At 40.4% G+C, this 40840-nt stretch carries 38 protein-coding genes, 3 tRNA genes, 1 other RNA gene and 1 pseudogene; 5 read left to right on the plus strand and 38 right to left on the minus strand.

What is annotated here, in order from left to right; translation table 11 throughout:
- The coding region (locus RWZ99_RS04410; RefSeq protein ID WP_314676685.1) for a Xaa-Pro peptidase family protein at positions 1-1079 on the plus strand (1079 nt) is incomplete at its 5' end.
- 102 nt (positions 1080-1181) lie between these two features.
- Here RWZ99_RS04410 and RWZ99_RS04415 read toward each other — a convergent pair.
- The 24 genes from RWZ99_RS04415 to argF form a co-directional block, all read right to left on the minus strand.
- Positions 1182-1547 carry a S1 RNA-binding domain-containing protein gene (locus RWZ99_RS04415; RefSeq protein WP_126429244.1) on the minus strand — a complete coding sequence of 122 codons (366 nt, stop codon included), beginning with the start codon at positions 1545-1547 and terminating at the stop codon, positions 1182-1184.
- Between the two features lies 1 nt (position 1548).
- Complete coding sequence (locus RWZ99_RS04420; protein WP_314676687.1) at positions 1549-2955, minus strand: Cof-type HAD-IIB family hydrolase; 1407 nt, start codon at positions 2953-2955, stop codon at positions 1549-1551.
- 154 nt (positions 2956-3109) lie between these two features.
- A complete protein-coding gene (gene smpB, locus RWZ99_RS04425; protein ID WP_002950240.1) occupies positions 3110-3574 on the minus strand; it encodes an SsrA-binding protein SmpB in 465 nt (154 codons plus the stop codon).
- A gap of 21 nt (positions 3575-3595) precedes the next feature.
- Positions 3596-6049, minus strand: a complete 2454-nt coding sequence (rnr, locus tag RWZ99_RS04430) for a ribonuclease R (RefSeq protein ID WP_314676691.1) — start codon at positions 6047-6049, stop codon at positions 3596-3598.
- Positions 6050-6107: 58 nt separating this feature from the next.
- Complete coding sequence (gene secG, locus RWZ99_RS04435) at positions 6108-6344, minus strand: preprotein translocase subunit SecG (RefSeq protein ID WP_002886135.1); 237 nt, start codon at positions 6342-6344, stop codon at positions 6108-6110.
- Between the two features lie 45 nt (positions 6345-6389).
- A complete protein-coding gene (gene rpmG, locus RWZ99_RS04440) occupies positions 6390-6536 on the minus strand; it encodes a 50S ribosomal protein L33 (RefSeq protein ID WP_314676694.1) in 147 nt (48 codons plus the stop codon).
- A 246-nt stretch (positions 6537-6782) separates the two neighbouring features.
- On the minus strand, positions 6783-7376 hold the full coding sequence (gene coaE, locus RWZ99_RS04445) for a dephospho-CoA kinase (RefSeq protein ID WP_314676696.1): 594 nt from the start codon (positions 7374-7376) through the stop codon (positions 6783-6785).
- Entirely contained in the window at positions 7373-8194 is an 822-nt protein-coding gene (mutM, locus tag RWZ99_RS04450) for a DNA-formamidopyrimidine glycosylase (RefSeq protein WP_314676697.1), read from the minus strand. The genes coaE and mutM overlap by 4 nt, the downstream gene beginning before the upstream one ends.
- A gap of 47 nt (positions 8195-8241) precedes the next feature.
- Positions 8242-9141, minus strand: a complete 900-nt coding sequence (era, locus tag RWZ99_RS04455) for a GTPase Era (RefSeq protein ID WP_314676698.1) — start codon at positions 9139-9141, stop codon at positions 8242-8244.
- An 18-nt stretch (positions 9142-9159) separates the two neighbouring features.
- Positions 9160-9564: a diacylglycerol kinase family protein gene (locus RWZ99_RS04460; protein ID WP_314676699.1), complete on the minus strand. Its 405-nt coding sequence runs from the start codon at positions 9562-9564 to the stop codon at positions 9160-9162.
- Positions 9545-10042, minus strand: coding sequence for an rRNA maturation RNase YbeY (gene ybeY, locus RWZ99_RS04465; RefSeq protein WP_048787858.1), 498 nt, complete (start codon positions 10040-10042; stop codon positions 9545-9547). Before ybeY ends, RWZ99_RS04460 begins: the two co-directional genes overlap by 20 nt.
- A 219-nt stretch (positions 10043-10261) precedes the next feature.
- Positions 10262-11101: a BglG family transcription antiterminator LicT gene (licT, locus tag RWZ99_RS04470; RefSeq protein WP_314676729.1), complete on the minus strand. Its 840-nt coding sequence runs from the start codon at positions 11099-11101 to the stop codon at positions 10262-10264.
- Positions 11102-11202: 101 nt separating this feature from the next.
- Positions 11203-11799 carry a recombination mediator RecR gene (gene recR / locus RWZ99_RS04475; protein ID WP_002889030.1) on the minus strand — a complete coding sequence of 199 codons (597 nt, stop codon included), beginning with the start codon at positions 11797-11799 and terminating at the stop codon, positions 11203-11205.
- Between the two features lie 109 nt (positions 11800-11908).
- Positions 11909-14023: a penicillin-binding protein PBP2B gene (gene pbp2b, locus RWZ99_RS04480; protein WP_314676701.1), complete on the minus strand. Its 2115-nt coding sequence runs from the start codon at positions 14021-14023 to the stop codon at positions 11909-11911.
- Positions 14024-14145: 122 nt separating this feature from the next.
- Positions 14146-14982 (minus strand): NAD(P)H-hydrate dehydratase, encoded by an 837-nt coding sequence (locus tag RWZ99_RS04485; RefSeq protein ID WP_314676702.1) that lies wholly within the window; start codon positions 14980-14982, stop codon positions 14146-14148.
- A 3-nt stretch (positions 14983-14985) separates the two neighbouring features.
- Complete coding sequence (locus tag RWZ99_RS04490) at positions 14986-15840, minus strand: bifunctional methylenetetrahydrofolate dehydrogenase/methenyltetrahydrofolate cyclohydrolase (RefSeq protein ID WP_314676703.1); 855 nt, start codon at positions 15838-15840, stop codon at positions 14986-14988.
- 146 nt (positions 15841-15986) lie between these two features.
- The gene (locus RWZ99_RS04495; protein WP_314676704.1) at positions 15987-16763 is read right to left on the minus strand and encodes an alpha/beta hydrolase; all 777 of its coding nucleotides are present in this window, start codon (positions 16761-16763) and stop codon (positions 15987-15989) included.
- A 142-nt stretch (positions 16764-16905) separates the two neighbouring features.
- Positions 16906-17046, minus strand: coding sequence for a FeoB-associated Cys-rich membrane protein (locus tag RWZ99_RS04500; RefSeq protein WP_314676705.1), 141 nt, complete (start codon positions 17044-17046; stop codon positions 16906-16908).
- Between the two features lie 11 nt (positions 17047-17057).
- Positions 17058-19196, minus strand: a complete 2139-nt coding sequence (gene feoB / locus RWZ99_RS04505) for a ferrous iron transport protein B (RefSeq protein WP_314676707.1) — start codon at positions 19194-19196, stop codon at positions 17058-17060.
- Positions 19193-19669, minus strand: a complete 477-nt coding sequence (locus tag RWZ99_RS04510; protein ID WP_314676709.1) for a ferrous iron transport protein A — start codon at positions 19667-19669, stop codon at positions 19193-19195. The genes feoB and RWZ99_RS04510 overlap by 4 nt, the downstream gene beginning before the upstream one ends.
- Before the next feature lie 170 nt (positions 19670-19839).
- Positions 19840-20574 (minus strand): amino acid ABC transporter ATP-binding protein, encoded by a 735-nt coding sequence (locus tag RWZ99_RS04515; protein ID WP_314676710.1) that lies wholly within the window; start codon positions 20572-20574, stop codon positions 19840-19842.
- Entirely contained in the window at positions 20574-21254 is a 681-nt protein-coding gene (locus RWZ99_RS04520) for an amino acid ABC transporter permease (protein ID WP_314676712.1), read from the minus strand. Before RWZ99_RS04520 ends, RWZ99_RS04515 begins: the two co-directional genes overlap by 1 nt.
- Positions 21255-21521: 267 nt before the next feature.
- Positions 21522-21752 (minus strand): DUF1797 family protein, encoded by a 231-nt coding sequence (locus RWZ99_RS04525; protein ID WP_002885970.1) that lies wholly within the window; start codon positions 21750-21752, stop codon positions 21522-21524.
- A gap of 68 nt (positions 21753-21820) precedes the next feature.
- Positions 21821-22801, minus strand: coding sequence for an ornithine carbamoyltransferase (gene argF, locus RWZ99_RS04530; protein ID WP_314676713.1), 981 nt, complete (start codon positions 22799-22801; stop codon positions 21821-21823).
- 240 nt (positions 22802-23041) lie between these two features.
- On the opposite strand from argF, the gene RWZ99_RS04535 reads away from it, so the two are divergent.
- The 3 genes from RWZ99_RS04535 (at position 23042) to RWZ99_RS04545 (ending at position 26214) form a co-directional block, all read left to right on the plus strand.
- Positions 23042-25300, plus strand: a complete 2259-nt coding sequence (locus RWZ99_RS04535; protein ID WP_314676714.1) for an ATP-dependent Clp protease ATP-binding subunit — start codon at positions 23042-23044, stop codon at positions 25298-25300.
- Positions 25301-25443: 143 nt separating this feature from the next.
- Positions 25444-25902: an NUDIX hydrolase gene (locus RWZ99_RS04540; protein ID WP_314676715.1), complete on the plus strand. Its 459-nt coding sequence runs from the start codon at positions 25444-25446 to the stop codon at positions 25900-25902.
- Between the two features lie 9 nt (positions 25903-25911).
- Complete coding sequence (locus tag RWZ99_RS04545; protein ID WP_314676716.1) at positions 25912-26214, plus strand: DUF1827 family protein; 303 nt, start codon at positions 25912-25914, stop codon at positions 26212-26214.
- A 50-nt stretch (positions 26215-26264) separates the two neighbouring features.
- Here RWZ99_RS04545 and RWZ99_RS04550 read toward each other — a convergent pair whose 3' ends face one another.
- From RWZ99_RS04550 to parE, 14 genes and pseudogenes are all read right to left on the minus strand, one after another.
- Positions 26265-27227: a Gfo/Idh/MocA family oxidoreductase gene (locus RWZ99_RS04550; RefSeq protein WP_314676718.1), complete on the minus strand. Its 963-nt coding sequence runs from the start codon at positions 27225-27227 to the stop codon at positions 26265-26267.
- Between the two features lie 98 nt (positions 27228-27325).
- Positions 27326-28561: an aminoacyltransferase gene (locus RWZ99_RS04555; protein WP_314676720.1), complete on the minus strand. Its 1236-nt coding sequence runs from the start codon at positions 28559-28561 to the stop codon at positions 27326-27328.
- Positions 28539-29222: a VTT domain-containing protein gene (locus RWZ99_RS04560; protein WP_314676722.1), complete on the minus strand. Its 684-nt coding sequence runs from the start codon at positions 29220-29222 to the stop codon at positions 28539-28541. Before RWZ99_RS04560 ends, RWZ99_RS04555 begins: the two co-directional genes overlap by 23 nt.
- An 83-nt stretch (positions 29223-29305) precedes the next feature.
- Positions 29306-29926: a DUF3862 domain-containing protein gene (locus RWZ99_RS04565; RefSeq protein ID WP_314676723.1), complete on the minus strand. Its 621-nt coding sequence runs from the start codon at positions 29924-29926 to the stop codon at positions 29306-29308.
- Between the two features lie 43 nt (positions 29927-29969).
- Positions 29970-30319: a transfer-messenger RNA gene (ssrA, locus tag RWZ99_RS04570) on the minus strand.
- Between the two features lie 293 nt (positions 30320-30612).
- A tRNA-Arg gene (locus RWZ99_RS04575) sits at positions 30613-30684 on the minus strand.
- Between the two features lie 68 nt (positions 30685-30752).
- Entirely contained in the window at positions 30753-31955 is a 1203-nt protein-coding gene (gene rpsA / locus RWZ99_RS04580; RefSeq protein WP_201040891.1) for a 30S ribosomal protein S1, read from the minus strand.
- 120 nt (positions 31956-32075) lie between these two features.
- Positions 32076-32147 (minus strand) — tRNA-Gln (locus RWZ99_RS04585).
- A gap of 68 nt (positions 32148-32215) precedes the next feature.
- Positions 32216-32296, minus strand: a tRNA-Tyr gene (locus RWZ99_RS04590).
- Between the two features lie 60 nt (positions 32297-32356).
- A complete protein-coding gene (locus tag RWZ99_RS04595; RefSeq protein ID WP_002950172.1) occupies positions 32357-32587 on the minus strand; it encodes a DUF2969 domain-containing protein in 231 nt (76 codons plus the stop codon).
- Between the two features lie 118 nt (positions 32588-32705).
- Positions 32706-33737 (minus strand): annotated as a pseudogene (locus RWZ99_RS04600) (branched-chain amino acid aminotransferase); the annotation flags it as partial.
- A 154-nt stretch (positions 33738-33891) separates the two neighbouring features.
- The gene (gene parC / locus RWZ99_RS04605) at positions 33892-36348 is read right to left on the minus strand and encodes a DNA topoisomerase IV subunit A (protein WP_314676725.1); all 2457 of its coding nucleotides are present in this window, start codon (positions 36346-36348) and stop codon (positions 33892-33894) included.
- A 226-nt stretch (positions 36349-36574) separates the two neighbouring features.
- Entirely contained in the window at positions 36575-37393 is an 819-nt protein-coding gene (locus tag RWZ99_RS04610) for an aminoglycoside 6-adenylyltransferase (RefSeq protein ID WP_314676726.1), read from the minus strand.
- Positions 37394-37985: 592 nt separating this feature from the next.
- Positions 37986-39935 carry a DNA topoisomerase IV subunit B gene (gene parE / locus RWZ99_RS04615; RefSeq protein ID WP_314676727.1) on the minus strand — a complete coding sequence of 650 codons (1950 nt, stop codon included), beginning with the start codon at positions 39933-39935 and terminating at the stop codon, positions 37986-37988.
- A 137-nt stretch (positions 39936-40072) separates the two neighbouring features.
- Between parE and plsY the strand changes: the two genes are divergently transcribed.
- On the plus strand, positions 40073-40714 hold the full coding sequence (plsY, locus tag RWZ99_RS04620) for a glycerol-3-phosphate 1-O-acyltransferase PlsY (protein ID WP_314676728.1): 642 nt from the start codon (positions 40073-40075) through the stop codon (positions 40712-40714).
- Positions 40715-40840 lie beyond the last annotated feature (126 nt).

Genomic DNA, 40840 nt, shown 5'->3' on the forward strand with positions numbered 1-40840 from the left:
AACTTGATCGCATTCGTCATTTTTTGAATGAAAATAAAGCAGGGCTAGCTATTGTCTCAGATCCTGTGACTGTCAATTATCTTACTGGTTTTGATTGTGATCCACATGAACGCCAAATGTTCCTTTTCGTCTACGAAAATCGTGAGCCAGCCCTCTTTGTTCCAGCATTGGAGGTAGCACGTGCCTCTTCTGTTCTCGATTTTCCAGTCTTTGGTTATGTGGACTCTGAAAATCCATGGCAAAAAATCAAGTCTGGTCTAGCAAGTACTGACAGCCCTATTATTTATGCAGAGTTTGACAATCTTAATGTCACTAAGTTCCAAGGATTGCAAACAGTCTTTGAAGGTCGCTTCGAGAACCTGACACCATTCATCCAAAAAATGCGCGTTATCAAGTCAGCAGATGAAATTCAAAAAATGATTGTTGCTGGTGACTACGCTGATAAAGCTGTTAATATCGGTTTCGACAATATCTCTCTTGATGTGACTGAAACAGATATCATTGCTCAAATCGAATTTGGCATGAAGAAAATCGGTATCAATCAAATGTCCTTTGAAACTATGGTTCTCACAGGCAACAATGCAGCAAACCCACACGGTATTCCAGGAACTAACCGCATTGAAAATGATAGCCTGCTCCTCTTTGACTTAGGTGTTGTCAGTCAAGGTTATGTTTCAGATATGACACGTACTGTAGCTGTCGGTCAACCTGACCAATTCAAGAAAGATATCTATAATATCTGTTTGGAAGCTCAACTCACTGCCCTTGATTTTATCAAACCAGGTGTAACAGCTAGTGAAGTTGACGCTGCAGCTCGTAATGTTATTGAAAAGGCTGGTTACGGCGAATACTTCAACCACCGTTTGGGACATGGTCTTGGTATGGATGTCCATGAGTTTCCTTCAATCATGGAAGGAAATGACTTGGTTATCGAAGAAGGTATGTGCTTCTCTGTTGAACCAGGCATCTACATTCCTGAAAAAGTTGGTGTTCGTATCGAGGACTGTGGCTACGTTACTAAAGATGGCTTCGAAGTCTTTACACACACACCAAAAGAACTGCTCTATTTTGATGTTTAATTAATCCAGAATGGTCTTCAATTAAGTTGAGGACCATTTGGTTTGTACTCAAATTTAAAAGCCATTTAAAAAGCTGACTCGTGGTGAGTCAGCTTTTGCTATTTATCCTTCATGCTCTTGTCTAAGATAGTCAAGTCCTTCTTCAATCCATCCTGGCATTGCTTCTGCCAAAGGTTTAAAGCCATAGTTCAAACGACTATCTGAAAAACGATGGCGATGAGGGATTTTATTTTTTTCTTCCTCAAGGGTTCTCAAAGAAAGACTGGCCTTTTGTGTAAATTCATCAAAATCAACAACTTGAACTAAGACCTCCTGGTCTACCTTTAAGGTATTGTAGATGTTGTCGATATAACCTGTCTTAATCTCCGAGATGTGAATCAAGCCTGTGGTACCATTCTCCAATGAAACAAAGGCACCGTAAGGCTTGATGCCCGTGATAACCCCCCTAAGCTTGTCTCCAATTTTCATCTTAGTCTGCTACCTCAATCGTTTCAATAACAACTTCCTCAAGCGGCTTATCTTGCGGCCCAACTTCGACACTCGCAATCTCATCAAGCACCTTGTAAGAGGCTTCATCTACCAAGTGACCAAAAACGGTGTGACGACGATCTAGGTGAGGTGTACCACCATTTTCAGCATAAGCTTCTGCAATTGGTGCTGGCCAGCCACCACGTTCGAGTTCCTTTTTAGCATATGGAATCTCAGGGGTTTGAACGATGAAGAACTGGCTACCATTAGTATCTGGTCCAGCATTGGCCATTGAAAGCGCACCACGGAGGTTGTAGAGTTCTTCAGAAAACTCATCCTGGAAGCTACCACCGAAGCTTGATTCACCACCCATACCAGTACCAGTTGGGTCACCACCTTGAATCATAAAGTCCTTGATAATACGGTGGAAAATCACACCATCATAGTAACCACTTTTTGCCAAATTGACAAAGTTAGTGACAGTTAGTGGCGCATGGTCAGGGAAGAGTTTGATGACCAAATTACCATGATTTGTTTTAATCGTTGCGACTGGCCCTTCTACTGAATCCAAGTCAAGTTGTGGGAAATGAAGTTCTTTTTCTACCAATCCGAGTTCCTCCAAGGCATTAAAAATGCCATCTTCTTCTACTGTTCCTGTTACATAATCAGCTTTGGCTTTGAGTTCTGGTGTGGCATTGCCCATGGCAATCTTAAGACCAACATAGTCAAAGATTTCCATATCATTTGGTCCATCACCAAACATCATAGCATTGACTGGTTTAAGATTTTCATGGTCCAAGACATGACTGACACCTGAAGCCTTTGAGATATCATTTGCTACCACATCAGATGAGTGTTCGTGCCATGGCACCAAGCGAACCTGAGCTGCGAGTTCCTTCGGCAACTCAAGGTCACCATCATTTTCTGCGAAAGTCCACATGTGGTAGACATCATTAGATAAATGGAAATCTGGCTCAACGTCACAAATACCATAGATAGGCACCATAGCATTATCAATCAATTCTGAACGTTCTGAGACTACTGGCTTATCCTTACCAGCGAAGCCCCAAGCAATCCCGGTTTCTTTGCACCAAGCAACAAAAGCTTCAGTAACTTCACGAGCAAGAGGCTGATTATAAATTTCTTCCCCTTTTCGGTTAATGACATAAGTTCCATTGATTGTTACAAAATAATCAGGTTCTAGGTCAAGAATTTCCTCAACTACACCATAGTAGCCACGTCCTGTAGCAATACCTGTCAAGATTCCTTTTTCTTTAAGTCCTTTGAAAACAGCCTTAATAGACTCTGGAATATAACCTGTCTTTTTAACACGAAGGGTGTCATCAATATCAAAGAAAACAATCTTAGTCTTCTTGGCCTTGTATTTTGTTTTTGCATCTACTGGCATTGTAAATCTCCTTTACAGTATCAAAATCTAGCGCTAGGTACTATTCAAGAGGCAGCCCTAACAAAAGACCATGCGGTGTTTCCATTATATCATTTCTTAAAGCTAAAAAGCAAAAAAGCATCTAAGACCAGATCAGTCTTAGATGATAGGTGTTTTAACGGTTAACACTCTTGATAATACGTTTAATGTCACGCTCTTGTTCGCGACGTTTGATTGACTCACGTTTATCGTAATCGTGCTTCCCTTTGGCGATACCAAGTAGAACCTTGGCAAAACCATTTTTTAGGTAAACCTTAAGTGGGACTAAGGTCATTCCTGTTCCTTTAAGGTCATTTTGAAGCTTGGTGATTTGCTTTTTCTTAAGCAATAATTTCCGAGTACGTTCTGGATCTTGATTCCAGATGTTCCCTTGCTCAAAAGGAGCAATATGAACATTGATTAACCAAGCTTCACCATTTTTTATTTGGGCGTAGCCATCCTTTAGCTGGATGCGGGCCGCACGAACAGACTTGATTTCTGTCCCTGTCAGTACGATACCCGCTTCAATAGTATCTACTATACTATAGTCATGCCTCGCCTTTTTATTCTGAGCAACAACATTGCCTTCACCTTTTGGCATAGCAGTCCCTCCATTCTCATCCTATTTTCGTTTTTTAGCAACGTCCTTGTAGAAAGGTTTGTTCCCTTTTTTCTTACGACGGCCACTTTCACGTCCCTTATTATCATTATGAGGACGGTTTTGATTTTTACGCTTGTCTGGTTTCTTAGATGACTTACGCTTTTCATCATAAGAGCCTTTGTAACCACTATTATCCTGACGGTTACGCTTATCTCCACGTTTACCACGACCTTCGAAATTACCATTTTGACGATCACGGCGTGGTCCTCTGTTACGGAAGGACTTAGCCTTCTCTTCACGTTCCTGACGTGCCTTGTGATCTACTTTTTCAGTGATATCGTACTCACTTGGAAGGTATTGGAAATCAATGTCTCCAGTCTCCTTATCTGCACGAATTAACTTAACTCGAATAGGTTGGCCAACACGGAAAGTCTTACCAGATTTTTCACCCTGAAGGGTCATGGTGCGTTCATTGTAATTGTAAAATTCTGGAAGTGTTGTGATATGAACTAAACCTTCGATGGTGTTTGGTAATTCCACAAACATACCGAATTTAACCACACTTCCGACAATACCATCGAATTCTTGACCAACAAACTCTTCCATATATTCTGCTTTTTTCATGGCTTCAACGACACGTTCAGCATCAATAGCACGACGCTCAAGGCTTGAAGATGAAGTAGCTAACTCTGGAATAACCTCTTCAAAATGTTCACGTGTTTCTTGAGACATATTGTTAGTGTACTCACGAATCATTCTGTGAACCAAGAGGTCTGGGTAACGACGGATTGGACTGGTGAAGTGAGTATAATACTGAGCCGCAAGTCCATAGTGGCCATGATTATGTTCTGAATAACGGGCTTGTTGCATTGAACGAAGCAACATCATATTCATGACTTCTGCTCCAGGTTTGCCCTGAACTCGCGCCATGAAATCTTGCAAGTCTAGCTGATCCATCTTATTAGCTGTTCCTTTGATTTGAACACCAAAGATAGAGGCATAATCCATAAAGCGTTGCAATTTCTCCGCTTTAGGCTCTTCGTGAATACGGTAAATAAATGGTAATTTAGCCTTAGCGAAATGCTCTGCCACACATTCATTGGCAGCCAACATAAAGGACTCAATCATTCGCTCAGCCGTCCCACGTTCACGCACCACGATATCTACTGGCATCCCCTTATCATTAACCAAGATACGGGCTTCAGATGTATCAAAGTTAAGGGCACCACGACGTTCACGCATATCTTCTAAAATCTTATGAAGTTCTGCCATAGCTGACACAGAATCCATGATTGGCTTAAACTGTTCAATCTTTTCTGGATTTCCAGCCAACATTTCATTGACATCACTATAGGTCATACGGAAGGTTGTCTTAATTACAGATTGACAAATCTTATGATTGACCACCTTACCTTTTGGAGTAATCTCCATAATAGCTGATTGAGTCAAGCGATCGACATTGGGATTTAGTGAACAAATACCGTTTGAAAGACGCTCAGGCAACATTGGCACCACACGGTCTGTCACATAGACAGAAGTCCCACGCGCTACAGCCTCACGGTTGAGGGCAGAACCCTCTGTGACATAATAAGACACATCTGCAATGTGGACACCGAGCTCAAAGTTACCATTTGGCAAACGTTTAATATGAACCGCATCGTCCAAGTCCTTGGCATCAGCACCATCAATGGTAAAGGTCACCTCTTGACGAAGGTCAACACGACCAATTAGGTCTTCCTGACTAGGTGCATCTGGAACAGCTTCTGCTTCAGCCATAACATCTTCTGGAAACTCCGAAACAATATCCATTGATTCCAAAACTTCCAAGACATCAATACCGGCATCACCTTGATGACCAATAATATCACGTACATTTCCTACGAAATAATCATAATGACGGTTAGGGTATTTTTCAATATCAACCTTAATAATCTCAGTCCCATCAAGGGCAACTGGTTCTTTTTTGATATAGATTGGTTGCTGAATCTTTTGATTCTTAGACTTGATGTAACCAGCATAGGGTTCTTTCTCGTCATTAAGGATAAATTTTCCAACAACCGTTTTAAGAGAGCGTTCGACAATTTCAACAACTCTTGCTTCTGCTGCTGTCCCACGCAAACGATCTGCTGGCTTCTTAATGACTACGGCAACAGTATCACCATCAATGGCATGGCCAACATCATTACGACCGATAAACATGTCATCTTCACTGTCATCGACATGTAAGAAACCAAAACCATTCTTATTGGCACGAAAAACACCCTCTACAGTAACCTGGTTGGGATGCTCTTTCTTTGGTCGCAAGGATACAGAGCCGTCTCGATTAAAACGCAACTGCCTCTTACTTTCCATAGCTGATATGACTTTGATAAGCTGTGGGAACTTTTCACCCCCAGCATGATCAAGAGCTTGGGCAATATCATTAACACTGGATTTCCCATGCTCTTTCAAATAATTTATAATAGATTCTTTCATGATTTCCTTTACTTTTATTGACTATAACGCAAAAAATGAGCCAACCTCAGTCAGCTCATTATTTACTTGAGAGAATGGAAAGGACGATTGCATCTACAATCCATAGAAAAACCATGATTCCTGTAAAGCGTTGCATAAAAGCTTCAAAACCACGTGGTTTACTACGTTCAAATAGTGCTTCTGACCCACCACCATCAAAGACATTGCTACTTGGATTTTTTTGTGGCTGCATGAATACCGCAATCACAATAATAGCTGACATCACCAAGAGCAGCGTTAATAATAAGTCGTACATAGTTATTCCTCCGAAAAAGTCTTTTTTATTCTACCATAGAACCCCTTAAGATTCAACATGTAAGGTTACTTTTCTATCCTTGGGGCAGAATTTGGGAACCTGAATTCTCTCAGGATGATTCTGTTTATTTTTACTTGTGAGATAGTTGAGGCTCCCACATTCACTACACTTTAAATTGATTTTAACTCTCACCTATACTCTTGACTCCTAACGATTTTCTAAAGATGATTAAGGACCGGATTAAATTTCCAAAAATAGTTTTTACTTTCTTAAAAGATGTCCAGCAACAGTCTTGTTCTGTGATACCTGCTAACCCATCATAAGGAACTGGAACTAATTCAATATTTAAGAACCTTGAAATTCTCAAGATTGCTTCTTTTGGCACAAATAAGCCATCTTCTTTCTAAAATTCACTCCTCATTATATCACAATGGATTGCTATAGGGTGCTAGCTAAATCATTTATTGCTTCTTTTACTTTTTCCTTCAAGTCATCAAGACTACCGTTATTATCAATAACCAAAGTGGCATGAGGTTTTTTTTCGGCTAAAGGCATCTGGCTAGAAATACGTATGTTGGCTTCCTCAGCACTTAAATGATTCCTTTTCATCAAGCGCTGACGTTGCACTTGAGGTGACACCGCCACTAACCAAATCTGATCAAACCAATCCTGATAATCATTTTCAATAAGCAAAGGAATATCCATGAAAAAAATGTCTTCTTCCTTGCTCAAGCGGTCTCTCTGGGCAGCTAGTTCTTCTCGAATAATCCTTCCCTGAATCTCAGCAGATTGATTTCGTATCTCTTTACTTGAAAAAATCAGTTGCCCTAACTTGGGACGGTTCAATTCCCCATTAGGAAGAAGAATCCCATCTCCCAACCAATCAAGTAATGCTCGATACAAACGTCCCCCTTGAGCCTGCATGTCGTGAACAAGTTGATCAGCATCAATGACCTTATAACCTGCGTCTTTAATCATTTCAACTACGGTTGATTTTCCTGAAGCAATACCACCTGTTAAACCTATAATCATCGCTTTTGACAACGAGGACACAAATGTGTTCCTCTCCCTCCTAACTTGATTTTCTCAATTATACTTGCACAGCGTGGGCAAGGTTGACCTGTCTTTCCGTAAACCTGTAGATAGTTCTGCATCGTTCCGTCTTCACCAAGGGCATTACGGTAAGTCCTTATGGTGGAACCTCCCTTTTCAATCCCCAACTGTAAAATAGCAATCGTTTGATCGTGAACCCGTTTCATGGCTGCCTTGCTAAGTTCCCTCGCAGGAGTTTCAGGATGAACCTTGGCTGCCCAGAGCACCTCATCAACATAAATATTTCCTAGACCCGCCACTAATTTCTGCTCCAAGAGTAAGGACTTAATAGGTTTAGCAGAAATTCTCAAAGCCCTCTCAAAGGGAGCATATTTGAAAGTCTTTTTGGTAGGCTCAGGGCCAAGTTTTTTCCGTGTAAAATAGGTCTCTTCTTGTTTTCTATCCAATAAATCAAAAGTACCAAACTTGCGTACATCCTGATAAACCAGAGTTGATCCATCATCTAGCTTAAAGAAGAGGTGAAAATGTTTATTAGTAGGAAGGAAATCTGTAAACATGAGGTATTTCCCTTCCATGCGCAAGTGAGAAATCATAATCAACTGACCAAAATCAAAAATGAGATACTTTCCCCTACGTCGCATGGCCTGAATCGTCTGGCCAAGTAACTCATGCAAAAAGCTATCGTATGACGTCTTAATCATTTTCGGGACCTTAACTTCAAGTGACAAAATCGTCCGTCCCAGCAACAGTTTTTCTAAACCTCGTCTAACTGTTTCTACCTCAGGTAACTCAGGCATCTGCCCCTCCTTCTAGCAAGAAAGCCGAGCAGATGCCCAGCTTTTTCTTAGTATTCTTTTTCGTTATATCCAAAATCGGCCAAATCAAGTTTTTTATCTCGCCAATTTTTCTTAACCTTCACCCAAGTTTCAAGGAAGACCTTGTCCCCAAGCATGAGCTCAATATCCTTACGAGCAAGAGTACCGATTTTCTTGAGCATAGCACCTTTTTTACCGATGACAATACCTTTTTGGCTATCACGCTCAACCATGATGGTCGCACGAATGTGAACCTTATCAGTCTCTTCATCACGCTTCATAGAATCAATGACAACAGCAACTGAGTGCGGAATTTCTTCACGCGTCAACTGTAGGACTTTTTCACGAATCATCTCAGATACCAAGAAACGCTCTGGATGGTCTGTGATTTGATCCGATGGGAAATACTGGAAACCGTCCTCAAGATTATCACTCAAAACATCTACAAGGTGGGAAACGTTATTTCCTTGAAGGGCTGAGATTGGGATAATCTCCTTGAAATCCATTTGTTTACGGAAATCGTCAATTTGCTCAAGGAGCTGGTCTGGATGGACTTTATCAATCTTATTAACTACCAATATAACCGGAACCTTGGCTTGCTTAAGGCGTTCGATAATCATATCATCGCCCTTACCACGAGGCTCATCGGCTGGAACCATGAAGAGGACCGTATCTACTTCACGAAGGGTTGAATAAGCAGATTCCACCATGAAATCTCCCAGTGCTGTCTTGGGCTTATGAATTCCCGGGGTGTCGATAAAAACAATCTGTTCTTTATCTGTTGTGTAAATCCCCATAATCTTGTTACGGGTTGTTTGAGCCTTATCACTCATGATAGCAATTTTTTGCCCCATAACATGGTTCAAAAAAGTTGATTTTCCTACATTAGGGCGACCAAGAATGGCCACAAATCCTGATTTAAATGTCATATATCTTCCTTCTATTTTTTAGTTAAAAATCAAATTCCAAATTTTAGGGATGAAAACAATCATACCAGTAATGAGTGCGTAACAAGAGACAACTAACACTGCTCCTGCAGCCATATCCTTAGCATTTTTAGCTAGCATAGAAAAGTGATAATTACTAGCCAAATCAACAACATTTTCAATGGCAGAATTAACGATTTCTAGGGTAATTACTAGAAAAACTGCCTGCAGGAGAAAAAGCCATTCTATCGCAGACACACGAAAAACCAAGCCAGCCAATACCACTAAGATAGCTGATACCAAATGTTTGCGCATGTTGCGTTCTTCTTTAAAAGCCGTTATTATCCCTGTCAGAGCAAACTCAAAACTGGCCGTAAATTCTCTGTTTTTCCACTTTTTTTGTGGGTTATTGTCGCGTAAGTCCATAAGCAGTCAAAATTTCTTCCTGTAATCCAAACATTTCCGCTTCTTCTTCTGGGGTATAGTGATCATACCCGTTGATATGAAGAAATCCGTGAACAGCCAAAAAGCCCATCTCACGCTCGTAGCTATGTCCATATTCCTCAGCTTGTTCGCGAGCCTTATCAATAGAAATAAAGAGTTCGCCGATATAACTATCAAACTCCCCCATCATTTCAGCCAATTCAGGATTTTCAGCCAAATCTTCTTCATCAAAGGTAATATCTAACTCCGGCTTATACTCCAAACTAATAACATCGGTTGGACGATCCGTATCACGATACTCCAAATTCAATTCGTGACTACGTTCGTTAGTTACAAAAGTAACCGCCATTTCCTTGTCTTCCTTGCCAAGTTTTTGCGCTGCAAAATCAAGTAATTCCAAGGTTTGTTTTTTTATTTCTTCTGAGACTTGTCCAGTCTCATCAATCATTTCAACGTACATAGCATGCTTTTACGGAACAGTTGAGTCTATTTAAAAGACAGAGCTGTTCCCTTCCTTTCACTAACAAACTAGCTTTTTATTACGAATACTAAATTGCATTCAATACTTTCACCGAGTGATTTCAGTACAATATCAATCAATTCATTATATCACAAGGACACAGAAAAAGCAGACTTGAGCCTAATCGTCTGCTTTTTGTATAGTATCTATGGGAATCGCTTACTTATAGATATTATCTCTAAGGCGTTGAATATGAATGGTCAAATAGACCTGTTCGTCTAAACTAAGTTCAAAAGCATAACTTGACTTGACATAGGTGACGATCTTTTGGGTACAGATAAAAGATTTTGGGTAGTTAAGCTTGACTTGTTCATAGAGAAAAGCATCATTTTTACCACCACTAACCCCACTCACAATACGTTGCGCTAAGTACCGAAGATGAGTAATAAAACGGTTATAAGAAAAACTATCTTGCTCCAAGTCACAAGCAAAATGAAGACGGACAATCTCACAAATGCCAATCACAATTTGAGTCATCTGTCGGTCTTTTTCATGGAGACCCGCATCCTTTTGTGCATTGACAAAGTGCAAAGCGACAGAGGCTGCCTCATCATCTGCCAATTCAATTTCTAAATCATTGGCAATCAAACGAAGGGCTTGTTTCCCAATTTCATACTCCCGAGGGTAAAATTTTCGAACTTCCCAAGCCAAAGGGTTTTGCAGGGATATTCCTTCTCTACTGCGTTCAATAGCGTAATGAAGATGGTCTGCAAGAGCGATAAAAAAAGAGGGATCAAACTTGGTTTTCAGGACAGCTTCAGCAAAAGTGATGATATTCAAAGAGACCTGCATTTCACCATCAGGCAAATCTACATAAACACGAGTCCATTCGGTCACTGTCTCTGGATTTTCCAAGACAAAGGTCTTTTCAATTTTCTCTTTATCTACCGTCTCTCCGACCTTCTTTTGAAAACCTAGTCCCTTACCCATAACAATGTATTTCACGTCTTTATCCATGGCTTGGACAACATTGTTATTTAAAATTTTTTCAATTTGCATCATGATCCCTCATCATTTTAGCGTTTCCTTTATTTTACCAAATTTTTAATGAGAAACCTAATGACAATAAACAAAAAATGCTGGCTCTACCAACACTTTTTCTAGAGTTCTGTTCGATTTTCTATGGCCCTTAGCAAGGTTACTTCATCAGCGTACTCGATGTCAGAACCAACAGCAAGCCCACGCGCTAGGCGGGTCACCTTGATACCTGCAGGTTTGAGGACACGTGAAATATACATGGAGGTTGCCTCACCATCGGCTGTTGCATTAGTTGCGATAATGACCTCGTCAACCTCGCTATCCATAAGACGGGTAATCAAACTCTTTAAATTAATATCATCTGGTCCGACACCATTCATAGGGGAGATAAGCCCTTGAAGCACATGGTAGAGACCACGGTATTCCTGAATTTTTTCCATAGCAGAAACATCTTTGGAGTCCTCAACAACCAAAATCTTAGTACGGTCTCTAGTTTCATCCGTACAAATATTACATGGGTCATCATCAGTCAAGCGACCACAAACCGAACAATAGGTCAATTCACGTTTTGCTGCTAAGAGATTTTTTGCAAAATCATTGACATCTTCATCAGACATGCTAATGGTATAGAAAGCCAGACGTGTCGCCGTCTTAGCCCCAATTCCTGGAAGTTTTGAAAAACTATCAATCAGTTTAGCAATTGGAGTAGGATAAAGCATGAGGGCCTCCATTTCTTTTATATTTCTCAATTCATATCTTAAAGAACAAATACTCAAACACTATATCACAGAAAAATCTCTCATGCAAGGCACAAGAGATTTTATATTATTAGTGAGTATTTTGATAAAGTTCCATGATAGCTTTAACTGCATTTTGATGGGCCTTACTATTCGAGTCTAAAGCATGTGGATACATAATCCCAACCGCCAACTTAGTACCATCTTTGGCAGTCGCATAGGCAACAGCACTAAGGTTAACTGTCGTTACTGAATTTCCTGAACCATCTGTTGCATAAGTTTCGGCTGTCCCTGTTTTACCACTAATTGGAATAATAGAACTTGCCATGGCTTTACCAGTTGCAAGACTAGAACCTGAATTGACCACGTCATTAAATCCTTGTTGGATAATTCCTAATTGCTCAGAATCTAACGTTAAGTTGTTAAGGACACGTGTGTCTACAGTTGAAGATAGAGTTCCTAGACTACCATTTTCACCAGCATCATAGATGCCTCCGACGATGTGAGGTGCGACACGTTTTCCACCATTTGCGATTGAGGCAACATACTGAGCCAACTGAATAGTTGTATAAGAGTCATATTGTCCAAAGGCCTCTGTCAAGACATTAGCTACATTATAATTCTTGGAAATGTAACCTTCTGATTCTCCTGGTAAATCAAGTCCCGTAGACACCCCCATACCAAATTCAGCATAGGTATCACGAAGCGTCGTCATCGCCTTTTCCATATTGTCAGTCGACAAGGACATCCCTGGGACATACTGTTGCCCAAGAAGTTTAATAGCAATCTGAACCATATAGGTATTTGAGGAATATTCTAAGGCCTGAGTTGCGGTAATGGCACGACTACCTTGATTTGTAAACCAAGAGGTAATTGAGGGCGAACCAGCAATATTAATAGGTTGATCAGTCAATACCTGGTCACCATAGATAACACCTGAGCGCCAACCTGCGGTTAAAGTAGCTCCCTTAACTACAGATCCCGGAACGAAGACATCGGTGATTGTCCCTAAGGCATCAGCTTTAAAATCCTGTGCCCCTTGCTCGTGTTTTTGTCCTGCCATAGCAAGGACAGCACCAGTATCCGCATTCATAACCACTGCGTACATACCTTCAGAATAGGTCGCTTTATTCTCTGAAATCTCTGAAGAAAGTTGTTGGCTAAGGATATCTTCAACTCCCTTTTGGAAATCAAGGTCGATGGTCAACTGTAAGTTGTTACCCTTGCTACCTTTCTGAGTGATTTTATCACTAGCAACCTCCCCTTCCTTGTCCACAGTAATCTCACGAATAGTATGTTTTCCTTGGAGCTTCTCCTCGTACTCTTTTTCTAAATAAGAGGTACCTACACGGTCATTTAGGGCATATCCTTTTTTTAGATATTCCTTAGCATCCTCCTGAGGCAGTCCTGCTTCTGAACTTGAAACCCTACCGATAAGAGGAGACAAGGCCGAATCAACTGTATGACGTTCCCAATCCTTGGCAACTGTAATCCCGTTAAGTTCCTTCTGCTTGGCCGCTACAATCGCAATCTGATCAGGAGTCAAGTCCGCCGTCTTCAGTGTGACTGTTGAGAAATTAGAAACAGCATTCATCTGAGAATAGATGTAGACTATCTTTAGCTCGTCCTCAGAGTAATCAACAGCTTCATCAGGAACCGCGTCAACAGCATTATTGTAGATAGTAGCTTCTGCTAATTTATTACCAAATTTATCTGTTTTCTTGTCATTAGGCAAATCATTAACCACACGCTTATAGTTAGCAGAATCAGCTAAATAAAAGTCACGTTTCTGGCGATCTGTCACCTTAGTCTCTGTCAGTGTCACCATAGTTGCCAATCTTTCCGCAACATTCTTCATGGTATCTGATGACACTAGATTACTACGCGTAAAGGTGATAACGTCCTTGCTCTGGTTGGTAGTAAGAGCAACCCCCTTGGCATCAAAGATTTGCCCACGTTCACTCGCAATCCTAACCGTATACTTAGAGTTATCCTCTAATTTTTTAGTATAAAAAGATTTGTTATAAACCTGCATATAGGTCAAACGCGCAAAAAGTAACAAAAAAAGAAGAAAGACGACACCAAAAAGCAAGTAAACACGACGCGAGATGTTTACTGGTTTTCTAGGTTTATTCCCTCGTTTTTCTTTTCGCTCCTGACGCCGATTTTTCCATTTTTGACTATTTTTTTTCCAAAATGATGTCACTTTTTTTCCTCTATATTCTTATAAAAATTCTCTTATATTTTATCACAAATCATCTTCAGCAAACTTAAAAAAATGTCGAAATCTAAAAAAACTTGCCTCAATTTGAGACATGTTTTTCAGATTTATAATGACAATTTTTTCATCCAGCTAGGAATAGCTTTGCTGATGTGAGTCGGCAAAACCACATAAGCATTTTCAGCGAGTTTATCCGCAATAGCTGAGTGAAGCCAGGTCGCAATTATGACCGCCTTATAAGAGTCAGTTGAGGCAAATTGGGCGAGGAAACCAGTAACCATACCAGCCAAGGTATCTCCCATTCCTCCCGTCGCCTGGTAGGGCCCGCCGACCTCTAAATGGGCTACTTCTGATCCCTGATAAACGGCTGTCTTATGGCTCTTAGCAACTAGAATTGTCCCACTTTGGAACTCCTCTAAGGCTCTTTGAGTATTGGAAATCGACTGCTCTGAAATAGTTAAACCAGACAGTCTTTCCCATTCCTTTTGATGGGGAGTGAGTACAAGGTGACACTCTGGCAAGCTACTCTTATTTTTCTTTGCCAAAAGGTTAAGAGCAGAACCATCAACAACCAAGTTCTGGTTTGACCTAATATTTGCCAACACCAAATCCAAGGCCCGATTAGCCGTCTCCTCCTCACCTAGACCAGAGCCGATTAAAACAACATCTGCTGCTCTAAGATTATCAAGAAATCTTTCAGTCTCCCTTAGGTCAAAGGCCATAGCTTCAGGAAGGTGAGCATGAAGGGCTGTGATATTTTCACGATCTGTAGCAACTGTAACCAAGCCCGCACCACTATTGACACAAGCAATAGCAGCCATAATGATGGCACCACCATAAGGATAAAGTCCACCAACCAGAAGCACTCGACCATAAGAGCCCTTGTGAGACTCTCTTAATCGACTTGTTATCACTTGCCTAACTAAATCGTCATCAACTTTCATAAGCTATCCTTTCGCACTACGAAGAGCAGCTTGATAGGTCTGTTCCATCAGCATGGTAATAGTCATAGGACCTACACCACCTGGGACAGGCGTGATCATGCCAACCTTATCTTTCACTTGATCAAAATCAACGTCGCCACAGAGTTTACCTTCTTCGTCGCGGTTGATTCCCACATCAATGACAACCGCACCCTCTTTGACAAATTCTTCTGTTACAAATTTTGCACGGCCAATAGCCACAATCAAAACGTCGGCCTTGTTACAAACTTTAGCTAAATGTGGCGTACGTGAGTGGGTCAAAGTAACTGTGGCATTTTTCTCCAAAAGAAGCTGTGCCATTGGCTTACCTACAATATTACTGCGTCCAATGATAACTGCTGTCTTACCTTCCAATTCAACATTGTACTCACGAAGGATTTCCATAATTCCCGCAGGTGTACAAGGCACCATTTGAGGACGTCCATTCCAGAGGTTCCCAGTATTCATAGGATGGAAACCATCTACATCCTTTTTAGGATCGATAGCCAAAAGGATACGCATTTCATTAATATGATTTGGCAATGGCAATTGAACCAAAATCCCATGGAAAAGTGGATCCTGATTGTATTGCTCAATGACCTCAATCAACTCTTCCTCGCTGATACTCTCAGAAAGATTGACCGTTTTACTATGGAAGCCTGCTTTTTTAGCAGCACGTTCCTTATTACGCACATAAACTTGACTGGCAGGGTTGTCTCCAACCATGATCACCACTAGTCCTGGCACAATCCATTCCTTTTCTTTTAAACGTGCTACCTTTTCTTGCAATTGATCCTGCATTTTAACAGCTAGGGCCTTACCATCCATTATAATCGCCATGGGTGTTCTCCAATACATACTTTTTTTCAATTATACCATAGGGAGGCCTCTTTGTGACTTAATTTTCAAAATTTTCAAAAAGACATCCAAAATGAGACACAAAAAGCTGGGAATTTGTCACAACTTCGTCTAATTATGCTTTGTCATTAATCTATAAAACCATTTTGCTGACTCCAGCCCTCAATAACTCTTAAGGTCTTTTGTTGGAATTTACCACTTTCATACATGTGATCTGCACCCGTTAGTGAAACAAGTACTGAATCCCGGTAGTTTTTAGCTGTTCTTCTAGCAATATTAGGGTGGGTCATCTTATCCTTAGTTCCAGAAATCACAAGAACAGGGCATGAAATGTTACTAAAGTCCACGTAAGCCGCCCTTGTCTTATCAAACCAATGAAGGGCCATCTGAGTGTAAACTTTACCAGACTCAGGTACTAGTGTCGCAAAGACTTCTTCTTTCAAAGACTCCTCTTGCTCATTCATACAATACTTGAAAAATTCTTTTTTATAGGGTGGCATGGCTTTTTTCCAAAAACCCCAACGTAAAAAGTGTTTGCCGAAACAAGCTAGCATGGTTGGATAAAAGGCAAAAATATCAGCTGTCGGAGCAGGTCCCATGAGAATCATACCAGCAACCTCTGTCTTTTCAGCAACCATTTGTGCCACCAGACAACCTAAAGAGTGTCCCAAAATAAGCGGTGGCTGGTCTAGACCTTCAATCAAGGCCAGTAAATCATCTCTATAATCCTGCAAAGTTACGGTACCAACTTTATTCAAACAGTCTTGATATGGTAAGTCATGGTAACGAAAGCTAGGTGTATGCACCGTATACCCCATCTGACGAAGACCTGTCGCAAAATCTCCCCAAACATTGCCAGCACACCAGGTCCCATGAATTAGGACAATCTCTCTGTTCAAACCCATTTCTTATACATCTCCCTCTTTTGTTAAAAAATGTGAATTTTTTCCTATGCTATATTACCACACTTCCTCCTAGAATACCTTTATACAATCCTTACAATTGTAAAAAAGATCCCTTATTCAACTAAGAGACCATTTTTTATATTTAACGATTCGCTTTATGCATTTCTTCCTTAACTGGACAAGAACACTCACAATCACCACAAGAACCTTTTCCTTTGATATAGTGACGAACGCCTAGTCCTGCCAAGGCAATAATAATGAAGGCAATAATAAAAGTTGACATACCAATTTCTCCTAAACTTTTGCTTCTTGAAGATTGTCCAGACTAATGATTGTCTCCTTAATCTGACGAGGTTTACGAACAACAAAATATATCATGGTTACTAGAAGCAAAGCAGCAACTAGAGTCCAAATAGTCATTTGCTTACCGTAGAGGAGGACCTGACCAAACTGGTAAAGAATTAAACTCACACAATATGCAAGGCCTGTTTGGAAACCAATAGCTCCAACCGTCCATTTAAGATTAGCCATTTCACGCTTAATAGCTCCAATAGCTGCGAAACATGGTGCACAGAGTAAATTAAAAACCAAGAATGAATAGGCTGCTAGTGATGAATAATCTCCTCTCAAAACCTCAGCTAGACCTGCCTCACTGCTGTTATGATAGAGAATTCCGAAGGTGGCAACAACCGTCTCCTTGGCTGCTAGACCCGTAAGAGCCGCAACTGTTGCCTTCCAATTTCCAAAACCAAGTGGCTCAAAGATCCAGGACAACCCTTGACCTAAAGTCGCCAAAATACTAGCTTCTGTATCTACATTATGTAGCGTAAAGTCATAGTTAGACATAAACCAAATAAGAACCGTCAAGCTAAAAATAATTGTTCCCGCACGTTTAACAAAACTCATGGCCTTACCAAAAGCATAACGCAAGACAGATAGGACTTTTGGCCAGTGGTAAGCAGGTAATTCCATGATAAAAGGACTTGTCAAACCACCTAAAAAACTAGTCTTTTTGAGAGCGATACCTGATAAAATGATAGTAGCCATCCCAATAAAATAGGTACTTGGTGCCACAAAAGAATTACTAGGGAAGAAGGCCCCTGCAATCAAAGCAATAATTTCCAACTTGGCCGAACAAGGCATGAAAGTTGCCGTCATAATGGTAATACGACGATCCCTTTCATTTTCAATAGTTCGACTAGACATAATCGCTGGAACCCCACAACCCGTTGAAATCAACATGGGAATAAAGGATTTCCCAGAAAGTCCAAAACGACGGAAAATACGGTCCATAACAAAGGCAATACGACTCATATAACCAATGTCTTCAAGAATACCCAAACAGATAAAGAGTACAAAGATTTGTGGAAGGAATCCTAGCACCGTCCCAATCCCAGCTACAATGCCATCAACAATCAGAGACTTAAGCCAATCCTGAACTTGGAGATAATCAAGACCAGAAGTTACCAAATCAGGAACATACTTACCAAAGAGCACATCGTTAGCCCAGTCTGTCCACATGGTTCCAACGGTCTGGATAGATAAGAAGTAAACCAAATACATGACTACTGCAAAAATTGGCAAAGCCAAAATACGATTGGTGACAATCCTATCAATTTTATCTGACAAGGTTAAAGCGAAATCTTCTGTATGACTCTGAGCCATCTGACAAACACGTTCGATAAAGGCATAACGCTCGTTAATGACAATTGACTCCGCATCTTCTGTGAAAATTTCTTCAGTGATACGAATGATATCTTTGATTTCTTTTCGTTGGAATGGGGACAAGTCTAGCTCAGCCTCAACTAAGGCATCGTGTTCAAAGAGTTTAATGGCATAAAAACGCGCAGACCTTTGTGGCACCGAATTTCCCAAGACTTCTAAAATTTGCGAAATGGCAGCTTCCAACTTATCATCGTATATTGGAAAGGCGATGTCACCAACTGTAGAAGTCGTCGTATGAGCTGCCTTTTTCACTACCTGATCCACACCAGTTTGTTTGAGGGCACTGGTGGCCACTACTGGAACACCTAGATGGTAAGACAATTTATCGACATTAATTTTTTTCCCCTGACTATCCAAAACGTCGCTCATATTGAGGGCAAGAGTGACTGGAATACCTGTCTCAATTAACTGCGTTGTCAGATAAAGGTTACGCTCCAAATTTGTCGCATCAACTACATTTAAAATGCTGTCAGCCCTTTGGTTTAACAAATAATCACGCGCCACCTTTTCTTCAGGGCTGTAGGGTGACATTGAGTAAATTCCTGGCAAATCCTGGATTTCTAAATCCTTATTCTTTTTGACCAGACCACTTTTTCGCTCAACAGTAACCCCTGGCCAGTTCCCAACACGTTGATTATGTCCTGTTATTAGGTTGAATAAACTGGTTTTACCACTATTAGGATTACCTATTAATGCAATTTCTGTCATTTTTCCTCTCCCTCGTCCAACATGATCACACTAATCATTTGCGCTTCTGACTTGCGTAAGGTTAATTCATATCCTCTCAAACTAATTTCTAGGGGGTCTCCCAAAGGTGCTACTTTACGCAACAAAACCCGTGTACGCTTTGTAATTCCCATATCCATAAGACGTCGTTTGGTTTCATTTGCCGAGAAGATATCCGTGACTATGGCAGAACGTCCAACCGGTAGTTCAGAAAGAGGGATTTTTTCCTGGTCTTCCTCTGCAGGTGCCAAATCAATTTTATCTAGAATCGAAGCATCAAAGGCTAAGCGACTCCCTTTAACAATTATAATAGCGCTGTTCTTGGTCTTAGTCACCACCTCAATAGTCTCACCGGCAGCCAGCCCTAGATTAGATAAGTGCAAAAGACTATCCTTAGGGAGGTTAATGCCAAGAATTCGGTAAGGTGTTTTTAAGGCCGCATAATATATGAGCATTTTTCTTGACCTACTTAATTATTTTTGATACGGCACCATTATAGCATATTTATCCAACTTTTCCGCAATATTATCCTAAACAAGAATGATTCTAGAAAAGCAGAACACAAACAGAAAAAGACTGGAAAGCTTCCAGTCTTCACAAACGATATATATACGTAATAGATATCTTACAAAACCTTACTCAAGAAATCTTTAGTACGCTCTTCCTTGGTATTGTCGAAAATTTCTTGTGGCGCGCCTTCTTCTACGATAACACCGCCATCCATAAAAATGACACGGTCAGCTACCTCATAGGCAAAGCCCATTTCGTGGGTAACAATCGCCATTGTCATCCCTGATTTAGCGAGGTCTTGCATAACTGAAAGAACTTCACCAACCATTTCTGGGTCAAGGGCTGATGTAGGTTCGTCAAACAAGAGAACATCTGGATCCATAGCCAAACCACGTGCGATTGCAATACGTTGTTGCTGACCACCTGATAGACTTGTTGGATAAGCATCTGCCTTATCTTTCAACCCAACCTTTTCTAAAAGCTCCATAGCCTTAGCTTCAGCATCAGCTTTAGAAACACCCTTAGTTTTAATCGGTGACAAAGTGATGTTTTCTTTAACCGTCATGTTAGGGAAGAGGTTAAACTGTTGGAAAACCATTCCCATCTTTTCACGCATTTTAAAAATGTCGTTATTCTTATCAGTAATATCTACACCTTCAAAAGAAATAACACCTTTTGTAGGTTTTTCAAGCAAGTTCATTGAACGTAGAAAGGTTGATTTTCCTGACCCTGAAGGACCAATGATAACTACTACTTCACCTTTTTTAATATCTAAATCAATCCCTTTGAGAACTTCGTTTTTACCAAAATACTTGTGGAGATTTTTAATCTCAATAATTGTTTCTGCCATTATTTACGTCCCTCCCCAAGTCGTTTTTCCATTTGTTTCAAAAGTGCAGTCATAGCCGTTGTTACAATCAAATAATAGAAGGCTGCGAACAAGAGTGGTGTCAAAGTCAAGTAGGTTGTCGTTGCAACAGTTTGTGCACCATTCCACAATTCCATAACCCCGATAGTTTGCAAGAGTGAACTATCCTTGATAATAGTGACAAACTCGTTACCCAAGGCAGGCAAGATATTTTTAATAGCTTGAGGCAAGACCACATAACGCATGGTATTCCAAGGACGGATACCAAGCGAGTAAGCTGCTTCAATCTGACCTTTAGGAATAGACTCAATACCTGCACGCACACTCTCAGAAATATAAGCACCACTGTTCAAAGAAAGGACGATAATACCTGGAACGATACGTGACAAATCAAGATTCAAAATCCCAAACTGAACAGTTGGAAGGTTCATATGGATGAGGTTAAAAGCAATCATAATCTGCACGACCATAGGTGTTCCACGGAAAACCCAAACATAAAAGCTTACTAACCACTCCAATGGTTTGATTCCAGAACGTTTGGCCAAGGATACCAAAACACCAAGGATGGTTCCAAAGAAGACCACGCAAACTGAAATCATAATTGTTACTAAGACACCATAGTTAAAGTAAGACCAAAACTGCGGTAGAAATGAAAAATTCATCAAGATACTCCTTACTAATACTCTTCAATATTATATCAGAAGACTGTATAATAATAAAGTATTTTTCTTATAAATGCGATATTTCGGTATAAAAAATAAAAGATTGACCTAGCATCAAAAACACTATAAACACTTTTGAAGTGACTCCAATTTTTTGTAATTAAAACAAGCATAAACCGAAACATTCACCCTGAAAAAATGCCTGAAACTATTGAGTCTCAGGCATTTTGAATTTTTGGAGCCTTATCTAAGGCTCCAAATGATTTATTAGTAAAGCAAATCGTAGATTTCCATTGCAATCAAGTCGATGCTATCAAATGAGTATGACTCACGAGCTTCAACGTCACGCAATGTGAACACTGGACCATTTTCAGGATCGTTACTAAATGATACTTCAGCAACAACCACTCCTTCGCGTTCAAAATTACGTTTCAAATTACCACCATCAGCCGCCATCATTTCCAGACGGTTAATGATTCTCACCAAATGTGATTCCATGTTATTTCTCCTATTAATTGTGTATTTCTTACTTATTTTATCACACTTACGGAAAAAATGGGGGAATTTTAAATATTTTTCAAGGAATTGTACATAATGGCCTTGATAGAATGCATACGATTCTCAGCTTCTTGGAAGATGATATCACTGTATTTTTGGAATATTTGATCTGTGATTTCTAACTCTGCCAAACTATATTTTTCATACATTTCTTGTCCAATTTGGGTATTAAGGTCATGGAAGGCTGGAAGGCAATGCATAACGATAACATCTGGATTTTCGACCTTAGCAAGTAGCTCTGCATTTATCTGATAAGGTAAAAGCAAATCAATACGAGATTTAAAGTCCACTTCTTCTCCCATAGAAACCCAGACATCTGTATAGAGCATATCCACTCCCTTAACCTCTGAGATATCATCTGTAATGGTTAAGTCAGCACCATTATTATGTTTATAAGCTAGGGCTACAATATCATCCTCAGGCTGTAGTATTTCTGGCGCAATAATCTTAACATTAACGCCCAAGATAGCCGATGTCACCAAAAGAGAATTGGCCATATTGTTACGACCATCTCCAATATAGGCGATGGTTAAGCCCTCTAGACTACCAAAGCGCTCCTTCAAGGTCATGAAATCCGCAATCATCTGAGTTGGATGCCAAGTATCTGTCAAACCATTCCAAACCGGAACACCAGAATACTTAGCCAAATCTTCAACATCCTCTTGTTTAAAACCACGGTACTCGATTCCATCAAACATAGATCCAAGGACCTTGGCCGTATCAACAACCGATTCCTTCTTACCCAACTGAATGTCTCCGGCACCAAGATAGGTTACATTCATTCCTAGATCCTGACCGGCCACAGTGAAGGCTGAACGGGTTCTTGTTGATGTTTTTTCAAAAATCAAGGCAATATTTAAGCCATCTAAATATTTATGCGGAATTCTATCTTTCTTTAACTGTTTAAATTTTATGGATAAATCAATCAAGTCCTCTAGTTCTTGCTTAGTAAAGTCGATTTCTTTCAAAAAGGATTTAGTTTGTGTCATAGGTATCTCTCTTTCATTCTGAATAATATAAAAACATTATATTATATTTATACATACTTAACAAGTGGTTTTGTATTAAAATTCAACTTTAGCACTCTTGTTCCCCAAGTGCCAAAAACAGATGCTTTTTGCTTGCAATATAACTACTGCATGCTATAATGGAGTCATAGATTTGACCTTTTTTGACCAAGATGTTTTAAATAAAGGTCTTTCCCAACTCAGATAGAAAGAGGTACTAATATGCTCTGCCAAAACTGTAACCTTAATGAAGCTAGTATCCATTTGTATACCAACGTAAATGGTAATCAGCAACAAGTTGACCTCTGTCAAAATTGTTATAAAATCATGAAATCTGATCCAGAGAACCCCCTTAACCAGTTTAATCAAGCAGGAGGTTCCAACTTCTTCGACGATTTCTTCAGTGACCTAAACAACTTCCGTTCTTCTAACGGAGACCTTCCCAATACACCTCCAACACAAGAGGGAGGTAACCGAGGAAACGGTGGCCCAGGCCGTCCAGGAGGACCACGTCAACAAGCTCCTCAACAACCTCAAGGCCTTCTTGAAGAATTTGGAATTAATATCACAGATATTGCTCGTCGTGGAGACATTGATCCTGTCATTGGTCGAGATGAAGAAATTATTCGTGTCATCGAAATTCTGAACCGCCGTACTAAGAACAATCCTGTTCTCATCGGTGAACCTGGTGTTGGTAAGACTGCTGTAGTCGAAGGACTTGCCCAAAAAATTGTTGATGGTAATGTGCCACAAAAACTCCAAGGCAAGCAAGTTATCCGTCTTGATGTTGTGAGCCTAGTTCAAGGGACAGGTATCCGTGGCCAGTTCGAAGAACGCATGCAAAAGCTCATGGAAGAAATTCGTCAACGTCAGGATGTTATCCTCTTTATTGACGAAATCCATGAAATTGTAGGAGCAGGTAATGCTGGGGACGGCAATATGGATGCTGGAAACATCTTAAAACCTGCACTTGCCCGTGGAGAGCTTCAACTTGTTGGAGCAACAACACTTAACGAATACCGTATCATTGAGAAAGATGCTGCACTCGAACGTCGTATGCAACCGGTTAAGGTAGATGAGCCAACAGTTGAGGAAACAATCACAATCTTGCGTGGCATCCAACCTAAATATCAAGACTACCACCATGTCAAATACACTGATGAAGCCATTACTGCAGCGGCAGAATTATCCAACCGCTACATTCAGGACCGTTTCTTGCCAGATAAGGCCATCGACCTTCTCGATGAAGCTGGGTCTAAGATGAATTTAACCCTCAACTTTATCGATCCTAAAGATATCGATAAACGTTTGATTGAGGCAGAAAATCTTAAAGCTCAGGCTACTCGTGACGAAGACTTTGAAAAAGCTGCTTATTTCCGTGATCAAATTGCAAAATACAAGGAAATGCAAAAGCAAACCATCAAAGACCAAGATATGCCTATCATTACAGAAAAACATATCGAAGCCATTGTCGAACAAAAAACCAATATTCCTGTCGGTGATTTAAAAGAAAAAGAACAGTCTCAACTTCTCAACCTCGCCGATGACCTTAAGTCGCATGTTATTGGCCAAGATGCCGCAGTTGATAAGATTGCCAAAGCTATCCGCCGTAATCGTGTTGGACTGGGTGCACCAAACCGCCCAATTGGTAGCTTCCTATTTGTAGGTCCTACAGGAGTCGGTAAAACTGAGCTCTCTAAACAGTTGGCTATCGAGCTCTTTGGTTCAGCTGATAGTATGATTCGTTTCGACATGTCAGAATACATGGAAAAACATGCCGTTGCTAAATTGGTAGGTGCTCCTCCAGGATATGTCGGTTACGACGAAGCTGGGCAATTAACTGAAAAAGTCCGCCGTAACCCTTATTCACTCATTCTTCTTGATGAAGTTGAAAAAGCTCACCCAGATGTGCTTCACATGTTCCTTCAGGTACTTGACGATGGTCGTTTAACTGATGGTCAAGGGCGAACTGTAAGTTTCAAAGATACCATCATCATCATGACTTCAAATGCTGGTACTGGTAAAGTTGAAGCTAGTGTAGGTTTTGGAGCCGCTCGTGAAAATCGTACCAATTCTGTTCTCAACCAACTCGGAGACTTCTTCAGCCCTGAATTCATGAACCGTTTTGACGGTATTATCGAGTTCTCTGCCCTCAGCAAGGAAAATCTCCTTACTATCGTGGACCTTATGCTTGATAGCGTCAACCAACGCTTGGCAAACAACGGTATCCACCTCAGTGTGACTGATAAGGTTAAGGAAAAACTGGTTGACCTTGGTTACGATCCTAAGATGGGTGCTCGACCATTACGTCGTACTATCCAAGACTACATTGAAGATGCCATTACAGACTTCTACCTTGAAAATCCAAATGAAAAAGATCTCAAGGCAGTCATGACTTCAAAAGGGCACATCACCATTAAGTCTGCTAAAAAAGCTGAAAAAGCTTCTCAGAAAACTGAAACATCAAAAGAAACTAACTAAGGAAAGGAACCAAGTCGAAATGACTTGGTTTTTTATACTTTTACATTTTCTCTTTGCAAAATTATTCCTAATTCTGCCTAAATCAATAGGAAAATGAGCAATATTTTAGTATAATATAGGCAAATAAAGCTAAGGAGCAACTCATGAATCCAACATTTGGTGACAAGGTTGAGGGAGCTCATTATCAAACACGTTACGGTGTTTATGCTGTAATTCCTAACCAAGACAAAACAAAAATTATTTTAGTGCAGGCTCCTAATGGAGCTTGGTTTCTCCCAGGTGGAGAAATCGAAGCGGGCGAGAATCACAATAGCGCATTAGAGCGCGAATTAATTGAAGAGCTTGGGTTCACGGCCACTTTAGGTCAGTACTATGGACAAGCTGACGAATACTTCTATTCAAGCCACCGTGACACTTACTATTACAATCCAGCCTACATTTATGAAGTTGTAGATTTTTCAGAGATTGGTAAGCCCCTCGAAGATTTCAACAACCTAGCATGGTTTCCAATTGATGAAGCAATTGCCAAGCTAAAGCGTGGAAGCCATAAATGGGGAATCGAACAATGGAAAGCAAGCAACACTCTAACTGCCAAATCCTAGGAGGAAATTATGAAACTCATTAATACGACCCGTACCCATCAAGAACTAGTTCAACATCAACTTGATAACACAGATGCCTTTCTCGTAGAGACATACTCTGCTGGAAACACAGACGTTGTCTTTACACAAGCACCAAAGCATTACGAACTTCTGATTTCAAATAAACACCGTGCTGTTAAGGATAATGAATTGGAACTTATCCGTGAATTCTTCCTCAAACGAAAAATTGACAAAGATATCGTTTTGATGGACAAACTCAGAACAGTACATACTGATAAATTGATTGAGATCTCATTCCCAACAACTGTATAAATTCAAAACAAGCAATGGCTAATAATACCATTGCTTGTTTTTTTAGTCTGTTACAAAACTTTAGAAGCTTGGTCCAAGACTTCCATAACCTGACGACTATGCTCCAACTGCTTGGCAACACTTTCAAAATCCATTGTCGTAATCATTTTTTCAAAAGCTACAAATTCATCATACATACGATGATTTGGGCTATTAAGATTAGTCACAGTCTCTTCTTGACCATTAAGAGTAAGACCAATTTCAGGAAGGGTGTTGGTTGCACCAAAAATGGTAATAGCTCCCTTATCGCCTTGAATAGTTGAACGAATGTCAGCACTACAGTCCTTTGCTCCAATGGCAACAGCCTTAAAGTTACCATAGTCCAAAACTAGAATCCCTGACGTATCCACTCCTCTCTCCACATTAGGTAGATATTCCACATGATTAGGCTTTCCAAAAAGACCAACAAGAAGGTGAATATTATAGATATTAAGATCTCTAAGCGCTCCACCACCCATTTCTGGATTGAAGGCAGGAGCAATCTCTCCTCGCTTAAAGGCATCGTAACGCGACGAATATTGGGAATAATTGATGTTAACAATTTTGATATCACCAATTTCAGATAAGGAGTCCTTGATAAGGTTAAAATTTTCCAGATATTGATTGGTTATAGCTTCTATCAAGAGAAGCTCTTTTTCTTGGGCAAGCTTAGCCAGCTCTTCAAACTCTTCCAAATGAAGGGTGAAAGGCTTCTCACAGATGACATGCTTGCCAGCTAGGAGTGCTTGCTTGGCATAGTCATAGTGGGTATGATTAGGGGTTCCAACATAAATGGTATCAACATCTGGATTGGACAAGATGGCTTCATAATCACTTGTCGCCTGAGTTAGACCATATTGCTTGGCTAAAACTTTAGCCTTATCAAGTGATCGTGGTGTCGACATTATTGCCTCCAGCTCAATGCTCTCAATAGTCGTTAACACAGGAAGCACCTCTGTAACAATCATTCCTGTACCTAATAGTGCCAGTTTCATTAAACTACCTCCTTCTTTCTCTAAACGCTTTTATACATGGAGTAATTCCATAAACACAACTATAATGAAAGAGGACTCCCATAGAAGCCCTCCGAGACTTAGTTACGTCCAAGCAGTTTCTTAACCCCTTGAATGGCTTTATATTTAAGCGGTTGTGGATAATAACGGAAAGTTCCCATCTTACGAACGATATAACCATTAAAGTTTTGTTTAAATCGCAAAACCCCATCAGAACCATCAAAGATGCCCATGATACCAAGGAAATTATAGAAACCAATACCACGTTTAATAGCCTGTGTCATCACATACTCTTGCAAGAGTGCTGGTGCATAAAACTTATTAAATTCAGGATAAGAGCCACTGAAAAGATAGACTGCCTCTTGAGGTGTGTAAACGAAGAGACTTCCAGCTAGAACAATGTCTTCCTGACCATACTTGTCAATAAAGGCAGTCGCTTCGCCCTTTCGAACATCAAAGGTCTCAAACTGACTTGATAGCTCTCTCAATTGGTTTTGTTTTTTCTCAGATTTTGGATTGGCCTCTAAATCAGCTTGCAATTTGGCAATTCTAGCTCCCAACTTCGCCTGATCACTCTCCAAATGATTAAAGTAATCTTGAAAATTCAGGGTAGCTACCATAAAATCTGCATTATCACCAAAAGCATCATAAAAATCTTGGTAATAATCTAAGGATTTGTCACTGTAGTCACGGCGATCAGAGGTCGCTGAAGTGATTTCTTTAAAAATAGATAACTCATCACGTTTCAATTTTTTCAGTTTAATCCCGAATGTTTTGGCTTTTTTTACAAGAGGTTTCCCTTTTTTACTGAATGATTTGATGAGATCTTTTTCTTCAATCCCAGACAATTCTTTAACATAGTGCCAATCGGGCTCACCACCAGGATAGCCTGTCTGCAAACCATCAAAACTATAACCTAAATCAGTCAATTGGCTAATCAATTGCTTCTGCTCACCACTTGTTGGTTCACCATTACTATCAAAGGTTTGATAAGTATCATAAGGTTTGATTAACAGTTCAAGAGCACCGTTTGCCTTAGCATAGTCCTTCAAACCTTGGTAAAAATCACTTAGATGAGCCACACTTGAGTGAATAGGTCCACAATTCACCTCCATACGAAGCCCACCAGTCATAGGCATGCTATAGACAATCGCTGAAACTTCTATTTGGTCACCTTCTTTCCAGGCAACATAGCTAATGCTAAATCCACGTTTCTCAAGAAGCTTAGCCATTTCCTCAGTTTGCATAAAAGAACGCTCAGAAACCTGTTGAGCATGTGTATTAAATTCTTCTTTAGTTACTTGAATGAAGCTCATTTTTTTCCTTCCTAAAATGGATACAGTAAATTACTAGTGAGATAAACAGCAAGAGGACAAGTGTTGCCACTAATGGTAGTCGGATTGGACGGCTATTAAGCAATAAATCCCCACTGACAGCATAAATAACGGAGAGTGGCGTCACTCCAATTAGTGTCGCTAAAATCCTTGTCCTTGTGGGTAATTTCATCTGAACACAAGCATAATTGACCAAAGCTGATGGGATAAAAGGAATAGAGAATGCTAGCGAAACACCAATAAAGCGATGTTTAAAGAACTCAATATAGGTTAGGAGTTTCTCCATACGTTTAGACTTCTCAGGCTTTTCAAGTCTTCTTAAAATTTCAAAACTAGTCAAATTCCCAAAAGTATTGCCTATAATATTCATGGGAATTGCAAGCAAAGGACCATAGAGTAGCCCAACAAAAATACAAAAAATAGAACTTGAAACTCCAGGAATAGCTGATGACAGAATCATGAGACTAATAAGGATAAGTGCATTTTGAAAATTTGCCTGCTTAAAAACTTCTCTTAAAAAGGCTTGATCATGCTTAGCGTTGGTCCACTCCTTAATTAAGGGGATAAAGTTATTTAAAAGAGGCCATAAGAATACCAGAATTAAACCTGCTATCCCTATAAAAAATATCCTTTTTTTGGTCATTACATCTCCACAATTTTAATCACTCCTTTTATTATAACAAAAAAAGTGCCTTCATTGATTTAGAAAGGCATCTTTTACTGTGATTACTTGTTAATCAAATTTGCTTGAGACTTGTTTTCCAAGGCACCATTTTTAAAGTTAAGAGTAAGGCTACCTGTTTCCCCTTTCTTAGCTACAAGATTAGATGACCAAAGTGCTTGCGTCATTGTCGCATCTGAAGAAACAGCGATAGAATAAACATCTGGTGCCCCAAGTGTTTTGACCGCATTATCATAGCTAGTTCCATTTTTAAGATCTTCATACATTTTCAAAGTGATTTTAGGATCACGAACGTAAGAGAAATTTGAAATTGACTTAACAACGGTACTATTGTTAAAGAGTTTTGCTGTAACAACAACATTATCAAACTGCCAATTATAGACATCAAGCGTGGCGTCTCCTGCCTGCTCCTGACTAGTTGATGTTGGCTCACCAAACCACCCCTTCAAACTATCAAGGTTTGATCCCCCAGAAAACTCCTGAGAAGCGTTTGCCATGGTAATCTTATCAAAGTTCTGACGAACATTCCCATGCTTAACAGTTAAAATCTTTGATGCTTCATTATCCAAAGATCCTTTCGTCTCAGTCTTAGACGAAGAATTTCCACAAGCAGCTAGGGTAAAAAGTGAGAGACCTAAAACGGTCAAAGACAAAAGTTTTTTCATAATAAGTTCCTATACACAAATAAAAGGCTGACGCCTCAAGTTTTTATGGAGCCGGTGGGAGTCGAACCCACGTCCAAACATCTGCCAACATATTCGTCTACAACCATAGGTTATGTCTTTCATTTAACAGATAGACGACACATAACTCAAGCCTTCTATATGCGAGCCTATAAATCTCTTTTCGACCAGCTAGACAATGGTCAAACGTAGCTTATAAATCAATAAAACCTCTAAGCAAACATAAGCAATCTGCTAGAAGTCACGCGAGCAGGTGTTTAGGCTGCTACAGCGTAAGAATTAGTATTTTTTGCAGTTATATTTAACTGAGCGTTAACGTCGCCACACGAGTCGCAGAATATGCCTCATAATGCCTGTCGAATCCGTAACGACCCCAATATGAGATACTGATTATTATAACAAAATTTCTAATAAATAGCAAAAAATTATCAAGATCTACACAAAAGTATAGCCTATGTACGATTTATTAGCATCTACCTTTCTACCCAATTATAGAAATAGATAATACGCTTATCATTACAAATTACTCATCAATGACTTTCTTCCTAATCTCTAAAAAGATTCTATGTCATTTATCTTTTCTAGGATTCCCTGAATTTACAGAGCACTCTTGCTAAATTTAACAAGTAAAAAACGCTGAAAGAACTACGCTCTCAACGTTTCCTCTTTGCACCCTAAGGGAATCGAACCCCTATCTCAAGAACCGGAATCTTACGTGATATCCATTACACTAAGGGTGCTAACAGTATACTATTATAGCATACTCTAAAATATAAAAAAAGACATGTTTCCATGCCTCTTTATTATCTTACAATTCGATATCTCCGAAAAGATCCGCCATTGAGAATCCAGATTGAGTTTCTGGAAGTTCGTAGTCACGTTTTTCTTGACGTTTTGGACGACGTGGACGTGATTGACGTTTTTCGTTGTTTTCGCCTTCAGCGTTAGCTGGACGTTCTTCAAGAGCTTTGATAGAAAGCGATACACGTTCAGCATCAGCGTTTACTTCAAGAACTTTAACAGTAACGTCTTGACCTACTGAAAGAACATCTTTTGGATTTTCAACACGTTTGTGTGAAATTTGTGAGATGTGAACAAGTCCATCAATTCCTGGCAATACTTCAACGAAAGCACCAAAGTCAGTCAAACGTTTAACTTTACCTTCGATTACATCACCAGCAGCAAGTTTTTGTTCAACGCCATCCCATGGTCCAGGTGTTGTTGCTTTAAGTGAAAGTGATACACGTCCTGCTTCTTCGTCGATAGCAAGAACTTTAACTTCAACTTCATCACCAACAGATACAACTGATTTAGGTGAAACGTTACGTTCGTGAGACAATTCAGTCACGTGAACAAGTCCGTCAACACCACCAAGGTCAATGAAAGCACCGAAGCTTGTCAAACGAGCAACTTTACCAGTTACTACTGAACCAACTTCAAGTTTAGAGAAGACTTCTTTACGAGCTTCTGCAGCTTCTGCTTCAACAACTTCACGACGTGAAAGGATGAAACGGTTTTCAGCTGGATCAACTTCTTTAATTTTAGCGTCAAATTCTTGACCTACGAATTGTTCAGTGTTACGAACAAAACGAGTATCAATCATTGAAGCTGGAATAAATCCACGGAGTCCTTCAAATTCAACTGAAAGTCCACCCTTAACAGCACGTGTTCCTTTAACAGTAACAACTTCTTCTTCACGACCAACAAGTTTATCCCAAGCTTTGCGAGCTTCCAAGCGTTTTTTAGAGACAAGGTAAGTTACAGTATCAGTATCTTTACCAACAACTTGACGAAGAACAAGCACTTCAAGTGTTTCACCAACTTTAACAAGGTCTGCAACGTTTGCGTCACGGTCGTTTGTCAATTCACGACGTGTCAAAACACCTTCGATACCAGTTCCTTCGATAACAACATTTGCTTGATCATTATCTACTGAGATAACTTCAGCTGTTACAACGTCACCTGTGTTAACTTCGCTAACACTGTTTAGCAATTCTTCAAATTCGTTCATTCTAAAAAAATCCTCCAACAAGAGCCAGCCAATTCTGACCCTTGATAACAATATATTTTTCAAGGTACCCGCAAAGACAATTATTAACATAGACGGTGCCAATGCACCCGATACCTTTGACTGGGGTAGCTGGATTCGAACCAACGCATGAGGGAGTCAAAGTCCCTTGCCTTACCGCTTGGCTATACCCCAATAGCAAAATGCTATAAAAAAACATCTAAGCACTTGATATCGAATATTCCGATTCAGTTTCTTAGACATGGAGAGAGAGGGATTCGAACCCCCGAACCCGAAGGAGCGGATTTACAGTCCGCCGCGTTTAGCCTCTTCGCTATCTCTCCATAAGAACAAGAAATAGTATAACACAGTTTCTTGACCAAAGCAAGCCTTTACTTTGGATTTTAATGATTAAGATTATAGGCTTCGATAATGGCAGCTATTGCATCATCCATTTTCTTGTGGAAACCTGCTACGTTTTCTTTATCAACAACGGCAAACTTTCCATCGATTTCTACAATTTGTCCGATGACTTTCTTACCAACAAGAAGCTCAAAACCTTCAATGGTTGCTTTGTTTACAATGACTTTGGCATCTTTGATTTGAATTTCAATTTTTTTGTCTTTTTTACTCATAGATCTATACCCGATACCTAAATCGAGCCATCCTTTCTTAGTATATGTTTTTAATTTTACCGAAAAAGAAAAAAGCTTGCAAGAGCAAGCTTTAAAATAATCATTTATTTACTTGGAATTAGTCAACTTTGACAATCCATCCTTCTGGGGCTTCAACGTCACCAAATTGGATACCTGTCAACTCATCATAAAGTTTACGTATTACAGGTCCGACTTCTGTTTCTGAATAGAAGACATGGAAATCATCGCCATGTTGCACCCCACCAATTGGTGAGATAACAGCAGCTGTACCACAGGCACCAGCTTCAACGAATTTATCCAACTCAGCAATCTTAACATCGCCTTGAATAGCTTTCATACCAAAACGATTTTCGGCCAAGTAAAGCAATGAAAACTTCGTGATTGATGGCAAGATAGATGGGCTGAGTGGCGTAACAAATTCGTTATCAGCTGTGATACCAAAGAAGTTGGCTGAACCTACCTCTTCAATCTTAGTGTGGGTTGCTGGGTCAAGGTAGATAACATCAGAGAAATTACGATCATGGGCAATTTTACCTGGCAACATACTTGCCGCGTAGTTACCACCAACCTTAGCAGCACCAGTACCATGTGGTGCAGCACGGTCGTATTCGTCTTGGATAAGGAAGTTTGTTGGAGCCAATCCGCCTTTGAAGTAGTTACCTACTGGCATAGCAAAAATTGTAAAGATATACTCATCTGCTGGGTGAACACCAATAATATCACCAACCCCAATCAAGAGTGGACGAAGATAGAGTGTTGCCCCAGTACCATATGGTGGAACGTATTCTTCATTAGCACGGACTACTTTTTTACAAGCATCTACAAATTTTTCCACTGGAACTTGTGGCATCAAAAGACGATCAGCAGTACGTTGCAGACGTTTGGCATTTTCATCTGGACGGAACAATTGAATAGAGCCATCTTTAGTTCGGTAAGCTTTGAGACCTTCAAAAGCTTCTTGACCATAGTGAAGGGCTGGAGATGCTTCTGAAATGTGCAAGGTTGCATCCTCAGTCAATTGCCCCTCATCCCATTTACCGTCTTTGTAATATGAAATATAACGGAATGGAAGTTTACGGTAATTAAATCCTAGATTTTCCCAGTCTAAATCAACTGTCATGTGTATGTCCTCTTTTCTGTTACTATGTGCTTTCTAGTATAGTCCTTTTCATTGAAAATTTCAAGGTTATGTTGCAAAATTCTGACAATTCTTTTATAACAGTTGTTTTGTCAGCCAAAGAAAAAACTCTGCCCTCTAGTAAGAGAACAAAGCTTTCTAAACTCTATTTTTCAAGAATCTTGGCGGAGAAGACTTCCTTGTCTGCTAGTCCTTCAATGAAACTTCCATTGCTAGTACGCTCTGAAAGATTAAGAAGTGATAAATCAACCTCTGCAGTCTCACCTGTCGTAGCTGTTACAAATAAGGTCTGAGGAGTCTCTTCCACGGGTGTCGCTAGAAGATTTATCTCAGCTCCAGCATTTTCTGTAAAGACTGGACCAGCCGTAAAGACACGATGTGGCTTAGTCTTAAGCTCACGAAGAACCTGGAGACCTCGACCAGCTCGCTTAGCCTGTGGAATGTCGGATGTAGCCACACGTTTGAGACTAGCTCTTTGTGTAAGCAAGTAGAAACTTTGCGTATTTGCAACAAAAACGGCCTGAACGGTATCATCATCCTTAAGATTGATTGCCTTAACACCTGCTGCCTTAGCGCCAACCACTGGAACTTCATCAGCATTGAAACGAAGGGCATATCCTTTTTGAGTGATAATCATGATATCATCCAATTGAATTGGAGTGACTGTAACAATTAAATCACTTTCATCCTTGAGTTTACCATATTTAACTGACTTAGACTTGTAGGTACGCCATGGGGCAAATTCCTTGCGTTCGAAACGTTTAATCTGACCAAGCTTGGTAGCTGCTAGGTAAGTACCAGCTTCAAAATCATCCAGAATTTCAGCGTAAAGCACTTCTTCATCCTTAGATAAATTGGTGATGGTTTGTGATAAATGCTCCCCCAGATCCTTCCAACGAATGTCTGGTAATTCGTGAATTGGGCGATAAATCACATTGGCCTGATTGGTAAAAATCAGAAGATGTTGTGTTGTCTTAGCCTGCTGAACTAGAACTAAATCGTCATCATCGCGTTTTCCAACTTCTTCAATCGTCGAAGCATTAAAAGAACGTGGGCTAGTTCGTTTGACATAACCACCGCTAGTGATGCTGACATAAGTTTCTTCTTCAACAATCAAACTTGCAGTATCAATTTCAATAGTCTTGGTTTCTGCTTGCAACTCTGAACGACGGTCATTACCAAACTTTTTCTTGATATCACGGAGTTCACGCTTCATGACATTAAACATGGTGCGCTCATCACCAATGATAGCAGCCAAGGTCGCGATCTGCTCACGTAAATCGGCTTCCTCATTTTGGAGAGTGACGATATCCGTATTTGTTAAACGATAAAGTTGCAAGGTCACAATAGCTTCGGCTTGTTCTTCTGAAAAATCATAGCTAACTTTAAGATTTTCCTTGGCATCAGCCTTATTTTCAGAAGCTCGGATAAGGGCAATAACCTCATCCAAAATAGAGATAACACGAATCAGCCCTTCAACAATATGAAGGCGTTTTTCAGCTTTTTCCTTGTCAAATTTTGAACGCGCAACGATAATATCGCGACGGTGAGCAATGTAGCTAGACAAGATCTTTTGTAAGCCCACTTGACGTGGGGTGAAATTGTCAATAGCCACCATGTTGAAATTATAGTTGACCTGAAGGTCCGTATATTTCAAAAGGTAGTTAAGAATGGTTTGGCTGTCAGCATCCTTCTTAAGTTCGATAGCAATACGCAAACCTGTACGGTCAGACTCGTCACGAACTTCTGAAATGCCTGGAACCTTGTTATTGACTCGAACATCATCGATTTTTTTAACAAGAACTGCCTTATTGACATCGTAAGGAATCTCAGTAACAATAATCTGTTCCTTGCCACCTTTGAGTGGTTCAATTTCAGTACGTGAACGCACAACTACTCGGCCCTTACCAGATTCGTAAGCCTTACGAATCTCATCTTTACCCTGAATAATAGCCCCTGTTGGGAAATCTGGACCAGGCAAGAATTCCATCAACTTATCCAGTTTAGCAGATGGGTGGTCAATCATGTAGACAACGGCATCAATGACTTCTGCCAGATTATGCGGCGGAATATCTGTAGCATAACCAGCAGAAATCCCTGTAGCACCATTGACCAAGAGGTTTGGAAAGGCTGCAGGTAAAACGGTTGGTTCCTTCTCTGTATCATCAAAGTTCCAAGCCCAAGGAACAGTGTTTTTATCGATATCTTGAAGAAGGTAGCCAGCAATCTCTGACAAGCGCGCCTCGGTATAACGCATAGCCGCTGGTGGATCACCGTCCATGGAACCGTTGTTCCCGTGCATCTCAACTAGGATTTCACGATTCTTCCAGTCCTGGGACATACGCACCATGGCATCATAGATAGAGCTATCACCATGTGGGTGGAAATTACCCATGATGTTACCAACAGACTTGGCGGATTTACGATAGCCCTTGTCATGGGTATTGCCATCCTTATTCATGGAATAAAGAATACGACGTTGAACGGGTTTCAGACCGTCACGAATGTCAGGAAGCGCACGCTCCTGAATGATGTATTTGGAGTAGCGCCCAAAACGCTCTCCCATGATGTCCTCAAGGGACATGTTTTGAATATTACTCATATAGGATACAAAGCCCGTAAAATACAAAGTGAAAATAGGAAATTCTTGCAGTGAGCCATGCTCACAAGAGAATTTATCTTTTTCACACAGTATTTAGGGCGTGTTCAACTCCTTTCAAAGAATGTAGAGTATGTGTAATGATAAAAGAGTGTAGACCGTGTTCAGTTACTACAAGTAACCAAACGATCCTTTCTGTAGTTTAAAGTGTTTAAAATAAATTATTGTATCAAAGATTCAAAAGTTTTTCCTCAGCATAAGCCATCATCTTCTTAGCCTCTTTGTGATTGTAGGCAAACCCCATCTTTTGGGCTAGACTTTGAGCTTCCTGATGAAAGATATTCATAGTGACAAACAAAGACTGAGTAATCTTTTCTAGACTGGACAAATTAAGAAGTGTTGAGAACTTCTTCTCCTTTTCAGCAGGCAAGTAGTGAAAGAGGTACTTGTAGTTTTTCCCGATATCGACTACTCCCCTATCACTTACTACTTGCCAAGCCAAGACCTTAAAGAGCTCTTGCTGGCAAATGCCATAAAGATGATCGGTCGCATAGATCAGCTGATTTCTTCGTATCCCTTTGACGACATAAGCCGATACCCACCAAAATTCATTGCAGGTTGATGCAAATTCCTCTTCGGTAGGTGGCCAAATCCAATAGCGTTTCGGATTAGGCAGATAGGCTTCAAACAAACCTTTGTCGTCTTTTAAGACGCTGAAACCTGCCTCGCTGTCCACCCACTCTTGGATATGTTCTTTAGGACAGAGTGTCAAATCGATGCGATTGCCATCTTTAAAGAGCATAAGATAAAGACGACGGTGTCCTACTATATTGTGCTGTTCAATCACGCGGTTTCCAAACTGGTCTAGCCAAGATAAATCTGAAATAAGCTCTTCCAGATTCTCAACTATATAGACCACATCATAATCTTGAAACTCATCTTCTCGGGACTGTGGATTGGTACGTGAGCCGGATAAGGCTGCTGCTTCTACTTGGAGGGTTTCAGCAATTCCCACAATCCGATCCATCATTTCTGTCTCAGTTCTCATTTTTTATTCCTTCATTACTCAAAGGTGTTAGATATTTTTAACGGTAAAAAGCAGTAAACCATCGATCACTTCTAAACATTAGTTAAACAATCAACGACTAGACCTTATCAAGAAATAATTCTGAATCCTACTGATCTCGGTCGAAATAATAAAGATAGATAGGAGGAAGATAGGACACCAGAATCATCGAAAAAATGACTACGTAAAAGAAATGATCGATCCGAAATATCAATTCCACATATATGGCCAAAGCACCCACAAGAAGAGGACCCAAAATATAGGATAGAAAAATCAAAAATGCCTTCCAAAGTTTCTCCGAATAGACAAAACACAAACGAATCAGTGTAAAAACTAAGGATCCAATTATCAAGGGGAATCCATATAACATCATGAGAAAGGTTGCCTCTAAAGATCCAGATTCTGGGAGTCAAATATTGGATTCAAGTACCTTCAGCATGCATAGAGTAAACACTACCGGTGCATACAAGCCTAACAGTCTAATTCTTCGACGATTCATGTTGATTGCGAGAAGAATTGAAGGCAAAGAGACTAATAAAAGAAAAACCAAGTATAAAGCCATTAGTCACATCCCTTAAAACGCAGTCGTTTCTTCCAAGGTGAATTTAACGTTATCTTCAATCCATTGGCGACGAGGTGCAGCCTTATCTCCCATAAGGACTGAGACTCGGCGTTCGGCACGCGCTAAATCGTCAATAGTCACTCGGATAAGCGTTCTGGTCTCTGGATCCATGGTTGTTTCCCACAGTTGGTCCGCATTCATTTCACCAAGTCCCTTGTAGCGTTGGAGAAGAGCTCCTCGACCAAATTTTTGGCGAAGGTCCTCAAGCTCACCATCAGTCCAAGCATATTCGACAACTTCCTTCTTGCCTTTACCTTTAGACATCTTGTAAAGTGGAGGTAGAGCGATATAGACGTGCCCTGCTTCAACCAGTGGACGCATATAACGATAGAAGAAAGTAAGCAACAAGGTCTGAATGTGAGCTCCATCGGTATCGGCATCGGTCATGATAATAATCTTGTCATAGTTGATATCGTCAAGGTTAAAATCAGCTCCAACACCTGCACCAATAGTGTAAATCATGGTATTGATTTCTTCATTTTTGAGAATATCTGCCATTTTGGCTTTCTCAGTATTTAGGACCTTACCTCGTAGGGGTAGGATGGCCTGGAATTTACGATCACGGCCTTGTTTGGCTGATCCACCGGCAGAGTCCCCTTCGACCAGATAGAGCTCATTTTTCTTAGGATTTTTAGACTGGGCTGGCGTCAGTTTTCCCGACAAGAGCCCCTTGTCTTTTTTATTTTTCTTACCATTTCGGCTAGCATCACGAGCTTTTCTGGCAGCTTCACGGGCATCACGGGCCTTGATAGCCTTACGCACCAAGTTAGAAGCCAGATCCCCATTTTCCATAAGGAAATAAGTCAGATACTCTGAAACGACACTATCAACAATCGGACGAGCTAGTGGAGACCCCAACTTATCCTTAGTTTGCCCCTCAAACTGTAGGTGTTCTTCTGGAACCAAGAGCGAGATAACCGCTGACAAGCCCTCACGATAATCTGACCCTTCAAGGTTCTTATCCTTTTCTTTGAGGAGTCCTGTCTTACGGGCATAATCGTTAAAGGCCTTGGTAATAGCTGATTTGAAGCCCGTCTCGTGGGTACCACCGTCCTTCGTACGAACATTATTAACAAAGGAAAGAATATTGTCAGAGTAGCCATCATTGTACTGAAGGGCTACTTCTAAGTGAAATTCTTGCTGGTCTCCATCAATATAGATGACCGGCGTCAGCGTTTCCTTATCTTCATTCAAGTAAGACACAAAGTCTTGGACCCCATTTTCATAATGGAATTCTTCACGTACTTCTTCTTCGCCACGCAAGTCTGTCAATGTCATGGTGACATTTTTGAGAAGGAAGGCTGATTCTTTGAGACGCTCTGAGATAGTATTAAATTTAAAGTCTGTCGTTGAAAAGATGCTAGCATCAGGCATGAAGGTTACTTTTGTACCTGTCTTAGACTTAGGCGCCTTGCCAATCTTTTCAAGCCCTGTAACAGGGTGACCACCATTTTCAAAACGCTGGCGATAAACACTACCATCACGAGTAATCTCTACCTCAAGCCAGCTAGACAGCGCATTAACAACTGAGGAACCCACACCGTGAAGACCTCCAGAAGTCTTGTAACCACCTTGTCCAAATTTTCCACCTGCGTGGAGGACTGTGAAGATAACTTCTACCGTTGGTTTACCCATGGCATGCATACCTGTCGGCATCCCACGTCCAGAGTCAGAAACGGAAACGGAACCGTCCTTATTTAGGGTAACAGCGATGACATCACCAAAGCCTGAGAGAGCTTCATCGACCGCATTGTCAACAATCTCCCAAACCAGATGATGAAGACCTGTCCCATCTGTTGAGCCAATATACATTCCTGGGCGTTTGCGAACCGCATCTAACCCTTCCAGTACCTGAATGGCATCATCATTATAATTATTTACATTTATTTCTTTTTTAGCCAAGAGTGACCTCCAAAATTTTCATCCTTATTATTTTATAAGTTTTCAAAAGAATTTGCAAAGGAAATCAAGAAAGCTGTTAGCTTATCTTAGGGCTGGCCAACTTTGTCAATTACTAGGCTGTATGCTATAATTATCTCATGAAAATCTTATTATTAATTCTTATCGCCTACCTGCTAGGTTCCATTCAGACTGGTCTCTGGATTGGAAAAGTTTTCTTTCATACTAATCTTCGAGAGCACGGATCTGGAAATACTGGAACAACCAATACCTTCCGTGTTCTTGGTAAGACTGCCGGAACAATCACTTTCTTAGTGGACATGCTTAAAGGGACTTTGGCAGTGCTCCTACCAGTTTGGTTGGGTGTCACAGAAGTATCACCCCTAGTCATTGGTTTCTTTGCCATTATCGGACATGTTTTTCCAATCTTTGCGGGATTTAAGGGTGGAAAAGCCGTTGCGACAAGCGCTGGGGTGCTGCTTGGTTTTGCTCCCCTCTACTGCATCTTCCTGCTCCTAGTCTTTGTTTTAACGCTCTATCTGACCAGCATGATTTCATTTTCAAGTGTCACTGCCGCAGTTGTTGGACTGATTACCTTGGCTACTTTTCCAGCCATCCACTTCTTGCTAGATGGCTATGACCCAATCTTTAGTGCTGTTCTTATCATCATGGCTTTAGTGATTATTTTCCGTCACACTGAAAATATAGCTCGTATCCGTAATCATCAAGAAAACTTGGTACCCTTTGGACTTAATTTAACTAAACAAAATCCAAAGAAATAATTAATTACTATTGACCACTAGCCAAGCTAGTGGTTTTCTTGTTCTGCTAATCAACTGACGGCCCAAAAACAAATCATAACCACCCGTCTAACGGGTGGTTTGATCATGGGCTATAAGCCCATAATA

The organism is uncultured Streptococcus sp., from assembly GCF_963545685.1.
In the GTDB taxonomy this organism is placed as follows: domain Bacteria; phylum Bacillota; class Bacilli; order Lactobacillales; family Streptococcaceae; genus Streptococcus.

Coding starts and splice junctions, on each gene's coding strand:
- RWZ99_RS04415 (WP_126429244.1), bottom strand. CDS start 1,547: ATGAAAATTGGAGACAAGCTTAGGGGGGTTATCACGGGCATCAAGCCT.
- RWZ99_RS04420 (WP_314676687.1), bottom strand. CDS start 2,955: ATGCCAGTAGATGCAAAAACAAAATACAAGGCCAAGAAGACTAAGATT.
- smpB (WP_002950240.1), bottom strand. CDS start 3,574: ATGCCAAAAGGTGAAGGCAATGTTGTTGCTCAGAATAAAAAGGCGAGG.
- rnr (WP_314676691.1), bottom strand. CDS start 6,049: ATGAAAGAATCTATTATAAATTATTTGAAAGAGCATGGGAAATCCAGT.
- secG (WP_002886135.1), bottom strand. CDS start 6,344: ATGTACGACTTATTATTAACGCTGCTCTTGGTGATGTCAGCTATTATT.
- coaE (WP_314676696.1), bottom strand. CDS start 7,376: ATGATTATAGGTTTAACAGGTGGTATTGCTTCAGGAAAATCAACCGTA.
- mutM (WP_314676697.1), bottom strand. CDS start 8,194: ATGCCTGAGTTACCTGAGGTAGAAACAGTTAGACGAGGTTTAGAAAAA.
- era (WP_314676698.1), bottom strand. CDS start 9,141: ATGACATTTAAATCAGGATTTGTGGCCATTCTTGGTCGCCCTAATGTA.
- RWZ99_RS04460 (WP_314676699.1), bottom strand. CDS start 9,564: ATGGACTTACGCGACAATAACCCACAAAAAAAGTGGAAAAACAGAGAA.
- ybeY (WP_048787858.1), bottom strand. CDS start 10,042: ATGTACGTTGAAATGATTGATGAGACTGGACAAGTCTCAGAAGAAATA.
- licT (WP_314676729.1), bottom strand. CDS start 11,101: ATGCAAATTGAAAAAATTTTAAATAACAATGTTGTCCAAGCCATGGAT.
- recR (WP_002889030.1), bottom strand. CDS start 11,799: ATGCTTTATCCTACTCCAATTGCTAAACTGATTGATAGTTTTTCAAAA.
- RWZ99_RS04485 (WP_314676702.1), bottom strand. CDS start 14,982: ATGAAAGTTGATGACGATTTAGTTAGGCAAGTGATAACAAGTCGATTA.
- RWZ99_RS04490 (WP_314676703.1), bottom strand. CDS start 15,840: ATGGCGATTATAATGGATGGTAAGGCCCTAGCTGTTAAAATGCAGGAT.
- RWZ99_RS04495 (WP_314676704.1), bottom strand. CDS start 16,763: ATGGGTTTGAACAGAGAGATTGTCCTAATTCATGGGACCTGGTGTGCT.
- RWZ99_RS04500 (WP_314676705.1), bottom strand. CDS start 17,046: ATGTCAACTTTTATTATTGCCTTCATTATTATTGCCTTGGCAGGACTA.
- feoB (WP_314676707.1), bottom strand. CDS start 19,196: ATGACAGAAATTGCATTAATAGGTAATCCTAATAGTGGTAAAACCAGT.
- RWZ99_RS04510 (WP_314676709.1), bottom strand. CDS start 19,669: ATGCTCATATATTATGCGGCCTTAAAAACACCTTACCGAATTCTTGGC.
- RWZ99_RS04515 (WP_314676710.1), bottom strand. CDS start 20,574: ATGGCAGAAACAATTATTGAGATTAAAAATCTCCACAAGTATTTTGGT.
- RWZ99_RS04520 (WP_314676712.1), bottom strand. CDS start 21,254: ATGAATTTTTCATTTCTACCGCAGTTTTGGTCTTACTTTAACTATGGT.
- RWZ99_RS04525 (WP_002885970.1), bottom strand. CDS start 21,752: ATGGAATCACATTTGGTGAGAATCATTAACCGTCTGGAAATGATGGCG.
- argF (WP_314676713.1), bottom strand. CDS start 22,801: ATGACACAAACTAAATCCTTTTTGAAAGAAATCGACTTTACTAAGCAA.
- RWZ99_RS04535 (WP_314676714.1), top strand. CDS start 23,042: ATGCTCTGCCAAAACTGTAACCTTAATGAAGCTAGTATCCATTTGTAT.
- RWZ99_RS04540 (WP_314676715.1), top strand. CDS start 25,444: ATGAATCCAACATTTGGTGACAAGGTTGAGGGAGCTCATTATCAAACA.
- RWZ99_RS04545 (WP_314676716.1), top strand. CDS start 25,912: ATGAAACTCATTAATACGACCCGTACCCATCAAGAACTAGTTCAACAT.
- RWZ99_RS04550 (WP_314676718.1), bottom strand. CDS start 27,227: ATGAAACTGGCACTATTAGGTACAGGAATGATTGTTACAGAGGTGCTT.
- RWZ99_RS04555 (WP_314676720.1), bottom strand. CDS start 28,561: ATGAGCTTCATTCAAGTAACTAAAGAAGAATTTAATACACATGCTCAA.
- RWZ99_RS04560 (WP_314676722.1), bottom strand. CDS start 29,222: ATGACCAAAAAAAGGATATTTTTTATAGGGATAGCAGGTTTAATTCTG.
- RWZ99_RS04565 (WP_314676723.1), bottom strand. CDS start 29,926: ATGAAAAAACTTTTGTCTTTGACCGTTTTAGGTCTCTCACTTTTTACC.
- rpsA (WP_201040891.1), bottom strand. CDS start 31,955: ATGAACGAATTTGAAGAATTGCTAAACAGTGTTAGCGAAGTTAACACA.
- RWZ99_RS04595 (WP_002950172.1), bottom strand. CDS start 32,587: ATGAGTAAAAAAGACAAAAAAATTGAAATTCAAATCAAAGATGCCAAA.
- parC (WP_314676725.1), bottom strand. CDS start 36,348: ATGAGTAATATTCAAAACATGTCCCTTGAGGACATCATGGGAGAGCGT.
- RWZ99_RS04610 (WP_314676726.1), bottom strand. CDS start 37,393: ATGAGAACTGAGACAGAAATGATGGATCGGATTGTGGGAATTGCTGAA.
- plsY (WP_314676728.1), top strand. CDS start 40,073: ATGAAAATCTTATTATTAATTCTTATCGCCTACCTGCTAGGTTCCATT.